Here is a 53,267-nt window from a genome sequence, read left to right as displayed (position 1 = left end):
GCGGGATGGAGCAGTCTGGTAGCTCGTCGGGCTCATAACCCGAAGGTCGTTGGTTCAAATCCAGCTCCCGCTACCAAGTTTCTGAAGAGAGGCTCACAATGAAAGGTGGGCCTTTTTGCACAGTAACTTTTGAAAAGCGATGTATATTGAAGTACGAAGATCAGTGAAGTTTGATGATCGTACTATGTAAAAGGGGGCAAATGCGCCCTTTTTTGTTGGCTATAGTGACTGATTTTGATTGTGTAATGATTGTGGTGTGTGCCATCAATCGGTCAAATTTGTATGCTTCACTATTAGCGCCTATTAGCCTTAGATTTCTATGACGAGTTTCGATGAAATTATCCAATAAAACGCAAACCTTGTACGATATGATTGCACCTGCTGTGTCTGCGTGTGATGTCGAGTTGTGGGGACTAGAGTTCCTCCCGCAAGGAAAGCGTTCGTTATTAAGAATTTATATAGACAAGCCTGTAGATCCAAATGCACCTCCAGAAGAGTCGCAGAGTGTTGATGAAAGCGCCCTCGATGAAAATGGTGAGCCTGATCAAGGTCGTGGGATTGGTGTGCAAGATTGTGTCAACGTCACCCATCAAGTTGGTGCGCTACTCGATGTGCATGACCCGATTTCTGGGGAATACAGTTTAGAAGTATCTTCACCGGGTTGGGATCGCCCATTTTTTAGTTTGTCGCAGATGCAAGACTATATCGGGCAGCAGGTGGCGCTCCGTTTGATCACAGCAGTGGACAATCGTCGTAAGTTTCAAGCCAAATTGGTTGCTGTGGATGTCGAAGCAGAAACCATTCAGGTTGAAGTGGAAAAGGCACAGGTGTTAGACATAGATGGTCATAACATTGATAAAGCCAATTTGGTTTTTCAGGATTAATGGATTTTTTTGAAATTAGAAAGGTGACTTATGAGCCGTGAGATTCTTACCGTAGTAGAAACGGTTAGTAATGAAAAAGGTGTTGGTCGTGAAGCGATTTTCCAAGCATTAGAACAAGCGCTTGTGGCTGCAACTAAAAAGAAATTCTATGAACATACGACCTCATCAGAAGCGCGTCTACGTGTAGAGATTGATCGTAAAACTGGCGAATATCGTACCTTCCGTCAATGGGAAGTCGTGGCTGATGAAGATCATGAAATGCCTGCTTGCCAAGATGCGATCTCTGATGTTGATCCTGCGGAGTGGTCGATCGGTGATATTCGTGAGCTTGAAGTTGAGTCGATTGAGTTTGGTCGTATTGCAGCACAGATTGCGAAACAAGTCATTGTACAAAAGATCCGTGAAGCTGAGCGTGCATTGGTTGCTGATGCGTATGAAGATAAGCTTGGTGAATTGATCTACGGTGAAATTAAAAAGCAAACCAAAGACGGTTTTATTATTGATCTTGGTGATGGTGCAGAAGCGTATTTGGCAAAAGAAGAGTCTATTCCAAAAGAGATGCTTCGTCCAAAACAACGTATCAATGCGATTTTGTTCAATGTCAATCGTGAAGGTCGTGGTGCACAGTTGCAATTGTCACGTGCTCGCCCAGAGATGCTGATTGCATTGATGACGAAAGAAGTACCTGAGATTGCAGAAGAAATTATCGAGATCAAAGCAGCTGCACGTCAACCGGGTGTGCGCGCCAAGATTTCTGTAAAAACTAACGATCATCGTATTGATCCAGTGGGTGCATGTATTGGTATGCGTGGTACACGTATTCAAGCGGTACAACAAGAGCTCAATGGTGAGCGTATCGATGTGGTGGTGTGGTCTGACGATCCTGCACAGTATATTGCCAGCGCACTTGAGCCTGCAGATGTATCAGGAATCGTACTTGATGAAGATACGTTGAGCGCAGATATTATTTTTGCTACCAATGAACAGCTTGCTCGTGCAATTGGTTCACAAGGTCAAAACGTGCGTCTTGCGTCTGAATTGACGGGTTATAAGCTCAACATGATGCTTGAAGATGAGTATCGTGAGCGTCAAAGCTCTGAGAATGAACAGTATTTGAATATGTTCGTTGAGCGTTTGGATATTGATGCAGACTTGGCTGAAGCATTGGTGGAAATGGGCTTTACTTCACTTGAAGAAGTTGCATATGTCCCTGCGGAAACTTTTGAAGAAATTGGCTTGGATGAAGAAACCGTAGGTGTGCTACAAGAGCGTGCAAAAGAAGCGACCTTAGCGGATGTGCTTCGTGAGCAACAAAATATGCAACACGCCACTGAAGAATTATTGGCAATGGAAGGGATGACACCTGAAGTTGCGCAAGCACTTGCACAAAAAGGCATTTGCACAGTAGATGATCTAGCAGATCAAGCCATTGACGATATTATCGATATCGACGGTTTAGATACTGAGCAAGCTGGTCAGCTGATCATGAAAGCCCGTGAATCGTGGTTTAACTAAGGAGGAGGTCATATATGACGGACAAGACGATACAAGAGTTAGCGAAAAGCGTAGATAGTCCAGTTGAAAAGCTCCTTGAACAAGTTCGAGCTGCTGGTTTACCGCAACGCAAAGCCGATGATGTGATTAGCTCAGATGATCAGGAAAAGCTTGCTCAATTTAATAATGCCTCTGGAAAGTTGGGCGCAGGTAAAATTACCCTAAAGCGTAAAACGACCGGTACAGCAAATCTTGCCGACTCATCTGGTCGCACCAAGAAGATCAATGTTGAAGTGCGTAAAAAGCAAACTTTTGTCAAACCTGATCCTGCTCAACTTGCTGCTGATGCAGAAGCAAAGGTAAAAGCTGAAGCTGAACAAAAAGCACAAGTGGATGCGAAAGCGAAACAAGTTGCGACTGAAAAAGCACAAAGTCAAAAGCAAGCCGAAGTTGCGGAAAATAAAGCCAAAGCAACCTTAGATGCGATGCGTGCAAATCATGGTACAGAAGCTAAAGCTGAAAAGCCAAAAGCAGCAGTTGTTGTAAAGAAAAAGTCTACGAAAGTTGAGAAACCAACTGAAACTGAAGCTGAAAAAAAAGCACGTGAAGCGCAGGCTGCTCAGTTGAAAGCGACTGAAGAAGCTACTCGTCGTAAAGCGGCTGAAGAAGCACAGCAACGTACCCTTGAGCAAATGCGTAAAATGGCAACAAAGTATGAAGGCAGTAGTACGCCTTCGATTAAAGTTGTTGATGATACACCATTGGCTGCAGGTTTAGTTGGTCAGGCTTATGAAGATTCTTTTGAACAAGAAGATCGTGAGATCAAACGTGGTGGCAACACTGGTGGTCGTGGTCAGAAAAAAGGCGGTCGCCACAATCAGGAAGAGCAAAACTTCAATCGCTCAAGTCATAAGCGTGGTTTAAAAACCAGTCAAGGCAATAAGCATGGTTTTGAAAAACCTGTGAAAAAGCAAGTTTATGATGTTGAAATCGGTTCAACCATCGTAGTTGGCGATCTTGCACAGAAAATGGCGATTAAAGTCCGTGAAGTCATCAAAACCTTGATGAAAATGGGCGAGCTAGTTACCCAAAACCAAGCCATTGACCAAGATACAGCGGTACTTGTGGTTGAGGAAATGGGTCACAATCCTGTACTTGTTTCTGATACAGCAGCCGAAGATAACTTGCTTGAACAAGCTGAGCAAAAACGTGGTGAGCTTTCAACTCGTCCGCCAGTGGTGACCATCATGGGTCACGTCGATCACGGTAAGACTTCTTTGCTGGATCGTATTCGTCGTTCAAAAGTAGCTTCTGGTGAAGCAGGTGGGATTACCCAGCACATCGGTGCATATCATGTGGAAACTGAGAAAGGGATTATTACTTTCCTAGATACCCCAGGACACGCAGCGTTTACCTCAATGCGTTCACGTGGTGCCAAAGCGACTGATATCGTGATTCTCGTGGTTGCAGCCGATGATGGTGTGATGCCACAAACTGCCGAAGCCATTGACCATGCGCGTGCTGCAGGTACGCCGATTATCGTCGCAATTAACAAGATGGATAAAGAATCAGCCGATCCTGATCGTGTCTTGAATGAATTGACTGCCAAAGAAATCGTGCCTGAGCAATGGGGCGGTGATGTCCCAGTAGCTAAAGTGTCTGCACATACAGGTGACGGCATTGATGAGTTGCTAGATTTGATCTTGATTCAATCAGAATTGATGGAACTTCAAGCGTCAAGCGAAGGTGCTGCTCAAGGTGTAGTGATCGAAGCACGTGTGGACAAAGGTCGTGGTGCAGTGACATCGATCTTGGTACAAAACGGTACATTGAATATCGGTGACTTGGTGCTTGCAGGTTCATCTTATGGACGTGTACGTGCCATGACGGATGAAAATGGTAACCGTATCAAGTCGGCAGGTCCTTCGATTCCAGTGGAAATTTTGGGTCTACCAGAAGCGCCAATGGCGGGTGACGAAGTCCTTGTCGTTAATGATGAGAAGAAAGCACGTGAAGTGGCTGATGCACGTTCTGACCGTGAACGTCAAAAGCGTATCGACCGTCAAAGCGCAATGCGTCTTGAAAACCTCATGGCGTCTATGGGTAAACAAGATGTCCCAACCGTCAATGTGGTGATGCGTGCTGATGTACGTGGTTCACTTGAAGCGTTGAGTGTGGCATTGACTGAGCTTTCAACTGATGAAGTACAAGTACGCATTATCAGCTCAGGTGTTGGTGCAATCACTGAGTCTGACGTGATCTTGGCAGAATCTTCTGAAGCGGTATTACTTGGCTTTAATGTGCGTGCCGATACAGCAGCACGTCAGCGTTCTGATCAAGATGGCGTGGATATTCGTTACTACAGCATCATTTATGAATTGATCGATGATGTCAAAGATGCCATGAGTGGTAAATTGGCACCTGAACATCGTGAAACGATTCTTGGTGTGGCGCAAGTCCGTGAAGTGTTCCGTTCAAGTAAGTTCGGTGCAGCAGCAGGCTGTATGGTCATGGAAGGTGTGATTCACCGTAACAAGCCAATTCGTGTATTACGTGACGATGTGGTGGTGTTCCAAGGTGAATTGGAATCATTACGTCGCTACAAAGACGTGGTAGAAGAAGTGCGTGCAGGTATGGAATGTGGTCTAGCGGTTAAAGGCTATAAAGACATTCAAGAACTGGACAAAATCGAAGTCTACGACGTACAAACGATTAAACGGAGTCTTTAATGTCAGGTCAACGCTTAAAGCGGATGGCGGATACGGTTCAGCGAGAACTCTCTGAACTGATTCGCTTGGAACTCAAAGATCCGCGTTTAGGTGGTTTAGTCACGATCTCTGCGGTCAAGGTCAGTCCTGATCTTGGCTATGCAGATGTCTATGTGACGGTGATGGGACGTGAACTTGAAGATGACCAATCTGAAGATGCACACAAAGACAGCCTAGATGTATTAAACAAAGCATCAGGCTTCTTGCGTCAAGAGTTGAGTCGTCGGATCAAGACACGTATCACGCCACGCCTGCGTTTTCATTATGACAAGACCAATGCCTACGGCAACTATATGTTTGGTTTGATTGAAAAAGCAGTGCAAGACTTGCCGCCTAAAACTGATCAAAACGATGATGAGTAATTCAGCGCATTATCCAAGATGATTTTAAAAAACCAGACAACATGTCTGGTTTTTTTCGTGAATACTTTTGAACAATAAAGACAATCAAATAACATCAATTTGATTAAAATCTACTGGATCAAATGGATATTCTTGACCATTAAATGAAATGCGAAAGCTTTCGTTGTGTACCGATTTGTTCGGTTTACACCCTGATTCTTTATGCGCTTCGTTATGGGTATAGCGTTGTTTAAAGATTAAGTCTTGCAGACCGTGACTGACTTTTTTATCCAAAATTAACAGGCTATTGATCTCTGCACCCCAAGTCGCTTGATTAGACGGACATTCACCTTTTGCATAAAAAGTTTCACGCATCGGCAGACCTTGTAATACAAAGCGCATGGTATGGTTTGGTTTCAAATGCATAAGGTCGATATATTCGCTGGTTGAATTAAAACCATCAAAGTCCTCCCAGCTATGACGAATCCCAATAACATGTTGTCCTGCTAGCGTTGAGAAGTGTGCTTTATCAAAGAATATGGTTTCTCGTTCTTCGACTCGAGAGTTAAGATGTTTCGGGCGAAGCGTCTGAGCAATAATTTTATTATTCTGAATGTTGATTAATCGCACACGCAGATCATAAGCCGTGGTTTCAAAGCTATCATCATGTACAGCTTGGCTTGTGGCAAGTAAGACATGCGTGTTATCAATCACGATACAATCTGACTCACCACCCAAAAACTCTTGATGAAAGGTTTCTACTTTATTCAGCTGTGCCATTGTTGCTTCGCTACAGCTTTTATAGAATGATGGTTGTTGAGTGGCGGTTGGCTCACTTGGTGCATTAGCATAATTGTGCGCTGAAAAAGTCAGTAAGCTGAAATACAAAGCGGTGATTCGTGTTTTCTTGAGCATGGCTTTTATCTATATGAATGCTTTTCCTTCAAAATAGGTGCAATGCGATACATCTGTCAATAGTTGTTAATCTTCACGATGGTTTTGAGTCTGACTGTCAGTGCGATATTCGGCACGAAACAAGGCAGAGCGTTGACGTTGCCACGGCAATGGACGGTTAATCGCTTCGGGCACATCACCACTACGAGAGCGCAAATTGAGATGGATAGCGGCTTGTGCCAAGAGATTTGCAGATACAGGCGCAGTCACAAAAGCAAATAAGGTCAATAGAATTTCAGGAAAGCCAAAGCGTCCATGAAATGCTGCATAAATCATCCCTGCGATCAAAAAGCTCCCTAAGCCCAAAGTGCTGGCTTTAGTTGGTGCGTGCAAACGCATAAAGAGATCGGGTAGGCGCACCATACCAATCCCACCAACTAAGACAAAAAATGAGCCGATGATTAAAAAGATCGAGATCAAGATTTCCATTATTAACATTAGAATATGCTCCTCAATCAATCACATGACCAGTGGTAAAGTAACGTGCTAAAGCGGCAGTCGATACAAAGCCGAACATTGCAACGAGTAGTGCAGATTCAAATAAATCCGTCGTTGTCCAATACACACCAAGTACCACGATCAAACAAGTCGCATTCAAAAATAAAGTATCCAGTGCGAGCAGTCGATCTACTACGGATGGTCCAATGATCAGGCGAACAATACACAATAATGTCGAGATGGTGATGGCAATGATGCTAAACATCAGCACATAAGGTAAAAAGATCATCACTCTGCCTCCCGTGGTTGTGCATGGAAGATTTGAATTAAAGGCTGTTCGTAACGTGCTTTGATTTCTGCAATATCTGCTTCGGTATCTAAACTACTTAAACTATGTACGAGAATATCTCCTCGTTCCAAATCAATACCCGCAGACACCGTGCCTGGTGTGGTGGTAATGATCATTGCCAGTAAAGTATTCACGTGATCGTGATTACTGTCGAGTGGCACACGATACCATGCAGGATGGAGCTGATGTGAAGGCCCAAGTACCAGTTTTGCGACTTTAAAATTACTGATGATAATGTCGTATAGCACCACAAAAAATAATTTGAGTGCAGTCATCCAATCAAGCTGTGGCGTACGTGTGATAAAAGCTTGCATGATTTTTGGAATCAAGACAGCCAAAATCAACGCCAAGATTAAATTGCCTAGACTTGCGCTATGACTCAGCATTAACCATGCAATAAAGACCAAGAAAGATACCAAAGGATGTGGAAATATCCGATTGATGAATGTTGCAGGGACAAGCTGATCGGTCAGCTGTTCCTGTGGCTTAGGATTGGCAGAACCATTGGTATTGTGATTTGCAGGAATTTGATCTGTCATCGCTTACTCCACTGGTACCAGTTTGGCATCGTCATCGGGCAAGGCAGGCGTGTCTGATGAAACTTCTTGTGGTATTTTGAGCTCAGCAGGAATATGTTCACCCGCCAAAGTTTTCGAAGAAATCACAAATGGAATATATTTTTCATAAGGATCTTCAATGGTATCTTCACGGTATTTCACATGCGGAAGATAGTATGGATTGTAAGGCTGAACACTAATCACATCACCGCGATTGGTATTTTTCAAAAGTACAGCTTGATAGAGTTGTTTATTTTGCAGTTGCTCCGCCGCCGCATAGGTATATTGGTAAACGGGCTGTGCCAATAAAGCATAGGCGGTTAAGCCGACAAGTAGCCCATAGATCACATAGTTTAAGCGTGGGCTAGCATGATCAGGAAGCTTCTTATAAGCTTGGAATGCTTCATGCTCTGGATTTTGCTCAGGTGTGGTCGCTCGCCAAAAAATCACGTAGCCTGCACGGACGAATGCCAAGATGCTCAATAAACTCACCACTAGCACTACCAAGATAATCCAAACTTTTTGTGGATGATACAGCGTGCCTTGCATTAAAAAAACTTTACCAATAAAACCACTAAATGGCGGCAAGCCAGCCATCATCAATGCAACCAGCAAAAACAGCAAGCCGAGTAATTTGTGCTGTTTCATTTCAGGTGCAGTCTTTAAGTGATCTTTGTGCGCACCACGTTGTAGGCTAATCCACTCTCCAAGTAAGTAGAATGTAGCTGCGATAATGGTACTGTGCACCAAATAATATAGACCCGCAGCCCATGCTTGTAGGCTAAATAAAGATACAGCGATTAAGATCGTACCGATCGACGATAAAATCATAAACCCGATAAAGCGACGTAGGCGCTCCGCTGCGATTGCACCGAATACACCATATAGACTGGTCAATACACCGATGATGAGTAACCAATTTTCTAGTAAATATTGCCCTTGCGGATCGCTAAATACCGTACCGTTGACCCGCAAAATAGCGTAAATCCCGACTTTGGTCATTAATGCAAAAATCGCTGCGACTGGAGTGGCTGCCACAGCATAGGTTTTTGGTAGCCAAAAACCCACAGGCAACATCGCCGCTTTGATACCAAATACCACGAATAACAACATTGCCCCTGCCATCGCAAGTTGGTGCTGATCGCTTTCTAAATGTGGGAATAATCTCGCCACATCCGCCATATTCAGACTACCGACACTGCCATAGATCAACCCAAGACCGATCAAGAACATTGCTGAAGCAAGTAAGTTGATAATGACGTAGTGCAAACCGAGTTTAAATCGTGCCTTATTGTGATGATGCAAAAGCAATACGTATGAAGCGAGGAGCAATACTTCAAAGAAGACAAATAAGTTAAATAAATCCCCTGTCAGGAATGCACCACTCACACCCATCAACAAGAAATGGAACATCGCATGGAAGTACCGCCCACGCTGATCCCACTCTGCACTGGCAAACCATAGCACTGGTACAGCGATGATATAGGTCAGGAGTACCATCATCGCCGATAGACGATCAACGACTAAAGCAATACCAAATGGCGCAGACCATTCACTGAGGAAGTATGCTTTAATCTGTCCAGTATTGGCAAAGTCCACCATTGCAATGGCGAGGAGCAATCCAACAAGTGCTGAGCCTAGACTGATCGCATGACGAATCGGTTGACGAGGGTCAGTCTTTAATGAGCCTGAACCTGGGTTGCCAAGTAGAACTAATGCAAAACCTGTAAATGCAGGCACAAGAATCGAAAGAATTGGAAAATGTTGTTGCCAAAAATCCACAAAAAAACTCATCAAGGCTCATCCTCACGTGGATCGTAGGTAATTTCTGCTTCATCTTTAGAGTCCACATGATCATTACCTGATTCATAACGACTACGTAGGGCGAGCTGTACCACAAAAGCTGTCGTGGCGAAGCCAATCACAATCGCCGTCAATACCAATGCCTGAGGTAGTGGATCGGTGACTTTAATCGCATCTGTCAAAATCGCAGGCGCATTGAATTCAAGACGTCCCATGCTAAATAAAAAGATATTCACCGCATAACCAATCATGGCGAGCCCAAGTACCACAGGAAAAGTACGCCGACGAAGCAGTAGATAAATCCCTGTTGCTGTCACGAGCCCTACACCTGAGGCAACTAAAAATTCCATACTGATCATGATTGATCTCCTGAGGGTATAGGTCCTGACATGGTAGAGTGTCGAGAGTCACCAAGTACCGAGATAAGCAACATCGTCGCACCGACCACAGTGATATAGACACCCACATCGAATGCGGCAGCTGATGCAAGATGTAACTTTCCAATGAATGGTGGATCGACATAGATGTGTGCACTGGTCAAGAAGGGTCTACTCCAAGCCCAAGCAGCAACACCTGTTGCTCCTGCAATCACCAATCCCGCACCAATCCATTTTTCATACAATCGTCCTGAGTTGACTTTCAAGATGTGCTCAGTGCGATCTTGACCATATGCCATATACTGGATCACAAGCGCGATCGACGTCACCAAGCCTGCAATGAATCCGCCACCCGGTAAGTTGTGCCCACGCAAGAAAATATACAAGCTCACCACCAATGCCAACGGCATGACCCATGACATCGCCATACGCATCATCAGCGGTGAAGGGTTGAAGCGATAGCTCAAGCCTTCGGTCATCGTTGTGCCGTGCGTACGCATACCATCCATCAGACAAAGCGCACCGATCGCAGCAATACCCAAGACGGTAATTTCACCGAAGGTATCAAAGCCACGGAAATCAACCAAAATCACATTGACAATATTCGAGCCACCACCGAGAGGAATCGACTGTTGTTGGAAGAACCATGAAATTGATTGATGATCACGTGTCAGCACCAACCATGTCAGCCAGCCTAGACCCAAACCACCGACGATCGCTAAAACCCCATCACGCCAGCGTTGGCTACGTGTCGATTCATAAGGTGTGAGCTGTGGTAATAAAGACAAGCTCATCAGCAATAACACCGTAGTGACAATATCAACAGTGATCTGTGTTAGTGCCAAATCAGGAGCAGACAATGCCACAAAGGTAATGCTCACCACTAAGCCGATACCGCCACTAATTAACACAGCTTTGATGCGTTCATGATGGAACCACAACATCATCAAACAAGCCGTAATGAGCAGTAACCAAAATACAATGGCAGCAGTCGGTGCGTGGCTTAGCTCTCGTGTGCCTTGCGATAAGTCATAACCAAATAGCGGAATAACCACCATCAACATGCTAAAGCACAGGATTACGAATAAATATTTTTGCAATGAACCTGTTTCGGTATTTTTTTTCACAAAACGGCTAAATAAAAAGAGGCGTTTTAAAAAGGCATCAAATAAATATAAACCACGAAACTTACCGAGTGGTAGATCGAGGTCGATCTGACGGATGCGACCATTTTTTGTCAATTTAAAATAGAACAACACACCACCAACTAAGGCGATGATACTCATCACTAGCGGTACATTAAAACCATGCCAAAGAGCGAGATGTACATGCTCAAAATCATGATGTTGCACAGTCGCTGTCGTGACTTGATTGATGATACTTTGCACCGTTAGCGCAGGAACAATACCGACGATGATACATAGAATCGCTAATAAGGTAACTGGAGCGAGCATTCCTTTGACAGGTTCGTGAATGTCTTGAGAGGGTAAAGGCTTACCATACTGCGCGTCGAAAAATACCCCATGCACAAAGCGTACTGAATACGCCACAGCAAAGATTCCTGCTAAAGTCGCCAAGACCACCATAATGCTCAGCCAAACGCCTGAATGATTAGCAACTAGCTCGGTAAAGAACATTTCTTTAGACAAAAAACCGTTAGTCAGTGGTACACCTGCCATCGCCGCACAAGTGATCATTGCCAACGTGCCTGTGATTGGGAGGAATTGCCACACACCGCTGAGCTTACGTAGGTCACGTGTACCTGTTTCATGGTCGATAATCCCTGCGATCATAAACAGCGCCGCTTTGAAGGTGGCATGATTAATAATATGGAAAATCGCAGCGGCAATGGAAAGTGGTGAGCCGATACCCAATAGACAGACAATCAGTCCCAAATGACTAATGGTCGAGTAAGCGAGCAAACCTTTTAAATCTTCTTTAAAAATTGCTAAAAATGCACCAATACATAAGGTGAGCAAACCAACTGCGGTGACAATACCGTGATAGATACTTGCCCCAACGAAGATCGGCGACAAACGTGCCAATAAGAAAATCCCTGCTTTAACCATTGTTGCTGAGTGCAAATATGCTGAAACAGGTGTCGGTGCCGCCATCGCATTCGGCAACCAAAAGTGAAATGGGAACTGCGCACTTTTGGTAAATGCACCCATTAACACTAAAAATAAAATAGGTAAAAAATATGGACTATTTTGAATAATATCGGCACGTTCAAATAACTGGTCGATTTGGTATGTCCCTGCAACCTGACCAATCAGGATAAAGCCCCCGAGCATACACAGACCACCCATGCCTGTGATGGTCAGTGCCATACGAGCACCACGTTGTGCTGCGGCATAGCGCTGCCAATAACCGACTAATAAGAACGATGAAATACTGGTGAGTTCCCAAAAGATCAGCAAAATAATTAAATTATTTGATAATGAAATGCCTAACATCGCCGCCATAAACAGCATCAGTAGGCTATATAGCTTAGCCAGCGAATTTTTTTTACTTAAATAATAATAGGCATAAATAAAAATCAGTGTGCCGATCCCCGAGATCAACATGCTAAACATCAAACTCAGCGCATCGAGTCGCAGATCAATATTGATCCCTACGCTTGGTAGCCAATCCATGACATAGCGGACAGCACCGCCATTTTGTACATCAGGTAGATATTGCGCTAATAGAATAAAACACAGAAAGCTCAGTGCGCTTGCACCGATCGCAGTCGCTTGGCGTGACAGTTTATCTAAGCCCCAGACCATGGTTGTGCCGAGTAATAAGGGCAAAAGAATAATCAAAAACAGCACAATCGCATCCCATGAATAGTGTTGTGTTTGCGCATCCAAAATACAGTAAACACAAGATAAAGTATCAAAAACCAAGCAAAAAAGATTGTATTGCGCAATCTTAAATTCAATCAGTTGAGCAAGCTATTGCCCTGAACTGAAACCATGCAATCTGCATGAAAAATATCATTTTATTATAGCATGAACTGTGTCACAAGACTTGATAACAGAAACACTATCAATCCTTTTCTGTGTGGAAATATATCCGAATTGATTTGTGGTTTTGGGGCGTTTTATTAGAGAGGGTAGATGTGTAATGAATCGTTTTACTGATTTATAACCTGTAAAAGCTGTTCCATGTCTTTGATACGTTTGATTTGTTGCCACAGCTCAGTTGCTTCGGGATAGGCTTTTGTCATCATGCCCAGCCATTGTTTATAGCGCCCGATCAAGCCGATTTCAGTCTTGTAGTGTCCATTGAGAAAGGCGACTTGCAAGGTGAGTAAGTCTTGCCAACTCATGCGCTGTGAGTCATCCGACTGACGAACACAATTGACCAAATCAGGTGTAGTCACTGCGCCACGACCGATCATCAAATCTTGACATTGTGATTGCGCTTGGCAGGCTTTGGCATCGGCAACTGTCCAAATTTCACCATTGGCGATGATCGGCATGTCTACGGCGTCTTGAATCGGTGCAATCTTTTCCCAATAGGCGGGTGGCGTGTAGCCATCGGCTTTGGTGCGGGCGTGAATGGTCAGCCAGCTTGCCCCTGCATCTTGAATGGCAAGCGCATTATCCAAACTATGTGCTTCATCGAGATAGCCAAGACGCATCTTGGCTGATACTGGAATATGCTTTGGCACAGCATCACGCACGGCTTTGACGATATCGAACAGCGTATCGGTTTCATCGAGTAGTACCGCACCGCCACGATGACGATTCACGGTTTTTGCGGGACAACCAAAATTTAGGTCGATCACAGGTGCGCCAAGTGCCACGGCTTTTTCAGCATTGGCGGCGAGCATTTCGATGTTATTGCCCAAAAACTGCACATGTACAGGTGTGCCGTGAATGGTGTTGCCGTTATTTTGCAGTTCAGGGCAATATTGGTAGTAGATATGATCAGGCAGGACGCTATCGGTGACACGAATAAACTCGGTTACACACCAATCATATTGTCCGACTTGAGTCAGAATCTGGCGCATTAATGGGTCGGTCAGACCTTCCATCGGGGCAAGTACCAATTTCACCGCTGGCTACTCATCGTTCGCTACTCTTAGTTTGATTGCACATCGTAAAAATTCAAAGGTGCTTATACGGATTTTTTAGGGGGATGTCTAGCTTAGCTATTTAAAGTAGCTAAGTTTTTAATCAATAAATAGAGTTAAGTTAAAAAGTCAGGTTTAATAAAACTAACATCATCGTTCTTCATGGCTTTGTAGTTGTTTGTTAAATCAGACCAAGGTAATATTTCATAAATGAATAACCAATATTGATCAAAGTCATTAACTTTCAATGATTTGGCTAATTTTTTGTATTCTACTAAGTATATTTTTTTGTTGTACTTTTTATCGTATAAATAGGAAATCATTAAAAAAATGCAATCTAAAGAATCCAATGAATTTTGTTTGATTTTAACGTGTTGCTCCATTTTAAAGTCGTATTTTAATGCCCAGTATAGTGCGTAAGAACATGCCTCATAGATATTTTTAGATATGCCATATGAATAAATGTCATCGGCAATCTTTTTGATAGTATCAGCACTGATGTTATGAGGTTCAAAAACGCTTTTTTCTAAAACGGTAACTAAATAAGGGAAAAGTAGAACTAAGTGATGTATTTGTTTTAGATAATAATTTTGTGCATTTTCACCTAAATGTTTGTTAGATAGTATTCTTATTGCATAATTTAAAACAGCTGAGTCTGAGTTTTCTTTCAGCATTAACTCTATAACAAAGTCGAGAAATCCTTTCAATTCTTTCGTTCTAATAGCCCACTTATCTTTGTATTTATAAGTATTTACAAAGTTAAAGTGATTGAGTTTGGTTACCCAGTTTTTTACACTTGCTTGCGGTAACGGCGTAATTTTAGATTTTTTACAATTTAAGGAGAGTTCATATTTTTTGAGTTCTGCTGATAGACAAATAAAGAATTGATCGGCTTGTTCATGTGATTCGACATAACAAGTGTAATCATCAATATTTCTAACGTATTTAAACCCTTTTTTAGTTAGTTCATGGTCTACTGCAACGAGAATAATTTCTGAAATAAGATTTGATGAATGTGGTCCAATTAAGACACCATTTGTTTCGCCATGCTTTAAATTACGTGTATAAAAATCTAACTGATTAAACCATTCGGATTTAATTTTTTGCTTTTGTTTTGCAGTTTCTTTTCCCACTAAAGCCCATGCTATAGCATGGCTATAAATACTAGGGAAACAGGTTGAAATGTCTGCTATCGCAACAAATTTGCTTTTAATTATAATATCTTGTTCGGGATCGCCATCTTTTGAGTGGTTTTTATAGTTCATTTCAAATAGTTCGGGCTTTTTTAAAGTTTTTCTTATATGGATTCTACTGATTTTATAATCATCATCTGTGGTTTTATTACGGAAATGATCTTTGATAGTGCTCCAATTTTGAGAAAGACATTTGATCTGATCTAAATATGCAAATGGTTCTGGTACCGCCATTGATCTTGGAATATTGATATTCCGCATACTGGAGTACCGAATATAATCTTTGGGCTTGCTGTCCAATACAGGATTATTTGTATGGCAGTATTGTAAAAAGGCTGTGCTGCACAGAAAGTTAGGGATCTTTTCGGCAAAAAGACCATATCCAACTAATCCATCGTGTAGTTCTAATTCAGAAATATCATCAAGATATTCAATATAAGTTTTCATTTTTTAAATTAGCCTTGAAGAAAAATTGGTTTAATTCTCAGGGTTTATAGATTGATCTTGTAGGCTTTGCAAAAGTTGCTGTTGCATACTTGGCGCTAAATTATGAATCAACGCCATTAACTGCGCAAAATCAAGCGGTTCGATACTTTGAGATTCCGCTACTTCTACATCATTTTCATTCGGTAACTTTTCAGCCAATTCATTATTTTCATTTTCAATATTTGAATTCTGCGCTTGGAGCGATTGATAGACCTGCGCCAAACGCTGTTGATGCGCTGACAAATCCAAACGATGCGCCTGTGCATATTTCAGTTCAAAACATTCCACATCAGACTGAAACTCGACCATATCCGAATGCGTCGCCGTCGCAATAAATTGAACCCGAGGAAAGGCACGATGTAGTCGCTGTAAAATCTGCTGACGATGCGTCAGATCAAGATGCGCATCAATATCGTCAATCAAGACAATGCCATCACCCTCAAGACACGGAAATAGGCTGTTCGGATTCAAAATACATAGGCGCCGTACAATATCGCCGACCAGCGCACAGCAGGTTTTCTCGGTCTGCGACAGTTGTAGAAATGGCATGATTTGTCCTTGATATTTCACCATCAGACGCAGTTTCGGCTGATATTCAATGAAAATATCTTCAATCTCAGGCATCACCGTATGTATCGCACTGCGCAAACTGTTCAGACAGCGTTGTGGCGCAAGACGATAGGCATGTTCGATCTGAGAAAATAATTCATCGAATTGCACTTGATCGGCGAGCCGAGTTTGTGGATCGAGATATTGCCGAAGCAGTTGTGCGGATTGCGCATTTTCCAAGTCATGTACTTCACGTACCCACTCAAAAAACTTATTAAAAGTAGTAAAGCTCAGACTGACTTGATCATAGGCTTGATGGATTGGCGTCAGCGCAGACTGGGTATTTTTAATATTGAGATTGACCTCATGGACAAAGCGCTCACTCGGATAATAGGCGAGACATGGCAAAGAAAAGTAAGGATCGCTCTCCATCAATTTTTGATATTGTGGAATCAGCGCATCCAAGCCGTTAGTATCAGCTCGGCTTAGTGCAATACTGCTCGGCGTACTGCGGATTTTTTTAATCGTCCAATGACATTGTGGTCGTATTGATGGTGATTTTGCAGAGGATTGTTCAGCGGAATTTTCAGAAGGCTTTTCTTGAGGATTGTCTTGTTGAACTTGTGAATCATCAGGCTTTGGCAACAGCTCGGCAGGATATTCAATAGTGATTTGAATCTGTGCTTGGAGCGCATCGGTTTGGATGTCGCTATCTGGCATGATTGCGCCTGCACTGCGCAAGTCTTTGTAGCGTGCAGGAAGCCAGCTGAGCCCGTGGAAAATTTGTTTAAGTAAATTGCTTTTGCCTGCATTTTGATTGGCGAGGAATAGGCTGATCGGCAGTTTGGATTGTCCAGATTGCAAGCGCACCGCAAGATGATCAAATTGATTGATGTGTTGCAACTGCACAGCGATCAGACGCATAGCTTAACCCTCAATTTTTATGATTTTAAAAGCAAGTTTTGCGGGATTACGCCGATTTTTTCAGTTCATAATTACGCTTTAATTGCTGTAATAAATCATAAATATGGTGAATATTTAAGCTCAGTTTAGCACGAGTGCAAGCAACGTACAGCAGGCGCAATTCTTCAGGTGTGATTTTGTAGTCCAGCTGACTGAGTTTAAATTGATAATCATCTTCGAGATGGACACGATTCCATTCCAAGCCTTTGGCTTTGTGTGCTGTAGAAATCACATAATCCGCTTGCTCGATCGGCGTAATTTTGGCGAGGGCATTTTTTAGTGGCGAAGTGCCATGTTCATCAACTAATTTCACCAAAGGTTTAATGTCACTGCCGTCATTGGTTTCGCAGTATTCATGCACATCATGCCATGAATTAAACCATGCGAGTTCAGGAACATCAGTGACACGCTTGCCTTGTTTGAGCGCCGTTGCAGCATCAATAAATCGTGACAGTCGGGCATGATCAGCTTGCAGACTGACTTTATCGCCTTTGAGCAATCCACTCAGTAGTAATTCCATCGCTCGGGCGTTGGTACGGCATAAGATTGCATCTCGCATTTTGGTATGCGGTTTATTCACCACTTTGGAGGAAATCTCAGAAAAGCCGTGTAAAGGCACAGTTTCTTTCAGCGCATGCAGTAAATAATTTGCCACTTCAGCAATCTCTTCACCAAAACGGAATGATGTGGTCAGACGATTTTCAGGTAAAGGAAGTTGTTGCATGGCATTGACTGCACCACGCCATGCGTAGATTTGTTGATGGGCATCGCCGACGTAGATCACTTGGGCATTTTTTTGTTTGAGCAAAATTCCGAGCATTAACGGATCGGCATCTTGCGCTTCATCAAATAGGATATAGTCACTCGGAATATTTGGCTCAGACAACGCCCACAGTTTTAAATAGACATCATGCCCGATACCTGCTTGATGCTGTGGGTGAATCGAATCGAGCCAACGCCGTTCCAGTGCAGGGTAGAGCGACTTTTGCAGATTCTCCGCATCATCAGGATGCAACCATTCAGGCACAGGAATATGTCGTGGCGCAGGATATTGCGCATTGGTCGAACAGAAGCCACTGACACCATTTGCCACCAAGTTCGCCAAGCGGTTGGGCATCATCAGATACGGCTCATAACGACTACCCATCAGACGACGTACATTGATCGGTTGCAGTTGATATTCTGTGGCAAGATAGCTTGGGCTTAAACGAGGTAGACGTAATTTGTCGGTGATGTTGCGAGGCACGCTACGATACGCCAAAGAGTGAAAAGTTCGACAATCGACATTTTGCTGAAATTTCTGCTGAGCATGGGTGGCAATAGCTTTGTTAAACGCCAAATACAAGCCACGACGTTCAGGCATGGCTTGGCTGATCATCTCTAGTGTGGTGGTTTTACCCGTACCCGCGTAGGCGAGGATCTTAAACGAATTGCCGACGCGTGCGGTATCAATGGCAAGGGCTTGTTCTTTGGTGGCGTACATAGACTGTAATTAGGTTATGACAGTATTTAAGACTGTGTACGGTTGGCTTTTTCAACCAAACCCGATAAACCCTGTCGACGTGCCAATTCTTCAATAATGATATTTGGATCAATATCAAAATAGCCAAGCATGACGATACTATGGAACCATAAATCGGCAGTTTCATAGATCAAATCATTTTTATTTTCTTCAGTTGCACTGGCGTCATAATCTTTGGCAGCGATAATGGTTTCGACACTTTCTTCACCGACTTTTTCCAAGATTTTGTTGATGCCTTTTTCGTACAGATTCGCCACATAAGAACGATCGGCATTGGCTGATTTACGCTCACGCATGAGCGCACCAAGATAGGCTAAGACATCGCTTTGCTCACCATAAGTTGCTAATTCGAATTCATGGCTTTCATTGGCTTTCGCTTCAGTTGCTTTGCTTTCACCATTCTGATTGTAAATTTCATTCGGGTCTTTGAGCTGTGCATCAACGATTTCCCAACCGCTTGGTGTGAGCTTGCGATAGAAACATGACTCACGACCTGTATGGCAAGCAATACCGCCGTGTTGTTCGACTTGCAGGGTAATCACATCGGCATCGCAGTCGAGGCGAATTTCATAGACCGTTTGGAAATGTCCAGACTCTTCGCCTTTGTGCCATAGTTTTTGACGTGAGCGAGAGTAGTAGACCGCTTGATTTTTCTCAGCGGTCAATGCCAAAGATTCACGGTTCATCCAAGCCACCATAAGGATACGACCAGTTTGATGATGTTGTGCAATCGCAGGAATTAATCCATTTTGATCAAATTTGACTTCATCTAACCAGTTCGACATCGTATTTTCCTTTGGCATCAAGAGCGTGATAAAGCAGTGCGTTCTTTGATCAGAATATTGCAGTGCTTAAAAAATCAGAATGGCAAGTATTATAGACGCTGAAACTGTACAATGGGCAATTAAATGTTTTACTCCTGATCTTTCCGTCTTATCTGATGAATCTAGCTGTATCTATGCTCTGAATTTTATTGGCTTTTTCACTTTATGTCCGATCAATCCTTCTCCGAAACGACACCCATCAAACCACAGCTGACAGCATCAACATTGTGGTTGATGGCGATGATCTGCGGACTGTGCGCAGGGGGTAATTACTTTAGTCAACCCTTATTGCACTCGATACAAACCCATTTCCAAGTCGATGCGGCGATGGCACAGCTCACCGTAACTTGTGCGCAAGTGTCTTATGCAGTGGGATTATTATTTCTTGTGCCTTTGGGTGATTTGTTAAAACGTCAATATTTGATCCCTGTACTGATGATTTTAACGGCGATCGGCTTAATGATCAGTGCGTTTGCGCAGAATATTTATATGTTGTGGTTAGGGACGATCATGACTGGCTTGTTTAGTGTGGTGACGCAAGTATTGATCCCTTTAGCAACGGCATTGGTTGAGCCCAAGAAGCTCGGTCAAGTGGTCGGTTTCTTGATGAGTGGTTTGCTTATTGGGATTTTATTTGCGACGACGATTGCAGGCTTGTTCTCACAATTATTTGCATGGAATACGGTGTATTGGGTGACTGCCATCGTGCTATTGATGCTGATGGCATTGTTACAACCTCGACTGCCAAAACTTCCGACCTTGAATCTAAATTATTTCGGCTTATTTCGTAGCATGTTCGATCTGATGCGCGCTGAAAAGCGATTGTTAATTCGTTCAGGAATTGGCGCTTTGGCATTTGGTTCGATGAGTGTTTTATTTTCCACGATGGCACTACTCATGGCAAAGCCACCATTTTATCTGAGTGATTTTCAGATTGGTTTGATCGGGCTGTCGGGTATTGTCGGTGCTGTGTTTGCGCAGTACGCAGGGAAATTAGCAGACCGTGGTTTTGCACGACAGCTGACCATTATCGGCTTTATTGGTATGTTGCTCAGTTGGACGACGCTGTACTTTGCGCATTGGTATATCATCGCATGCGTGATGGGTTTCTGTTTGGCGATGCTATCGAATAATATGCTTCATGTCACCAATATGAATATCGTGTACCAACTGCGTGATGATGCTAAATCAAGAATTAACTCAGTCTATATGACAATATATTTCATTGGCGCTGCATCGGGCTCATCACTGGGAACGGTGGCGTGGAACTATGGCGGTTGGACGATGGCGTGCGTGGTGGGGTTGATTTTGGCATTGCTCAGTGGAGTATTGTGTTTGGTCGATATGCCGAATATGAAGAAATCGCAATAAACCGTATTGAAAAGCTCTGTCTTAAAAAGATCTGCTTGAATTGGTGACTTTGGAAAATTACATCAATCGGCTATACTATGCGCCCTCATATTTCAAACCGCTCATAAGCCATAAATATGGATGCTTTAGATTCGCAACCTACTAAGGTCACTTCACCTGCTATAGTTTATCCTCGTATTTCTGTTGCCCCGATGATGGATTGGACGACACGAGATTATCGTTATTTCGCACGTCTGTTTAATCCAAATATTGTGCTCTATACCGAAATGGTCACGACAGGGGCGATCATTCACGGTGATGCTTCACGCCACCTCGACTTTAGCAATCAAGAGCATCCGATCGTCCTGCAACTGGGTGGTTCAAATCCGTACGATTTGGCGACTTGTAGCAAGATGGCTGAGGATTGGGGCTACGATGAGGTCAATCTCAATGTGGGTTGTCCAAGTGATCGCGTACAGAATAATAAAATCGGCGCATGTCTGATGGCAGAGCCAAACCTAGTCGCAGAATGTATTTATGCCATGCAAAAGGCGGTCACGATCCCAGTGACGGTGAAGCATCGTATCGGTATTGATGAGATGCAGTCCTATGAAGAGATGTTGCACTTCGTCGATACAGTAGCGCAGACAGGTTGTACGCACTTTGTGGTACATGCACGGATTGCGATCTTGCAAGGCTTATCACCCAAAGAAAATCGTGAAGTGCCGCCACTTCGTTATGGGGATGTCTATCGTTTAAAAAGAGAGCGCCCACATTTGACCATTGAGATTAATGGTGGTATTAAAACGCTTGAAGAAACTAAAGCACATCTTGAACATGTTGATGGCGTGATGATTGGTCGAGAGGCTTATCACAATCCGTATCTCTTGGCAGAGTTGGGTGAGTTGTGGCAACTGGACGCGCCAAATCGTTTTGAAATCATGGCACAGATGATGCCGTACTTTGAGCAACGTCTTGCACAAGGCGCACCGATGTCAGTGTTAACACGGCATATTTTAGGCTTATTTCAGCATCTTGCAGGTGCACGTAAGTGGCGACAGGCTTTAAGTGGTGGTAATGCAAAAAGCATTGCAGATATTGAAAGTGCCATCAAAAGGATGCGTCAGTATTCAGAGCAAACGGCATAAATTTCTAAAATTTAGATTTGTCAGCGTAGTCATTATTTAGATGTAATCTGCGCAGGGTCGGTCGCCACTTTTTTACCGACTTTGCGCCACGGATTTTTCTTCATACCGTATTCTTCCATCTGATCTAAGCCCCACCATAATGCAGGGATCAATCTGGTTTTGATCAAAGGCAAGCGTGTCACATCAAGACCTGCCCACGGTAAAAATGGATTACGACGTGCAAACGCCCATAGCTCGATACGCATCGAAGGGCGTGCGCTCAATCCACGTGCGTGGAAGCCATAAGTATCTGCAATGACTAAAGTGTTGGCGGAAACAGCAAATTTTTTCGGAGCGCCATAGCCCAAATCCACAAGTTCACTTTCTTGGATACGAAATGAACCACGCTGTGACATACGATCACTGTTTTGGATATTGAACGCACGTTCACGCTCCCAAGCCAATCGCTTGTCATTGAGCAGATGCGAACCCGGTACATAGACAAAAGGGCCTTCATCTTCTACCACATCAGTGAAAAATAACCACGCTTTCATACTTGGGTGAAAGGTGTCGCTATGCAGCGCTGTTTGCGGATCAGGGCGGGATTTCCGTACCTGTGAAATGATCACTTGCACATAGTACAACGGCTGTAGTTTAAAGCTTGCAACATAGTGAATCAGATGTTGCCAATAGCTAGACTCAAGGAGTTTTTTGGTCTGAGGTAAGTTCGGTAAAGTGCGAAAATCGAGCGCCATACGCCTTGTCACGGTGTCACCTTGCAGGGTTTCACGTGTGGGCAATGGGGTTTCAGTGAGTTCTTTTTTTAAGGATTGAAACTCTGCATCAGGCAAGAAGTTCTCTTTGAGAATAAAGCCATTTTGCTGATATTGCGCAATATCTTCTACGCTGAGAAATTGTGCCAATTTCTCACGGCGAGCTTGGGCGAGGGCAAAGGCTTGTTTGACTCGGAACTCATGTAAACCCAAATCATTGAGTGTTTGATTGCCTAAAATCGGGTGATCGACAAAAGAGCTTGAGGTGGAAAGCGTAGAAGCAAGCCACCACGGAAATTTCTTCGGGTCAGATTTGGCAATATGTTTGAGCTCATGCAGGGCTTGCTGAGTTTGCGTGCTTTGCCAAAATTTCTGAACTTTTTTAAGCTTATTTATCATAGATGATCTTTTTTGATGTGCGTATTATGAGCGTGCTAAGCCAGCTTCAAGCACAGTCTTTTCTAAGTATGCAAATAAGTCGTCTGCGATTGATGTACCGAATTGATCATCAATCTCACGGATACAAGTCGGACTGGTGACGTTGATCTCCGTCACATAGTCGCCAATCACATCTAGCCCGACAAAGACCAAGCCTTTTTCACGTAGGAATGGTCCGACTTTTTCAGCGATTTTACGGTCATTCTCTGTGAGTGGTCGAGCTTCACCACGTCCGCCAGCGGCAAGGTTGCCTCGTGTTTCGCCATTTTGTGGAATACGTGCGAGGCAGTATGGCACAGGCTCGCCGTTGATCATCAGAATACGTTTATCGCCATCAACGATTTCTGGAATATAGCGCTGTGACATGATGGGTAGCTTGCCATTTTCGGTGAGCATTTCCAAAGTTGAGCCAATATTTGCACCGTCAGCAGTCAGACGGAAAATGCCCATACCGCCCATGCCATCTAATGGCTTGACGATCACGTCTTGATGGATTTTGAGAAATTCACGTATTAACGACTGCTGTGAAGTCACCAAAGTTGGCACTTGTAACTCTGGAAATTGTGTCGCAAATAATTTTTCATTGCAGTCACGTAGCGATTGAGGCTTGTTAATAATCCAAGCACCTTCACGTTCTGCTTGCTCAAGAATGTAAGTCGTGTAGACAAAATTCATGTCAAAAGGTGGATCTTTACGCATCAAGATCACGTCGAAGTCAGCCAAAGACTGTGCAGACTTTTCACCGAGTTCATAGTAATGGTTGTAATCTTCGAAGACTTGAAGCGGTGCAATTAAGCCAAACGCTTTGCCGTGATCAATATATAAGTCGTGTTGTAGCGCATAGCTGAGCGCATGCCCACGACGAGTTGCAGCCCAAAGCATTGCCATGGTGGAATCTTTTTTTAGATTGACTTGTTCAATAGGATCCATGACTACCAGTACACGCATGATTTTTAACTCAATCTATTTGTCTTTGGGCGTACAGTATAGTCAAAAAATAAGGCACTGAGTATTGCAAATTGAAATACGCAGTGCCCATTATTGTCAATTTTTGTGAAATAGAATTGACGAGAATAAAGTTTTGCTAAGTAATCTTATTTAGTCATTCTTAGGCTTGGATTTACCCTGAACAGTTTCTTCAATTTGTTCAAAGTCGGTGTGGCGAACATCTAAACCTTTCACCATATAGATCACTTGTTCAGAAATGTTTCGTGCATGATCGCCGATACGTTCGAGAGAACGGAGTACCCACATCACGTTGATGACACGGCTGATATGGCGGGGATCTTCGATCATATAAGTCATGAGCGCACGCATCGCAGAAGAATACTCACGGTCAATATCTGCATCGGCACGCATGACATGTAGTGCGGCTTCTGCATCAAGGCGAGCAAAAGCATCTAAGGCTTCACGAATCATGATGCGCACTTGATTGCCGATATGACGTGTTTCCATATAGCCACGTGGTGATTCACCATCTTCTGAAAGGGCTTGGGCGATACGTGCAATTTTCGCTGCTTCATCGCCGATACGTTCAAGGTCGGTATTGGCTTTACTCATCGCCAAGACCATACGTAAGTCACTGGCAGCAGGATGGCGACGTGCCAAGATTAGCGTCAAGGCTTCATCAATATCACGTTCGTGTTGATTGACGTTGTTATCAGCCTCTTGCACCTTCACAGCCAAATCAAGATTGGTATCTAGCAAGGCATGGATTGCATTGGCAACCTGTTGTTCAACCAGTCCGCCCATCGCCATAAACTTTGCGTTGACGTCCTCGAGGTTTTCGTTGAATTGTGAAGAGATATGATGACTAAACACAGAAGTAGATGGTTCCAAGGTGAGCACTCCTAAAAATTGTAAACTTTTTAGCCAGTATTAAATAGCGCTTTTATGAAATATTTATGACAAAAGGTGATGTGGCTACAAATTTTATCTGTTTGAAACAGCATCACCTTGATTTGAAATAGTGTTTATTTTTATTTCAGCCATTGGTTAAAGTCGATTAAGTCTTGTTCGCTCAGCTGTCCTGCTTGTGCCTTAAGCTGTAAGGCACTCAGAATATAATCATACTGTGCATTGACATAATCGTGCTGTGCAGAAAAAGCATTGCGCTGTGCAAGTAAGACGTCAACCATCGTTTTGATACCTTCACGGTAGCTTGCAGAAGACGCATCGGCGACTTGCTGTGCGGACTTTAATGCACTGTGATAAGCATTCAACTGGCTGTAGGCACTACTGACCTGTAAGAATGACCGCTTAATTTCTGTTTGGATTTGGCGGCGTGTTGTATCGACATCTGCGAGTGCGGTATTGGCTTCGATTTGTGATTTTTTAATTAAGGCATTGCGTGTACCTGTGTAAGGCGTCCAGTTTAGCTCAATACCAATCTTATCTGTGCGACCAGTACTGCTAATAATGGTTTCAGGGCTTTGCTTATTCCAACCTGTACTTGCAACAGCTTCGACTTGTGGAAAATAATCCGCTTTTTCCACATTGACTTTTTGCTCTGCGACTTTGTGTGCAAGACGGCTTTGCGTGAGATTAAGATTATTCCGCTCTGCCATGTCAAGCCAAGCATTGAGATCATTTGGAATCGGGTTTTGATATTGAAATCCTGCATCCAAACGTGCCAAAGGTGTTTCAATATCACCGACCAATTGTTCAAGCTCTTCTAATGCAAGCTGATATTGAATGTCACTGGCCACCTTTTTGGCGATCGCACTTTGATGCTGTGCCTCTGCTTCGCTGACATCGATCTTGGCAACTAAGCCTTCGCGGTACTGCGCACGAATCATTTCGGCTTGTTTGGCAAGACTGTTGACTTCTTGTTGATTGACCTCGACGAGGCGTGTTTGGCGGAGCACATTAAAATATTTTTCAGCGACATTCAACATCAAATCTTGTTGTTGTGATAACAGCTTGACCTCAGCAAGTTGTGTTGAGATTTTGACTTGTTTATAAGTTTGCCAAACATCCCAACGGAACAAAGGTTGGCGGATACTGAGTCCGACTTGTCGAGTGGTCGATTCATCATTATAAAAGTTAAAGCTTGGTGTCACCGTCCCTGCACCAGTACCACCTGTAGTTGAATTGCTTGAATCATCCAAATCTTGATATTGCTTATAAATAGATGCGTTGACGCCAACAGTCGGTAGAGCTGCTGCTTTGGCGATACCGAGATTCTGCTGTTCGATTTGAAAGCGTAATTGATCCGCTTGCCACGTTGCATCATGTGAAAGCGCACGTTGATACGACTGCACAAGATCAATCGCCCATGTCACATTGCAGAGTGAAACACCTAGAGCGAGCGTACATACTTTTTTCATCGTAGCTCGTTTCATCACGGTTCGTTGAGTCGCAGTTTGCTTAATCACGGTTCGTATAGTCGCAATTCGGTTAATCATAGTGTGTCGAGCGAATCCATTTTCTTGGCTTTATCGGTTTCCTAAAATGCTGACAACAGACCCTATTCGTCGTATATCAACGTTTTGTATTATTCAAAAAAATCAGGCTCAGAAAAAGTAGCATATTGTACCGATCACTAAAAGCGTCGTTGCGCCAACTTCGGCAATGATCAATGCCCACATAAATCCCGAAACTAAGAACGCAGGGAGCTGCCCTGTTTTGCCGAGGCGATGTGGTTTTTGGAATTGATTGTGCGTATCTTGTAAGAAACCATGCAACACATAGCTAAATACCGATGCAAAGAAAAATAATAAATTGGCAATTACACACCACAGTAAAGTCGTTGCAGATAAATTTGAGAAACTCGCCAAGACAGCTAGAATCAACGATGCAGGTGCATAAAGTAATGCAGAGCGATGTGCGATATCGACATAATAATGCGCGCGAGCATGTTCAGATTGGCGAATTTGTAGATATTTCCATACGCCTGTGAGCATACCAATTAAAAGAAAAATACCGCTAGCAACGATGGCAATCCCAGACGCTAGCGTTAGATCAATTACACGATAATCCATAATTATACATTCTATCCATTTGAAAATTATTCAAAAAAACTGCTCAACAACGTCCATGATGGTCAAAACAATCGCACCGCTTTATAAAAATAGTGCTAATATTTTATGACAAATGAACAGTCGTGTTGATTGTAGCTTTTATTTGAAACTGATGCTGAGTTTTTGATATAGGCATAAAAAACCTAGTTAGAAAATTCAAAAGTGAGAATATTCAAATCTGAACATCCAAATCAGGATGTTAGAGCAAGCGCATCGCATGATACTGCCAACAATTTATAAACGCATTAGTTGTCATCGCTTTTGGGGTAGTGCCTATGAAACTTAAATCTCTGACAGTCGCCATGTTTGGGTTCTATTTTACGAGCTTCAGCTATGCCAATCAGACAGTACATACCGTTGATGTCGATGCCGCAACGACGCAGATGGAAGCAGCAAGCGATGCGCCATCAGTATTGATCGAGCCACCGACAGGGACGGTTTTAGATATTATTCCCGAAACCATTGATAGTGCACCAACGATTTTACCTGAGCAGTCCAATCATAAGATTGTTCCTCCGACGGAGCAGACTAAAGAAGATTCATGGTGGGATCGTACTCAAGATAAGTTTAGCAATAGCTTGCAAAAGCGTGCGCATAGTATCAATGACTGGTTTGGGGAGCCTGATCCAAATGAGCCTGCATGGGCGACGCTACGATTGATCGTGGATACACGCTGGGATGAGTATGATGATTTTTCGGTGAAACCACGTGTGCGAGGAAAGATTAAGCTACCAACCCTTGAGAATAAGCTGAGTGTAGTCTTTGGTGATGATAGTTTGGATAATGAAATCCGAGATAGCGTTGCGATTAATAATGAAAACCCTCGTGGAAACCCTGACGAAACCTTAGATGGAGAGCAGGTCAAAGACGACAACTCATCATTAGCACTACGATGGTCACAGTGGAAAAATCCGTGGGACATTGATACCGATGCCGATCTCGGGGTACGTTCTGGCGATGATGTGTACGCACGTCTAAAGGTTTCTAAAGATTGGGATTTAAATAATAACTTCAGTACGCATGCAGAGCAGATTTATCGCTATGGATTAGATAGTAAAGATTATCTGAGAACCAACTTAGAGATTCGTCATGCTCGCCCTCAAGAGGCTTTCTTGAGCAATCAGTTGAGTCTGACTTATACCGATGATAATTTTGAGCAGAACTTCCACTGGGACAATCGACTCTATCGACAACACCAGTTTTTCCATGATCATTGGTTTAACTATGGGGTGTACACAGGCGGCGACATTGATGACAATCAACCTGAGTTAGACAGCTATGGACCGTTCATCGGTTGGCGTCAGCCGTTTTTGCGGGAATGGCTATTCATTCAAACAGAAGTGAATTATTACAACGATGATGATTTGGATCGAGACCATCATGTTGGTGCATTACTTCGTTTGGAAACATGGTTTCAATAACATAGAAATGGCATGTAGTTGAAATTCACCTGATGTGTTTGAAAAAAAAACGTACTTCCGATAAGACTACGTTTTTTTGATTTTAGCTTTTAAAGAAATGTGACAAGTCGGTTACATTCGACACAATTCGATAACGATAAGCGCAAGATTCGTGCGCATTGATTTTGCATACTTATACAGTTCATTTTTTAGGAAGAAGAGGATATAACCATGTTAAAACAAACAATGTCGAAGCAAACGCATAAAACCACAGCTGTATTTGCAAGTTTGGCGATGAGTGCCGCATTATTAGTTGGCTGTGCGAATGCAACACCATCACAAAATCGCATCGGTGCAGCAGCAGTCGGTGGTGCCGTAGGCGGTGCAGTCGGTCAAAAGGCTGGCGGTCGTACCGGTGCAGGTGTTGGTGCAGCCGCAGGTGCAGGTCTTGGTTCAAACAGTCAAGGTAGTAGTGGCACAGGTTCTACCTCAAGTGCGATTGGCGGTGCAGTCGGTGCGATCATCGGTGAAAAAGTCATTGGTGGTGCAGAAGGTGCTGCAGTTGGTGGTGCGATCGGTGGTGGCGCAGGTGCTGCGATTGGTGAAGGTCGCTAATCCCTAAAACCTCGATTTAATAAACTTAATTTGAGAATCTGAGTTTAATAAAAGAAGTTGCGTCATTGGCGCAACTTTTTTTATATGCAATTTTTTTATGTGTAATTTTTTTATGTGTAATTGAACTCGGTCAATCTGATGAAGTCAGTTTTTTAGCCAACTCTATGGTTTGAAATTTTGCATTCTCCGAAGAATTTTGATGGCGTTGATCTGCAAACTCTTGGTATTCAGAGCGAATTTCATAAAAATCCTCAACACCAAGATGTTGTAGTGGTCGTTTTGATTACACGTTTTTATTGTTTAGAACGAAAAAGCGATCGTGTACCTTTTGGCTTTTTACGGCGGATATAGACGACTTTTTCTACAGCGGCGATCCGTTGTCCTTGTTCATCAATAATGTCGAGATGATAGGTGCGGAACACAGGTTCATGATTCAAAGCAAGCTGACGAATTTCTGTGAGCTCATCAGGGCTGATTCGGACATCCGCATAGACTGTACCACGTCCAGGTGAAAGGAATTGAATCGTCGCAGCTTTATCCCAAACGATATATTTCTCACCCAGTTGATGCATCAAAATCAACATATAAAATGGGTCAACCATCGCATATAAGCTACCACCAAAGTGCACACCGACAATATTTCGATTTTTGCGAGTGAGTGGCATTTTGACTCGAATAAAGCCCTCATCGAGGTGCATTTTTTCGACTTCGATACCTGCGCCACGAAACGGTGAATAAAAATTCAAAATAAACTTAGCTACACTCGGTAGACGATTAATTACTGTACGTATGTCCATAAAGTCAATTTATCTCTTCATCTTTTACTCCATACTAATCGGAGTTTGAGGAAAAACAAGCACAGATTGACGACAATCCTATTCCGATAGGATTTTACTCAGTCGGTTTATCTCGTTGATTCTGTATTGAACGTGGATAAACGATATCTTCAGGATTATTTGGGAAGAACTATGCAAGCATTACAGCAATCAAAACAGCAACTACACCAGCAAGCTCAACAATACTGGGTAAAAACCACAGACGACGAGCAACTTTTTGCGCAAAGCTTCGGTGATGCAAGTAAGCCTGCGATGGTGCTCGTACATGGCTATCCTGACAATCAAGAAGTGTGGGAGTTGGTGATTCCGCATTTACTCAATGATTTCTATGTGATTAGTTACGATGTACGTGGTGCAGGGCGTTCGACTATTCCGAAGAAACTATCAAGCTACCGATTGCCACAACTTTCTAAAGATTTAAATGCAGTGGTGGAGCAGGTTATCCCAAACCGCCAATTTCATCTCGCAGCGCATGATTGGGGGTCGATTCAAACATGGGAATCGGTCACAGAAGAAAGCTTTCGTGGAAAAATTTTATCCTATTCGACCATTTCAGGGCCTTGCCTAGATCATGCTCAGCACTATCTACAAAAGGCAAAAACGGTGCAGCCACTCAATGTACTGAAAATGCTCAGTAAGTCTTGGTATATCGCTGTATTTCATTTGCCATTGTTGGCGCCGACCTATTGGCGTATCAGCTCGGTGAATCAGTGGCAAAAGTTTTTAAACAATTTGGAAAAAACCAAAGGTCTACCAGTAAGCCAAGCGGTGTTACAAGATGGTCAGCATGGTATTGCGCTGTATCGTGCCAACTTCATTCCAACCATGCTCAAGCCAAGAAAACGCTATGCACAGTGTCCTGTTCAGGCAATCGTATTGAAGCGTGATCATTTTGTCAGTCCTGAATATATTGATGAAGTACAACATTGGGCAGATGATTTTAGCCGTGTTGAGGTGGATGCGAATCATTGGGCGATCTTGAGCCAACCGCAACGTATTGCGCAATATATTGCTGATTTTGCTTTAAAATATTAATTTTTAATCTGGTGATCGAGCTCAATCGAGGACTTTATTTCGATTGAGTTTTTTTATTTCTGAGGATTTTTAAAATGAGCATTTAAGCACATTAAATCTTGTGGCTAATCAGATTTTTGCACCGATTCGCAAAGTGACTGATAGAATAGCGACTGATTCTTTTTAGTTGTATGTTTTATGAATGCAGTTGTGATTGCAATTTTACTGATGTTCGCTTTGTCTTTGGCAAGGGTGTCAGTGGTATTTACCTTAGTCATTTCCGCCGTTGTCGGTGGGTTGGTCGCAGGGTTAGGGATTTCAGATACGGTCAAAGCCTTTAATGAGGGCTTGGGTGGCGGTGCGGAAGTGGCGTTATCTTATGCTGTATTAGGTGCATTTGCTTTAGCGCTATCAAAGTCGGGGTTGCCAGATTTATTGGCGCATAAGTTATTGGGTCTACTTGGACAAGAAGCGGAACACGCCAAAACTGCAAAATTAAAATACGTGCTTTTTTCGATTTTATTTGTCGCTGCGATCTTTTCACAGAACTTGATTCCAGTGCATATCGCCTTTATTCCTGTGATGATTCCACCTTTACTCAAAGTCATGAATCATCTCAATCTTGATCGCCGTGCGGTGGCTTGTGTGCTGACAATGGGCTTGGTCGGGACTTATATGCTACTTCCAGTCGGTTTTGGTGCGATCTTCTTAGAACAAATCTTGATGGGGAATATCAACGAAGTGGGTGCGAAATATAATCTACAGGTTGAGCGTTGGATGTTGCCAGTTGGTATGGCGATTCCTGTTGCGGGGATGTTTTTAGGCATGTTCGTTGCGGTGTTTTTTAGCTATCGCAAACCACGTCAATATCAGATGCAAGCCGTAGCAAGTGTGCAAAAGATGGATTTGGAACAACCGCTCCAAACTGAAAAAAATGCAAATGTTGATCTCACCGAAGAGCTAAAGCATGATGGACAAAGCTTACAATCCGAAGCCAAAGATGTCCCACAGATTGCCAAAAAAACCTTGTTGATGGCATGTCTTGCCGTGGTCTTGACGATCACTGTACAGCTCTATGCTGGCTCAATGATATTGGGTGGCTTGATCGGTTTTGCGGTGTTATCAGCGGCAGGTATTTTTAAATGGCAACAAGCCGATGATGTATTCGTGCAAGGTATGCGGATGATGGCATTGGTCGGTTTTATCATGATTGCTGCGTCAGGGTTTGCCTCAGTGATGCAGGCGACTGGTCAAGTCGATAGCTTGATTCAAGGCGTGATGGCTGAGCTTGGTGGTCATAAAGCTTTGGCAGCATTTTTGATGTTGTTGATCGGTCTATTCGTGACTTTAGGTATTGGTTCTTCATTTTCGACCGTGCCGATTTTGGCAGTGATTTATGTACCACTGTGCGCACAATTTGGCTTTTCACCATTGGCAACCGTCGCATTGATCGGTACAGCAGCGGCACTCGGTGATGCAGGTTCTCCTGCGTCGGATTCGACCTTGGGTCCAACGGCAGGGCTAAATGCCGATGATCAGCACGATCATATTTGGGATACGGTCGTTCCGACATTTTTGCACTTCAATATTCCATTGATTATCTTTGGTTGGATCGCGGCGATGTATCTGTAAGGTACTGAAAACTTAAATAACTCGCGTTTGATGAAATTTGCAGTGTATGGCTTTGAAAAGGAAAATCATTTTTAGACAAGGTATTGAAGTGTATGCTTTTATGTCGGGATTAACCTTCGGTTCGACCTACTTTCCTTTCGGGGAAAGTAGGCAAAGCCATTTGTCAGTCGCAAACTCGGTCATATATCAAAATCAATCGAATACCTTGGAAAACTTCACTTTACTAAAGCTATGCTGACCTCGAACAGTGCGACTGACGCTCCAACTTGGCATGCAGTTTTTACTCATCATAAGCCGAACTCAGGTTATTTAACCTTATGATAAGCACCATCTGCATATACTCCAAACCCGAAACCACAACTTGACGCATCGCCTTGTTGTTGTTTGACCGCAATGAACTGCTCGCTCAGTGAATGATTAAAAAAATCTAAATCAATCTGACAATCTTCATAATGATATTCAGCGTGCGTATTGGTTTTTCCTGCCACTTTTTTCGGCATTTCAATCGTAAACTCACCAAGATTTGGACCGTAAATCAGCGCCAATAATCCCATTCTTAAACCATAAAATCGAATCGCATAATGATCACCTTGATCAGACACTACTAAACGATTCCATGCACCTTGACCTGCATAACGCACATATTCCCCAGTGATTTTTTGATCTGTATAAAGCTGTTTGGGAAGTTTCGATAAATTGTACTGACTCTTTTTATTCTCTGGACGCAATGCATACCATGCTTTTGCCCAAGCATATTGTCCTAGCTTGGTATGGGCTAAGCCGACATTGTTATAAGCCGTTGCAAGATTCGCCTCAGTCAAAGTTTGAGCGCTTTTAGCGAGATCATCTTGATTGAGCAAACAGAAATGGGTGTATGTCGCTTGGTTTTCAAAAGCATCCAAAGCTTTCGAATAGTTCTTCTGCTGATACAAGCGTGCGCCTTGCTGTTGATAAGTTGGCAGTTGTGCACAGGCTTCTCGAATCTCTGCATTGCGATCGGCATAACTATTCGACGAAATCATCAATGCCATTCCTGTAATAACCATTGTTGCACAAGCGTGCAACCAGTCAAAATTGAAATATCGAAAGTTTGCTTGAAAGAAATGGTTTGCACTTGTATTGATCATTGAAATTTCCCAAGCGAATGATTGATCCATAGTGTGCACTAAAATCGCCCGAAAATTAGTATGAGAATGTTTAACTGCGAGCCATTGTTGATATATAGATAACTGTAAAGTATTTAAGTTTTTGTTATTTAATATTTTTAAGTGAAGTATTTATGATTTGGCATGAAACTTGTTCTAAGTTTTGTAGGAAAAAACGATGCGGAACTGGGAGAGGTTTCTACTGCATAAAATATAAATTGATGATTTTAATGATTGATGATTTTGTAGCCCACCTACTGCACGACTTGCAGTAGGTGATTTTTTATCTAATGCTCAGAAAGCGATTATTTAGGGTCTTTGCCGTCGTTGCCCTTGATCACCATATACAAGACAGCAAGAATCAATAGCCACGCACCGCCAAATGCACTGGCACAGAAAGCCAAAATACGACCATACTTATCGAGATGCCAAAGGTTTTGGTGCAATGCCACCATGACAAATATCCATTGAGCCAATGCAAAAACGATCATCACCAAAGCGTGACGACGAACAGCAGGACGCATTGCCATAGCAGTACCTTAATATCGTGTGGGAGTGGCGCATATTATGCCACTTTTGGCACGATTTTGGGTAGTTTTCGGTGTATCTCCAAGTTCATTTACTTTTTGAACGGAAAAGCATACTTCACAATGCGCCCAAGCACTTGTCCAAACTGCTTGACAAGACTGGCATTGTTATAATTCAAACCATATTTTTTGCAGACGGCTTCAACCTTTGGTGCCATTTGACGGTAACGGCGTGCAGGAACGTCAGGGAACAGATGATGTTCAATCTGATGACTAAGATGCCCTGAAAGGATATGAAAAGCTTCAGAACCTTTTAAGTTCGATGAACCACGAATTTGGCGCATATACCAATGTCCTTTTGACTCATTGAGCAAAACGGTTTTTGGGAAAACCTCAACATCTTTGGTGAAATGACCACAGAAGATGATGCTAAATGTCCAAATATTTCGCATGCCATTCGCAGTTAAATTGCCTAGAAATACAGGGATTGCACTTGGTCCTGCGATGAGTGGGAAAAATACATAGTCTTTAAACAGTTGCTTTGCGACTTTATTTTGCACAGGTTTCCAATCATTCCAAAGTTGTTGTTTAGTTTTTTTACCAATGAGGAGCTTACCAATTTCAAGGTTCTGAATCGCAACGCCCCATTGAAAAAGTAGGCAAAATGGAATGCTGTACAAAGGTTGTAGTAGATAGCCAGCTTTCCAACGTTGTTCAGGGAATAAGCGCAGTAAGCCATAACCAATATCATCATCCATGCCTTTGATATTGGTATAAGTATGATGTTTAAAATTATGCGTTTCACGCCAATTATCCGATGTACCAACGGTATCCCATTCATAGCGTTGACCATTCATATTGGGATCATTCATCCAGTCGTATTGACCGTGCATGATGTTGTGCCCAACTTCCATATTTTCCAAAATCTTCGCCACAGAGAGTAGACTCGTCCCAAGCAACCATGCAGGTGGAAACCATCCTGCAAATAGCAAGGCACGACCAAGCACACTGCTATATCGCATTGTCGCAATCACACGACGGATATATTTGGCATCTTTCTCACCGAGATCGTCGAGCACCTCTTGTTTGATCGCATCAAGTTCTTTGGCAAAGCGATCTAACTCGGCAGAGGTCAATTCACGGTTTTTCGGATTTTTTATATATTCAATCTTTGCAGGCATGTTCATGATGACTTCCTCAAATCATTTCAAAATTATCTTTATCGCAGTTCAATGTGCTTCATTTTCACTCGATGAATTAGCTTTACAGCGCAAGTGTGATGTCACTTTGTGCACTATTGACGCAGATGCGTAGTAATTGGTTGGCTTCATGATTGGTTTGTTTGTTGGCAATATGCTGTGTGCTACCACTAACTTTGGGACATGCACATTTATTACAAATTCCCATGCGACAACCGTGTTGTGGGCGGATGTTGCGCGCTTCTAAAGCGGTCAAAATCGACTGACCTTTTGGGATTTGCAATTGTTTGTTCGAACGACTGAGATGGATATTGATCAGTTCAATTTCTGATGAATCTGAATCCGTGATACTTGGCGTAGAAAAGTAAAAAGATTCACCTTGAAATTGCCTAGCATCTGTACATAAGCTTTGCGCAGTTTCGACAAAACCCGAAGGACCACATGCGAATACAGCACAGTCATGCACATCCTGAATGGATTGCACATGAGTGGCGTTTAAGCGTTGCGATGTCGTGTCATTGTTGTCTGTGTTGCTTTGCGCTTGGGTAGAATAGAAGTCAACATTGAACGAAGCATAGCGTTCTTGCCATTGTTTAAATGGTAAGATAAAAGCATGTTCACGCTGAGTTGACGCCCAATATTTTAAATGGATTTGATAGTCTTCTAGGCGGTTTTGCTTTTCAAGCGCATGTAATACGCTAAACGCAGGAGTGATGCCGCTCCCTGCAACGAGCAAGACGAGTCTTTTGCTTTGAAAATGATCTAGTGATACTTCACCATAAGGTTTACCAAAGCTTAAGTAATCGCCAATATTAGCTTTCTCACATAGCCAACCGCTGACCAAACCACCGTGGACATGTTTGACATTCAAGGCGATATGTTGGCGATCGAGTTGCGTCAAACTATAACTACGTTCATAACGAATCCCATTGATCTCCACAAAGACAGGATGATGCTGACCTGCTTCCCCAAAATCCATACGTCGATTGCATTTGATTTTCAGCTGATACATATCTTGCGCAATTTGATGGCGAGCAATGATTTGCCCACGTGCTTCGCTACTTGACCAAAGCGGATTGATTTGTTGTAGCCAGAAGTCGGTTGCAGAGCGATCAAACACAGTGCTTGAAAGCTGATTGAGCCATGTATTCGATTTGGAAAGTGTCGTCATATTTCGAAAGATCTAAAGTTAAATTTGTAATTATTATACACTTGTATATACATATGTATATATTTAATGGTTTTGATTCGTGTTTTACTGTAATTTAGCCATACTAGAAATTAATGTATTTAATGATAAGATTTTGAATAATTTGTTTTTATTTAGACATTTTTAATGTTCGTAAAGAGTTGTAAGTATTTCATCAGTAAGATTGAGCACTTGATTTGTTGCGACATATTTCATAAAAAATAAGCTTAGCGTTATACTAGGATTTTTATTGATTGAATTGCTTAGATGTCTTCGACGGTCGAGCAATGTTTGAGCGCATGAATCCAATTTCAACATCACTACAACATCATGAATCTGTCTCCGAATTGGATGCTCAGAAGCCTACTATCCGTAGTCCAGGACGTAAGGCGTCAATCACACAAGAAGAGCTCTTCGATGCAACGCTGAATTTATTGCGTTCAGGGCGCAGTATTGCTTCGCTGAGTTTGCGTGAGATCGCACGAGAAGCAGGTATTGCACCAAACAGCTTTTATCGACATTTTCGTGATATTGATGAGCTTGCCATTGCCTTGATTGGTCGCTCAGGTCAGGTTTTGCGTCAGATCATCAGACAAGCACGGCTCGAAGCACAAAAAGGCAAGAGTGTGGTGCAAAGCTCGGTAGATATTTTTGTCCATGAGCTAGATACCGATGAGGGGAATCTTAGACTATTGCTACGTGAAGGTTATACAGGTTCTGTATCCTATCGTCAGGCGGTAGAACAGCAACTACGTGATTTTGAACAAGAGTTGCAAGAAGATATCGTGCGACTAGAGAAGCATCATGATAATACGCTGAAATACCCTGATCTTGTTGCCAAAGCGATTACCCAGTTGGTATTCAATATGGGGGCAAAAGTGGTCGAACTACCTCCTGAAGAACGTCAAGCAATTGCCGATCAAACAGTGATTATGATTCGAATTTTACTTATTGGTGCACGGAAAGTTTAAAGCGTACTAATTTGCATTGTTTAAGTTTTATGTCACCTAAAATCGTCATGTGATATGGCGATTTTTTTATATCAATTCATTATTTTATTGCTGATTTTATTTCTAGAATTCACGCAGTGTAGTTGCAAATATCATCTTGAGTTTCATAACATTTCACTGTTAATCTGATCGAAAGTTTCGAGTGTGCTGTATGCGAGTATTTCAAAGAATTCATAAAAAATTAAACTGGTCGGTTAAACGCTATATGATGGTCATTGCATTGATTTTGCTGATCACATATGTTGCATCAGCAATTTTTCAAACCTATAAGTCGATTCCCGAAGGACTTGACTATGCAGGGCAAGTGCGTGCCAGTGAAGTGGAATTTTTGGCAGATCGCACCTTTGTAGATGCAAATGGTCAACAACAAACTGAACAGCAAATATTCGATGCGATATTGACCTTGATTGATCAAGCGCAGACGACCATCGTACTCGATATGTTCTTGTTTAATGCTGAGCTAGGTGAGTCGAAACTCGAACATCTTCCGCTCACTGCACAGCTGACCAAAGCACTGATTGATAAAAAGAAACTCAACCCACGCATACAGATTGTCATGATTACCGACCCGATTAATACCGTGTACGGTGGCGTACGTCCAGAGCATTTGCATCAACTTGAAAATGCAGGAATTCAAGTGGTGGTGACGGATTTGCGACCATTACGTGCCTCAAATCCAACGTGGTCAGGGCTTTGGTATATGTGCTGTCAAAGTATGGGAAATAATACAGAAACAGGTTGGTTACCCAATCCATTTGGTGATCAGAAAATCACTTTACGCAGTTATCTTGCACTTGCCAATTTCAAAGCAAATCATCGTAAAACCATGGTGGTCGATACCTTAAATGGTTGGAAAACTTTAATTTCATCTGCAAATCCGCATGATGCCAGCTCAGAGCATAGCAATGTGGCGATGATCATTCACGGTAAGATTGCCTCAGAAGTGTTAGCGACCGAAGCCACTGTTGCCAAGATGTCACAAGGCGATGTGCCTGCATTGATCATTGGTGAGAATCAAGCGAGTAGCGATGCGCCGCAAGTACAACTACTCACCGAAGAACAGATTTATAATCATGTGCTCCAAGCCATCAATGCCACGGTTTCGGGTGAGCAACTCGATTTGATGATGTTCTATCTCTCTGAGCGCCAAATTGTCAAAGCCTTGATCGCAGCCAAGCAACGTGGTGTGCAAGTCAACGTACTGCTTGATCCGAATAAAGATGCGTTTGGGATGCAAAAAAATGGTATTCCAAATCGTCAAGTGGCATGGGAGCTCCACAAAAATGACGTGCCTGTGCGTTGGTGTAATACGCAAGGCGAGCAATGTCACAGCAAGCTATTAGTCATTACCAAACTGGATCAGTTAGAACAGTATCAGCAAAAACAGGTAATCCTAGGTTCTGCCAACTACACCGCTCGCAATCTCAAAAATTATAATCTAGAAACCAATGTCGCAGTCACAGGACAAGCGAGCTATCCTGCGATTGCCTCTGCACAGCAGTATTTTGATCAAGCTTGGAACAATCAAAATGGTCAGGTGATGAGTGTGGATTACGACGAATACAAAGATGAATCATGGTTGAAATATTGGTTGTATCGTTTTATGGAATGGTCTGGTCTATCGACGTTTTAAGCCTTTATTGATATGAAAAAAGCCTTGTCATCGAATAGATAAAGAGGCTTTTTTACATTTTCCAATTTTAACTATTTCAAATCACCGTCTATTTTAAGTCATCAAAGGCTTGATCGGCATCAGGTTGTTTTTGCCCAGATAGTTTTTCCAGTTCAATATTGATTAATGCGACCTCTTGTTTTGCTTGTGATAAATATTCACGAACACTTTGCTCGCTGTCGGTATGGCAGAGTAAATTTTCAGTTAGGTTTTTGATGTGCAATTGAATCTTTTTATGCTGTGCCGACATTGCCGTGTCATTTTCAGTGGCGATGGTTTTAAAGCGTTGCAACAGCTCCACCACTTCTGAGCTGACGTAAGCCTGTGCATCGGCTGCCATTTCTTCGATTTCACGTTGCTTCTGATATTGGCGATAGCGATAAAAAGCAAAAGCAACAAAAGCCAAAATAAGAAGAATAAATATAGTCATTGTGCTTTTCTCAATAGGTTGTTCTCATGCGGTGACAATGTTCTAACTCATTGTATTATGCGTAATTCGGCAAGGTTCGCCAAGCGTTTCATGTATGATTTAGATTAAACCCAATAATATTACGATCAATAGCAAGTAGGTAATTTTAAGCACAAAAAAAAGCTACTGTCTTGGGGGGAACAATAGCTTAAAAGGGATTAAAACGAGATTGTTTGTCTTTGTGGTTCGAATGACAACTCACATCACAGATTTAGTTGACCGTGCGAATGTTGTGATCGTTTTGATGTTCTATTTTGGTGCGTTTAGGCATCAATAACCAAAGCACCAAATACACCAAAATTCCAGGGAAACCCGCACTCATCACCGAAACCAATACGAAGATGATGCGTAGTAGGTTTGCATTCCAACCAAAGCGTTCAGCAATACCACCCATCACGCCTGCGATCATGTTTTGTCCAGTCGAGCGATATAAACCTTGTTTTTGCATGATTGAAAAATTCTCCTCTAAAATGAAATGATTCAATTGCGATACTTTATATATGTGGTCTTTGGCTCGACTTTCAATCTTTGCACAGCGATTGAATTGTTAAGGATTGTTATCCGATTAAATAAAATCACTGTGCATTTTTAAGATATGTTGAGCGAAGACTTAACTCACATGCCGTCCAAACAATCCCAAGGCTTCTTCTGCGATAAAGCGATAGGTCGTGTTACAGAACTGGCAATTCATCTCAATCGGATTCTGTTCCATCAAGGTTTCTTTGACCGCATCTTCACCGATCTGAATCAAGGCATTGGCACAGCGTTCTTTGGAGCAAGTACAACCAAATTGTAGCGCTTCACTGTCAGGTAGGCGCACATCTTCTTCATTATAAAGACGATATAAAATCTCTTGTGCAGGCAAGTCGATCAATTCATCGGCTTTGATGGTGTCGGTGAGCATGGTCAGGCGAGGCCACAGGTCGGTATCGACGGGTTCTTGCTCTTCTTCGGTACGCGGCAAGAGCTGAATCAATAATCCGCCCGAAGATTGTGTGTTACTTGCTAAGGCGATACGGGTTGGAATCTGCGCAGACAAGTCATAATAGTGCATCAAGCACTGTGCCAAAGTGGCATGCTCAAGTGGCACGATACCTTGATAGCTATCGCCAAACTCTGGTTCGATATTGATAAACAGTAATCCACCATGCAGATGATTGAGAACGGTGCTACTGTCTGTGGCTTCGCTAAAACGTGGATCATTGTCAAACTCTGCCAAAGCACGTAGGTCGCCGAGATGATTACATTCCGCCATTGCCCATTTCAATGTGCCTGAACTTTGGATTTGCAGGCTGAGTCGCCCTTTGATTTTTAAGGTACTGGCAAGCAGTGCGCTGGCAACGAGCATTTCCCCAAGTAACACTTTGATCGCTTGCGGATATTCCCGCTGTGCAAGGATGGTGTGTAAGGATTGTTCTAGGTGTACCACTTCGCCACGGACAGGACAGTCGTGTATATAAAAGCGTTGGCGGATGTCAGACATAATATTCTCCATTTCCTGCATTTTATGGTGGCGAAAGAGGGAAATCTCAAGTGATTTCTGCTGAATTTACATCCGTCAAATACGAATCCTCACCGCATATCATGATGCGATGAATTTTTATCAGACTGATCTTCCAAATGTTGAGTAGCAGAATTGTTTGAATCTTCGCCATCATTGAGTGAACCGCTCATTTCATCTTTGATCGGTTGATGCTTTTCGATTTTCTGCATTTGTTCTCGATGGACAAATTCATCATTTTCAAACAAATTCTGTAAATCTTGCATCATTGAATCATAAGCGGTACGCATTTTCTGCGGATTGACATTGTAGTTGGCTTGTTGTTGACGGATGAGTTTTTCATCATAGTGCGCAAAGTTCGCTACATGATTTCGACTACGCTCAGGTTCATAGCCCAAACTATTTAACATTTGTTCAGACATGGACAAGGCAGAATGTACAGTCTCACGCCATACATGCTCGACACCAAGCTCACGTAGTTGGTAAACGTGGCGACGATCCCGTGCACGTGCCAAGATATTCAGACTCGGGTGGTGCAAGCGTAGATGACGTGCGATATAGAGCGAATCCTCAACATCATCCACGGCAATGACAAAGAGTTTTGCGGTGTCCACACCTGCGGATTGCAAAATCTCAGGCACAGTAGCATCGCCATAATAGACATGCCCACCAAAACGGCGCATAAAGTCGATGTGGTCAATATTATTATCAATTGCGGTAAATGGAATCCGATGTAGATGCGCAATACGGGTCAGAATCTGCCCGAAACGGCCAAAGCCTGCAACGATGATGTGTTGATCGTGTTTTGGCAATTCATCAAAGGCTTGTGGTGTGTCGTTTTTGCTCAGAATCGGCTCTATCCAATGATCTAACACCCAGAAGAATATCGGCGTCAAAATCATCGATAACGTCACGATCAAAGTGAGTGGACTGGTCATGGCTTGACTAATCATGCCTTCACTCGCTGCAACGGCAAACACCACAAAGGCAAATTCACCGCCTTGCGAGAGGGCAACACCAAGTCGCAAACTGTTCAGTGCGGAGCTTTTACGATATAGCGCAATGCCTGCCACACAGACGATTTTAATCATCATCAAAGCGAGCGTACCGAAAACGATTAATAGCGGGTGCTCAACGATGACATGCAATGACACGCCCATCCCAACGGTCATAAAGAATAAACCGAGCAACAAGCCTTTGAACGGCTGAATGCTGGCTTCAAGCTCATGACGGAACTCAGAATCGGCGAGCAGGACACCTGTTAAAAATGCGCCGAGCGTGGTACTCAGTCCGATCGCCTCCATCAATACCGCAACACCGAGCACGATAAATAATGCCACAGCAGTGAGTAATTCGGTGGCGGCACTTTTCGCCACAAAACGGAAAAATGGTCTAAGAATATAGCGACTAAATAAAAATAGCCCTGAAAATGAAGCAATGACCGCTGCAAAATAAGCGATACCATGATGCGCACCGCCCTGATTTTCAATAAAAATATTACCCGCAAGCACAGGAATCAGCGCCAGTAACACCATTGCTGCAATATCTTGAAATAGCAAAATCGAAAAGGTCTGCTGACCATAGCTCGTAGCCAATTGATCACGATCTCGTAGGAGCTGTAATACAAATGCTGTCGAAGACAATGCCAAAGCAAAACCAATCACCACACTGGTATTGAACTGCCATGAAAAGACTAGCCAAATCGCCAAAGTCAGCACGATGCCACTGATCAGCATCTGCAAGCTACCCATCAGCAAGATCGATTGACGTAACTCCCACAGGCGTTGAGGGCGGAGTTCCAAGCCGATCAAAAACATCAGCATGATCACGCCATATTCCGCCAAGTGTGCGATCTGTTCGGTATCGTGCGCAATATTCAGCACACTTGGTCCAAGAATCGTGCCTGTGACCAAATAGCCTAAAACCGTCGGAATACCAAAACGCTTACCCAACGGCACAAGCAGTAGGGCAGCTGCCAAAAATATAATGATCTGAACAAGCGGTGTGATTTCCATGTAATGTATCTAAATCGGATCTGTCTATCTCTAAAGCAGTGTACAACGGAATGGCTTGTTTTGAGGTGAATTGGGGTGAAAATTGCTACAAACGCATGTACTTTTCTACGCAATCATCATGTGTTTTGAATATGCAAGTTACTAAATTTTTTAAGCTCTAAGCTTATAGATCAATAGCTGGATTTTTTGCAGTGCCATTTTAATTACATCTGCATGGGTTTCATCGGTAATACCTCTTTTTCGGGCATTCTCAGAATAGAGCCAGTCTTTTAATTCTTGATTATCTTTTGATGCATTACAACCAATACAACACAGCGCAATATTATTTGGTGTTCTGATATTAATATCAATAATAATGTGCTCCCAAGATTTCTTTTTAGTCCTTTTAATACCAAATTCACAGCCAAAATAAACACAGCATTTGTCACGTTCTAAAACTTACTTTTATATGTCTTCGGGAAATTTTCATTGATTAGCCATGAATTTGATACTCCATGTTTTATTTCGATTTTATAGACCACTAAAGTGCTAAACTATTAGTGATTTGATTTTACTGAAAAAGTATCTTTTTTGAACAATACTTAGGTTAGCATTTACTTAAAAATTCGCTTGCTAATAAAAAGTTAAGTTTACCCTAAATCTTGCGGATCAATATCCAAGGTCAGACGCAGTTCAAATTTACGTTGTTGTTTAAATAACCATTGCCACCACGGCGCAATCTGTCGTTGTAGCTCGACACGTGAATCACTAAACAAGATCAAATGCGTCCGATAAAATCCTGCTTTTTTCGGCATCGGCGCATGCACAGGTCCCCACGCATCGACTTTTGCCTCACCAAAACTCGTCCAATGTTGCAAGGCGAATTGCAGAAAATCTACGTTATACAATTCATTCTGACTTTCCGCTCGGATCAACACGCAATATCGATAAGGCGGAAGATGCCCAATCTTACGCTCTGCCAATGCTTGCTTGGCAAAACTGGCATAGCCTTTGGTCACCAAACTTTGTAATAACGGATGATCGGGACGTAGACTTTGCAATAGTACTTCACCTTTGATCTGACCACGCCCAGCTCGCCCAGCGACTTGCATGATCAATTGCGCCGTGCGTTCAGGCGCTCGAAAGTCAGCACTCATCAGCCCCGCATCAATATCCAAGATCGTCACCAAGCTCACATAAGGGAAATGATGCCCTTTGGCGAGCATCTGCGTGCCCAAAAATATCGCAGCACCTGAACGATGAGCACGTTGATAAATCTTCTGCCAACTGTCTTGGCGGGTGGTGGTATCTCGATCGACCCGAATCACAGGATAGTCGGGGAAGAGTTGGTTTAGACTTTCTTCGATGCGAGCCGTGCCGTGTCCGATCGGAAGCAAATCTTCATGATTACACGCAGGGCAGACTTTAGGTACAGGCTGCATATAGTTGCAGTGGTGACATTGCAGGATCGGGCGAGGCTTGAGGTGATAGCTCAGATGGGTATCACACTGTGGACAATCCGCTTGCCAAGCACACGCTCCGCACATCAACACAGGCGAATAACCTCGTCGATTGATAAAGACCAAGACTTGATGTTGCTTTTTTAGTTGTGCGTCGATGTGTTGAATTAATGGCTCTGCAAGTCCAAATTGCTTTTTCTGCGCTTTCAGGTCAATTAATTTGAACTGCGGTGGCTCGGCATGTCCTGCACGCTCAGTCAAAGTTAAATGCTGTAATTTCTCCTGTTCGACCAAATGCAAACTTTCAAAACTCGGTGTGGCAGAGCCTAAAATAATCGGACAATTCTGCTTAAATGCACGGTACAACGCCACATCCCGAGCATGGTAGCGCATGTGATCTTGCTGTTTAAAAGAGAGGTCATGCTCTTCATCGAGAATGATCAAGCCGAGCTTTGGCAATGGACAGAAGATTGCCAAGCGTGTACCCAAAATAATACTGGCTTTGCCTGTCTGCGCCTGTTGCCATGCTTGCAGACGCTTGGTGTCACTCAAACCTGAATGTAACAGCACAATATCGGTATGAAATCGGGCTTTAAATCGGTCAATAGTCTGCGGTGTTAGTCCAATCTCAGGAACGAGGACGAGGACTTGCTGTCCTTTTTCCAATACTTTTTGCATCACTTGCAAATAGACTTCGGTTTTGCCACTGCCTGTAATGCCGTCAAGTAGAAAGCCTTGATATTTGCCAAGAGATTGACTGATTTTTTTTATCGCTGTTTTTTGTTCGTTATTGGCATCCAACGGCATTTGAGCAAGTTGCATAGCGGTTGGCTGAAAATCAATCGGCTGTTGGAAGCTTATCGCCAGTCCACGTTTTTCAAGTTGTTTCAGCTGTGCTGTACTAATCCCTGAAAGATTTAAAATTGCTTCAGCTGCGCCGTTGCGATGTAGTTGCAAGGCTTGATACGCCGCAAAAAGTTTTGAGGATTTTTGCGGTAGTTTTACCGTGTCTGCATCATTTTCTTTAATCGTTACCGCTCGCCAATGATAAGCAAGCAACAGATAAGGGCGACCTTGCTTTAAGAAATTAGGCAAAGCAGAAAGCACAACTTCACCAACTGGCGCTTGATAATACTGCGCCACCCATTGCAATAAATTTAAAACGTGTTGATCGAGTAGTGCAGGTTCATCAAATAGTTTGTTAATGGGTTTGAGTTTAAATTGCCCGTGAAATGGCGTATTGGCATCGAATTTTTCCACGATGATGCCGATCAACTGCCGATTCATAAACGGCACTTTGACCCGTGTGCCAGTCACCGCTTCGGCATATTGCTCAGCCGTGACTTCATAATCAATCAAATCATAGATGTGCACGGCGATCGCCACACGCAGACGATAAGGATATGCATTGTGTTGCGAAGCTGACTTTGGTGGTGTCACATCTGTCATAAAATAGGCGACCTAAATAGTGGATCGAAAATAGTCGAGCGAAAAATCTTAAACAGACATGGCGCAAAATACGATACTCAGTTATGCTTGAGTCCAAGTTGTGATGGATAGATTGAAAACGATCTCAGCGATACATTCGCAAGGAAAAACTGAAAAAGTCCATCACCGAGATAATGGCATAATGAAATCGAAAAGTTAAGAGTTGGCAATGCCTGCGTATCAATATTCAGCGCTCGACGCTTCAGGAAAACAACATAAAGGCATCATGGATGGTGATTCTGCTCGGCAGATTCGTCAGCAGTTGCGTGATCAGGCATTGACGCCATTACAAGTCGAAGCGGTACAACACAAACAAACAGGTCAAAGCCGTTGGTTTCAAAAGAAACTCACTGCTTATGATTTGGCACTCATGACACGTCAATTATCGGTGTTAATTGCTGCCAGTATTCCTTTAGAAGAAGCTATTCGAGCCGTCGCCAAGCAAAGTGAAAAGAAACATGTTGAAAGTTTATTGCTTTCTGTGCGTGCGAAAGTCTTAGAAGGGCATTCGCTTGCCAAAGCCTTAGATCAAAGTGCTCATTTCCCAACCTTATATATCGCTACCGTTGCTGCGGGTGAGCGTTCAGGGCATTTGGATTTGATTTTAGAACAATTGGCAGACTATACCGAAGGTCGCTTTGCCATGCAGAAGAAAATCCAAGGGGCGATGATCTACCCTGTGATTCTGATGTTGATGTCCTTTGGCATTATCATGGGATTGATGACCTATGTGGTGCCTGATATTGTCAAAGTCTTTGCCAATACCGATCAAGCCTTGCCGTGGATTACCCAAGCCTTGATGGCGACCAGTGATTTTATCCGTAATTATTGGATGTACATGTTGGTACTCGGTGCTTTGGGGTTGTTTCTGCTCGGTCGATTTTTACGGACGGATGCAGGGCATTACACACTTGATCGTTTTATCCTCAAGTTGCCATTATTTGGTAAATTATCTCGCGGTATAAACTCGGCACGCTTTGCCAGTACCTTGTCTATTCTGACTCGGTCGGGTGTGCCTTTAGTTGATGCCTTAAAAATCGGTGCGGCGGTGAGTAGCAATTGGGTGATTCGAGATGCCGTCAACCATGCGGCAGAAAAAGTCGTGGAGGGTGGTAATCTCGCCACACAGCTTGAGCGTTCGGGCTATTTCCCACCGATGATGGTGCAAATGATTCGTAGCGGTGAAAACTCAGGTGAGCTTGATCGCATGTTGATTCGTGCATCAGATATGCAAGATAAACAAATTAGTAGCTTGATCACGACATTACTGGCTTTACTTGAGCCGTTGATGTTGGTATTTATGGCAGGAATCGTTTTAGTGATTGTGATCGCCGTGATGTTACCGATCGTGAATATGAATAATTTAATTTAAGTTTTTGGAGTTGTATTTTATGAGTCAAGCGATGCACCAATTAGACAAAGCAATGAACACACACAATAAACAATCAGGCTTTACCCTCATCGAAGTCATGGTCGTGATCGTGATTCTCGGTGTTTTAGCAGCACTCATCGTACCTAACGTGATGGGACGAGGTGAAAAAGCCAAAGTCGATACCACAGAAATCACCTTGAGCGGGACAGCAGGTGCACTCGATCAATACAAACTCGATAATGGTCGCTATCCTTCGATGCAAGACGGCGGACTCGAAGCCTTAATTAAACAACCTGCCTCAGCGAAAAACTGGATGCAAGGCGGTTACGTCAAAGGCGGTTATCCAACCGACAGTTGGGACAACGATCTGCAGTACGTGATTCCAGGCACACAAGGTGGACCTTATGATCTCTATTCATTTGGTGCAGATGGTCAAGAAGGTGGGGAAGGTAATGATGCTGATATTTATTATCAACATTAAAAATATAAATAGATTGAAAAATAATCATGAAAATTCGGCTTTGGGAAAATACCTAAAGCCGAATTTAAATATAAGAAATATCCGATCGTAATAATAATTAAAATAAATAAAATCTCATAACTTAATAAAAATCAGTGTAATGAAGCTTATTTAATAATAATTCTTAATTTTGATAGCTACAATTTTGATGAATTATGAGTAAAAAGAGAAGTACTTTCTAGATTGATTTTTTGCATAATTATTAAATACAAAATAAATCATTTTCTAGGAGGGAAAATGTTTGAATTTTTAGTTTAAGATAAAGTCAATCATTTGCACTAGAAAAATGATTAAAGTCAATTTGATGATCTTATCGAGTTTTGCGATTTTTTTATTTTGGATAGATTTGCTACAAGGCGCAGAAGGCAGTAGCTAAATTATGATAGGTTCTTTTGCACTGAGTTTTAGTTTTGCAAGTGGTTTAGTCGCATTGTTAATGGCATTACAAGTATCGACTTGGCAAGCAAATTTTACACAAAATTCTCCGGAACAGTGGTTCTTTAAGTTTTATCGCCAAGTATCGATGGTATTTTTTAGTAGCTTATTGATTACGGCATTTTTGCAGATTTAAAGCTCTGCTGTGAATCCTCCCCCTTTGAGGGGGGGAGAATATCGTAACTTAGCTAGGTTAGCGACGCTGTTTAAAGCGAGTATCGACCACTTTTGGCTTGTACAACAAACCAAGTATCAGCAACAATGCACAGAATAACAAAATCGCCCAATCACCCAAACGGCTATACAGCGTTTGACCTGTAAAGGCAGGCAACTCACCACGTAGCACTTGACGCACATCCATTGGAAGTTGGCTGACGATATGTCCTTGTTCATTAATGAAAGCTGTCACACCAGTGTTTGTTGCACGAATGATCCAGCGCCCATTTTCTTTGGCACGCATTTGTACCATTTGCAGATGTTGCCACGGTCCTGCTGTACCTGTAAACCACGCATCATTCGAGATGGTCACAAGGAAATCTGTATTCAAAGCATTTTTACGAGTGATATTCGGATAAGCCACTTCATAGCAAATCGCAGAAGCTAAACGATGATTTTTGATCATCAAAGGTGGCTGTTGATCATGTCCTGCACTAAAACCACTCAGCCCAACATCTGACACACCAGGAGCAACCCAAGATAATGCGCCTGAAAATGGAATATACTCACCAAATGGTACAAGGCGTTGCTTGTAATACATACCTTGAGATGCCGAGCCTGTTGCCATGATGCTGTTATAGTAAAGTGGCTTATCAGTCGTAGACTTATTCAAATCCCAATACGGAATACCTGTCACCCAAGCTGAACCACGTTCATTGGCATGATTGCTAATGATGTCTAAAAACGGTTGAAGATCGGTCTGAAACATCGGAATTGAGGCTTCAGGCCAAACCACGAGATCACGTCCCCATTCAGTTTGGCTCATGGTGGCATAGATGCTTAAAGTCTGCGCCTGATATTCCACCAGCCATTTTAAATCTTGAGGAATATTGCCTTGAATTAATGAAACAGTGAGAGGTGTTTGCTTTTTAGCTTCAACCCATTGAATGTGTTTTGCACCCCAAGCCCCTGCAATTAATAGCAGAATCGGTAAAATCCAAAAGCGTTTTCCAAACAAACATTCGGTCAGTGCCGAAGCAATCAGGATGACGACAAATGAAACGCCAAAAATACCAAACAATGGCGCATATTCATCTAAGCCATAATTTGTAAAGGCATAACCGACAAATAACCACGGAAAGCCGGTGAAAACCCACGTCTTTAACCATTCAAAAAATACCCAGATTGGTGCGAAAGTTAGTGGTGTTTCAGGAAAAAATCGACGATAAAACCAAGTTTGTACTGCGCTAAACACGCCCATCGCGATTGACATGAGTGCAATAAGAAATACAGCGATATAAGCAGGCGTGTCGCCATAGACATGGATTGAGGTATACAGCCAAAATGCGCCGACGAACCATAGTCCAATACCATAGCTCCAACCGATGAAAAAGGCATGTGTGCTACTACGTTGATCTAGGCACGCATAGAGCAAAGCAGGGGAGAGAATCGCCAACCACCAATAATGATAAGGTGCGAGTGCTAAAGGTAAAACGGCTCCTGCACAGAGCGCAATTAAACACACTAATCCCAAAGAAAAACGATGGTTTTGTGCAAATGCAGGCGGAGTTTTTAATCGTTGTATAAATTGAGAAAAAGCATTACTCATGCGCGTACAGCTCGGATACGTTGGATACTACGTGTGTCCGCCTCAATAATGGTAAAACTCCAATCCGCAAGTTCAATCACTTGACCTTGCAAATCACTCACCAAACCAATCTCCTGCAGTAACAATCCGCCCATGGTTTCCACTTCATCATCAGGGAACTTGCTTGCAAGAATCGTATTGAAATACTCAATCGGAGTCAGAGCTTGCACGATCCAAGCGTTTTGTTGTTCAGACTCAGGATCAGGTTGAATAAACTGAGCAAATTGATCGACTTCATCATGTTCGTCTTCAATCTCACCGACGATTTCTTCTAAAATATCTTCTAAAGTCACAATGCCAGAAGTTGTGCCATATTCATCAATCACGATCGCAAGATGCGACTGTGTGTTTTTCAGCATACGCAATACTTGGTCAGAGCGTGCACTTTCAGGAACGAATAGCGCTTGACGCATTAACGTTGGAATATCAACTTTACGATTAACCTGATTTAAAAAAGGTAAAAGGTCTTTTGCCAGCAATACGCCAACGACTTTGTCGCTATTTTCCGCTGAAAATACTGGGAAGCGAGAATGTGCAGACTCAATCAAGACATGGATAATGTCGAGAACGTCATCATCTTCTTGTAAACTGACCAACGAGGTGCGAGGTGTCATGACTTCACGAATCTTGGTCGCAGGCAAATCAAGCACGCCTTCAAGCATTGCCACTGTGTCGGGCTCAAGATATTGCCGTGAATCTTGTACCAGTTTTAATAATTCATCACGTGTTTCAGGTGCGGTGTTTAACCATTTTTTTAAGCCACGTGCCCACGAGGGGCTTGATTCGTCTTGCATGACAGATCCTAAAAATACCAACAAAAATTGTCAAAAGGTGAGCTCATCATACCGAAGAAAGAAGTGCTATGCATCTAAAAACATGTGGAAATTTATTGCAATGTGTTTGACGACCGACGTTGTACTTTTGATCAGCAAGTTTGTGGTAGAATTCGACTTCTTTATTGAACACAAATGTCACTGTAATGAACTCCACTGAGCCAACAACACAGAAAATCTCTAAGCAACTTGATACACGTGGTTTGCGTTGTCCAGAGCCTGTGATGATGCTGCATCAAGCCATTCGTAAATCTGCGCAAGGTGATGTTGTCGAAGTTCTTGCAACAGACCCTTCGACATCTTGGGATATTCCAAAATTTTGTATGCATCTTGGACATGCGTTATTGATCAATGAACGGCGTGAATTTGAAGGACAATCCATTTATTATTATCAAGTACAAAAGCAGTAAGCTGATTCTATGTTGACGCAGATCAATATAACTGATGATTGACAAAGTTGAAACAAAATAAAAAACGGACAAGATGTGTCCGTTTTGAATTGTTGATTTTTTACATTGAATGGTGTGGTTTATACAGCATCTTCGTGCAAAGCTTCGTTAAGCTGATCGACAACGATTGTCCAGTCATCATCTGTAATGGTTTTTTCTGCCAATAATGCACGCTGACCCACACTCCAAAATGGCGCATCACAAATATAGACGCAAGCTTCCAGTTGATGTGCTTTGATAAACTCCTGAATTGACGCTTCATCAGACGCTAAACCAAGTTGTTCAAATAAGTTTGTCATACTTGGCTGTGATGTGTTCATCATGGCGAATCTCCATTTTTATCGTAAGTATTTACACACCAACATAGCATAGCTCATCAATCGAAATATAGATGATTTGCAAAACAATACAAAAAAGTAAATTCAATTTTTTCAAGGTGATTCACCGATTTAAAAGTTATAATAAGAAAATTTTTTGAATCACAAACACATGCCTATTGATGATCAATTCGTCTACGACCCACCAACAGCACCTTTAGAAATTTTGTATGAAGATGATGATTTGATCATTGTCAATAAACCTGCGGGCTTACTATCGGTCATGGGAAGATTGGTAGAGCATCGAGATAGCGCATACTGGCGAATTCTTCAACATTTTCCAAACGCAAAAGTTACGCATCGTCTAGATATGGCAACGTCAGGGATTTTGGTTTTTGCGAAACATCGTGATGTTGAAGTTGCAATGAGTCGGTTGTTCCAACAACGTGCGATTCAAAAAACATATACCGCCCTCGTGCAAGGGGAGTTGACAGGGCAAGGTATCGTTGATGTGCCACTGATCACGGATTGGGAGAATCGACCACGTCAAAAAATTGACTATGACATTGGAAAATCAGCACAAACCCAATATCGTGCCATGCAATATATCGCTGAATATGATTGTACAGAAGTCAAACTGCATCCCATTACAGGACGATCACATCAACTACGTGTGCATATGCTTCATCTTGGACACCCAATTGTCAGAGATAAAATCTATAATCCACAAGCAAAAAATGCACATACACAGCAAATGGCACTTCATGCTAGTCAAATCGAATTTATACATCCATTACAAAAGAAAGAAATATTGATTAAAAGCTCGCCGAATTTCTAAAATAAAGTCGATTTATGCTGAAAAAACCACCGCTCGATCTTTTAACCCTAAAAAAAGGGTTGCATCGAATGGTTAATACTGTAGAATGCGCACCTACCGGCGGGGATGTGGATAAAAACTTGTTGATTAACAGTTATTTAGCTTGATGGTTAAATTTTTTGGTTGATTGGATGGGTTTAAAAATTATCTGTAATTTCAGTTGACTTTTTAGAGATAGAGAGTAATATAGCCGACCTAGCTTGATGCTGACGAAGTATTGAGTGATTCATTAAG

General features: G+C 42.7%; 46 protein-coding genes and 1 pseudogene. 17 read left to right on the top strand and 30 right to left on the bottom strand.

Going from position 1 to position 53,267, the window contains the following annotated elements; genetic code table 11:
• Positions 1 to 332 precede the first annotated feature (332 nt).
• From rimP to MKI79_RS10215, 4 genes are read left to right on the top strand one after another with little or no spacing between them, the layout of a single operon-like run.
• On the top strand, positions 333 to 884 hold the full coding sequence (gene rimP / locus MKI79_RS10230; RefSeq protein WP_241573018.1) for a ribosome maturation factor RimP: 552 nt from the start codon (positions 333 to 335) through the stop codon (positions 882 to 884).
• Between the two features lie 30 nt (positions 885 to 914).
• Complete coding sequence (gene nusA / locus MKI79_RS10225; protein WP_241573017.1) at positions 915 to 2,399, top strand: transcription termination factor NusA; 1,485 nt, start codon at positions 915 to 917, stop codon at positions 2,397 to 2,399.
• A gap of 14 nt (positions 2,400 to 2,413) precedes the next feature.
• Positions 2,414 to 5,107 (top strand): translation initiation factor IF-2, encoded by a 2,694-nt coding sequence (gene infB, locus MKI79_RS10220; RefSeq protein WP_241573014.1) that lies wholly within the window; start codon positions 2,414 to 2,416, stop codon positions 5,105 to 5,107.
• The gene (locus MKI79_RS10215) at positions 5,107 to 5,508 is read left to right on the top strand and encodes a ribosome-binding factor A (RefSeq protein WP_241573012.1); all 402 of its coding nucleotides are present in this window, start codon (positions 5,107 to 5,109) and stop codon (positions 5,506 to 5,508) included. Before infB ends, MKI79_RS10215 begins: the two co-directional genes overlap by 1 nt.
• A gap of 84 nt (positions 5,509 to 5,592) precedes the next feature.
• Here MKI79_RS10215 and MKI79_RS10210 read toward each other — a convergent pair whose 3' ends face one another.
• The 12 genes from MKI79_RS10210 to hisIE form a co-directional block, all read right to left on the bottom strand.
• Positions 5,593 to 6,402 (bottom strand): hypothetical protein, encoded by an 810-nt coding sequence (locus MKI79_RS10210; RefSeq protein ID WP_241573009.1) that lies wholly within the window; start codon positions 6,400 to 6,402, stop codon positions 5,593 to 5,595.
• Between the two features lie 66 nt (positions 6,403 to 6,468).
• Positions 6,469 to 6,879 (bottom strand): Na+/H+ antiporter subunit G, encoded by a 411-nt coding sequence (locus tag MKI79_RS10205; RefSeq protein ID WP_241573006.1) that lies wholly within the window; start codon positions 6,877 to 6,879, stop codon positions 6,469 to 6,471.
• Between the two features lie 13 nt (positions 6,880 to 6,892).
• The gene (locus tag MKI79_RS10200; protein WP_241573039.1) at positions 6,893 to 7,168 is read right to left on the bottom strand and encodes a monovalent cation/H+ antiporter subunit F; all 276 of its coding nucleotides are present in this window, start codon (positions 7,166 to 7,168) and stop codon (positions 6,893 to 6,895) included.
• The gene (locus MKI79_RS10195) at positions 7,168 to 7,767 is read right to left on the bottom strand and encodes a Na+/H+ antiporter subunit E (RefSeq protein ID WP_241572994.1); all 600 of its coding nucleotides are present in this window, start codon (positions 7,765 to 7,767) and stop codon (positions 7,168 to 7,170) included. Before MKI79_RS10195 ends, MKI79_RS10200 begins: the two co-directional genes overlap by 1 nt.
• Positions 7,768 to 7,770: 3 nt before the next feature.
• Positions 7,771 to 9,579, bottom strand: coding sequence for a monovalent cation/H+ antiporter subunit D (locus tag MKI79_RS10190; RefSeq protein ID WP_241572992.1), 1,809 nt, complete (start codon positions 9,577 to 9,579; stop codon positions 7,771 to 7,773).
• Positions 9,579 to 9,947, bottom strand: coding sequence for a Na+/H+ antiporter subunit C (locus MKI79_RS10185; RefSeq protein ID WP_241572989.1), 369 nt, complete (start codon positions 9,945 to 9,947; stop codon positions 9,579 to 9,581). The genes MKI79_RS10190 and MKI79_RS10185 overlap by 1 nt, the downstream gene beginning before the upstream one ends.
• Entirely contained in the window at positions 9,944 to 12,778 is a 2,835-nt protein-coding gene (locus tag MKI79_RS10180) for a monovalent cation/H+ antiporter subunit A (RefSeq protein ID WP_274619080.1), read from the bottom strand. Before MKI79_RS10180 ends, MKI79_RS10185 begins: the two co-directional genes overlap by 4 nt.
• 305 nt (positions 12,779 to 13,083) lie before the next feature.
• On the bottom strand, positions 13,084 to 14,010 hold the full coding sequence (locus MKI79_RS10175) for a tRNA dihydrouridine synthase (protein WP_241572987.1): 927 nt from the start codon (positions 14,008 to 14,010) through the stop codon (positions 13,084 to 13,086).
• A gap of 134 nt (positions 14,011 to 14,144) precedes the next feature.
• Complete coding sequence (locus tag MKI79_RS10170; RefSeq protein ID WP_241572976.1) at positions 14,145 to 15,668, bottom strand: RNA-directed DNA polymerase; 1,524 nt, start codon at positions 15,666 to 15,668, stop codon at positions 14,145 to 14,147.
• 30 nt (positions 15,669 to 15,698) lie between these two features.
• A complete protein-coding gene (locus MKI79_RS10165; RefSeq protein WP_241572974.1) occupies positions 15,699 to 17,180 on the bottom strand; it encodes an AAA family ATPase in 1,482 nt (493 codons plus the stop codon).
• A 46-nt stretch (positions 17,181 to 17,226) separates the two neighbouring features.
• On the bottom strand, positions 17,227 to 18,702 hold the full coding sequence (locus tag MKI79_RS10160) for a UvrD-helicase domain-containing protein (RefSeq protein ID WP_241572968.1): 1,476 nt from the start codon (positions 18,700 to 18,702) through the stop codon (positions 17,227 to 17,229).
• 26 nt (positions 18,703 to 18,728) lie between these two features.
• Complete coding sequence (gene hisIE, locus MKI79_RS10155; RefSeq protein WP_241572967.1) at positions 18,729 to 19,526, bottom strand: bifunctional phosphoribosyl-AMP cyclohydrolase/phosphoribosyl-ATP diphosphatase HisIE; 798 nt, start codon at positions 19,524 to 19,526, stop codon at positions 18,729 to 18,731.
• A 204-nt stretch (positions 19,527 to 19,730) separates the two neighbouring features.
• On the opposite strand from hisIE, the gene MKI79_RS10150 reads away from it, so the two are divergent.
• The gene (locus MKI79_RS10150; RefSeq protein ID WP_241572966.1) at positions 19,731 to 20,936 is read left to right on the top strand and encodes an MFS transporter; all 1,206 of its coding nucleotides are present in this window, start codon (positions 19,731 to 19,733) and stop codon (positions 20,934 to 20,936) included.
• Positions 20,937 to 21,052: 116 nt separating this feature from the next.
• Positions 21,053 to 22,063 carry a tRNA dihydrouridine(20/20a) synthase DusA gene (dusA, locus tag MKI79_RS10145; protein WP_241572965.1) on the top strand — a complete coding sequence of 337 codons (1,011 nt, stop codon included), beginning with the start codon at positions 21,053 to 21,055 and terminating at the stop codon, positions 22,061 to 22,063.
• 32 nt (positions 22,064 to 22,095) lie between these two features.
• Here dusA and MKI79_RS10140 read toward each other — a convergent pair whose 3' ends face one another.
• The 5 genes from MKI79_RS10140 to MKI79_RS10120 form a co-directional block, all read right to left on the bottom strand.
• Positions 22,096 to 23,214: a phytanoyl-CoA dioxygenase family protein gene (locus MKI79_RS10140; protein WP_241572964.1), complete on the bottom strand. Its 1,119-nt coding sequence runs from the start codon at positions 23,212 to 23,214 to the stop codon at positions 22,096 to 22,098.
• A 24-nt stretch (positions 23,215 to 23,238) separates the two neighbouring features.
• Positions 23,239 to 24,201, bottom strand: coding sequence for a glutathione synthase (gene gshB, locus MKI79_RS10135; RefSeq protein ID WP_241572962.1), 963 nt, complete (start codon positions 24,199 to 24,201; stop codon positions 23,239 to 23,241).
• A gap of 150 nt (positions 24,202 to 24,351) precedes the next feature.
• Positions 24,352 to 25,092 (bottom strand): phosphate signaling complex protein PhoU, encoded by a 741-nt coding sequence (gene phoU, locus MKI79_RS10130; RefSeq protein ID WP_241572958.1) that lies wholly within the window; start codon positions 25,090 to 25,092, stop codon positions 24,352 to 24,354.
• A gap of 140 nt (positions 25,093 to 25,232) precedes the next feature.
• Complete coding sequence (locus MKI79_RS10125) at positions 25,233 to 26,660, bottom strand: TolC family outer membrane protein (RefSeq protein ID WP_241572956.1); 1,428 nt, start codon at positions 26,658 to 26,660, stop codon at positions 25,233 to 25,235.
• Between the two features lie 108 nt (positions 26,661 to 26,768).
• Complete coding sequence (locus MKI79_RS10120; protein ID WP_241573029.1) at positions 26,769 to 27,221, bottom strand: hypothetical protein; 453 nt, start codon at positions 27,219 to 27,221, stop codon at positions 26,769 to 26,771.
• Positions 27,222 to 27,550: 329 nt separating this feature from the next.
• Here MKI79_RS10120 and MKI79_RS10115 point away from each other — a divergent pair, with 329 nt between their 5' ends.
• Both MKI79_RS10115 and MKI79_RS10110 read left to right on the top strand, forming a co-directional pair.
• On the top strand, positions 27,551 to 28,696 hold the full coding sequence (locus tag MKI79_RS10115) for a hypothetical protein (protein ID WP_241572953.1): 1,146 nt from the start codon (positions 27,551 to 27,553) through the stop codon (positions 28,694 to 28,696).
• Between the two features lie 273 nt (positions 28,697 to 28,969).
• Positions 28,970 to 29,290 carry a DNA transfer protein p32 gene (locus MKI79_RS10110; RefSeq protein ID WP_374297349.1) on the top strand — a complete coding sequence of 107 codons (321 nt, stop codon included), beginning with the start codon at positions 28,970 to 28,972 and terminating at the stop codon, positions 29,288 to 29,290.
• Between the two features lie 293 nt (positions 29,291 to 29,583).
• On the opposite strand, the gene MKI79_RS10100 is transcribed toward MKI79_RS10110, so the two are convergent.
• On the bottom strand, positions 29,584 to 30,087 hold the full coding sequence (locus MKI79_RS10100) for a DUF4442 domain-containing protein (RefSeq protein WP_241572951.1): 504 nt from the start codon (positions 30,085 to 30,087) through the stop codon (positions 29,584 to 29,586).
• Positions 30,088 to 30,258: 171 nt separating this feature from the next.
• On the opposite strand from MKI79_RS10100, the gene MKI79_RS10095 reads away from it, so the two are divergent.
• On the top strand, positions 30,259 to 31,161 hold the full coding sequence (locus MKI79_RS10095; RefSeq protein ID WP_241572948.1) for an alpha/beta fold hydrolase: 903 nt from the start codon (positions 30,259 to 30,261) through the stop codon (positions 31,159 to 31,161).
• A gap of 177 nt (positions 31,162 to 31,338) precedes the next feature.
• Positions 31,339 to 32,772: a Na+/H+ antiporter family protein gene (locus tag MKI79_RS10090; RefSeq protein ID WP_241572946.1), complete on the top strand. Its 1,434-nt coding sequence runs from the start codon at positions 31,339 to 31,341 to the stop codon at positions 32,770 to 32,772.
• A 305-nt stretch (positions 32,773 to 33,077) separates the two neighbouring features.
• Here MKI79_RS10090 and MKI79_RS10085 read toward each other — a convergent pair whose 3' ends face one another.
• From MKI79_RS10085 to MKI79_RS10070, 4 genes are all read right to left on the bottom strand, one after another.
• Positions 33,078 to 33,803, bottom strand: a complete 726-nt coding sequence (locus tag MKI79_RS10085) for a hypothetical protein (protein ID WP_241572944.1) — start codon at positions 33,801 to 33,803, stop codon at positions 33,078 to 33,080.
• A 419-nt stretch (positions 33,804 to 34,222) separates the two neighbouring features.
• Positions 34,223 to 34,447 carry a hypothetical protein gene (locus MKI79_RS10080; RefSeq protein WP_241572943.1) on the bottom strand — a complete coding sequence of 75 codons (225 nt, stop codon included), beginning with the start codon at positions 34,445 to 34,447 and terminating at the stop codon, positions 34,223 to 34,225.
• 89 nt (positions 34,448 to 34,536) lie between these two features.
• Positions 34,537 to 35,631 carry a fatty acid desaturase family protein gene (locus MKI79_RS10075; protein ID WP_241572941.1) on the bottom strand — a complete coding sequence of 365 codons (1,095 nt, stop codon included), beginning with the start codon at positions 35,629 to 35,631 and terminating at the stop codon, positions 34,537 to 34,539.
• 76 nt (positions 35,632 to 35,707) lie between these two features.
• Positions 35,708 to 36,814, bottom strand: a complete 1,107-nt coding sequence (locus MKI79_RS10070; RefSeq protein WP_241572938.1) for a flavin reductase family protein — start codon at positions 36,812 to 36,814, stop codon at positions 35,708 to 35,710.
• A 317-nt stretch (positions 36,815 to 37,131) separates the two neighbouring features.
• On the opposite strand from MKI79_RS10070, the gene fabR reads away from it, so the two are divergent.
• Together fabR and MKI79_RS10060 are read left to right on the top strand one after the other, a co-directional pair.
• Positions 37,132 to 37,803 carry an HTH-type transcriptional repressor FabR gene (fabR, locus tag MKI79_RS10065; RefSeq protein ID WP_241572936.1) on the top strand — a complete coding sequence of 224 codons (672 nt, stop codon included), beginning with the start codon at positions 37,132 to 37,134 and terminating at the stop codon, positions 37,801 to 37,803.
• Between the two features lie 190 nt (positions 37,804 to 37,993).
• Complete coding sequence (locus tag MKI79_RS10060; protein WP_241572933.1) at positions 37,994 to 39,475, top strand: phospholipase D family protein; 1,482 nt, start codon at positions 37,994 to 37,996, stop codon at positions 39,473 to 39,475.
• Between the two features lie 88 nt (positions 39,476 to 39,563).
• Here MKI79_RS10060 and MKI79_RS10055 read toward each other — a convergent pair whose 3' ends face one another.
• The 5 genes from MKI79_RS10055 to MKI79_RS10035 all read right to left on the bottom strand — a co-directional run bounded on the left by MKI79_RS10055 (position 39,564) and on the right by MKI79_RS10035 (position 46,387).
• Complete coding sequence (locus MKI79_RS10055; protein WP_241572930.1) at positions 39,564 to 39,944, bottom strand: hypothetical protein; 381 nt, start codon at positions 39,942 to 39,944, stop codon at positions 39,564 to 39,566.
• Between the two features lie 250 nt (positions 39,945 to 40,194).
• A complete protein-coding gene (locus MKI79_RS10050) occupies positions 40,195 to 40,431 on the bottom strand; it encodes a PspC domain-containing protein (RefSeq protein ID WP_241572928.1) in 237 nt (78 codons plus the stop codon).
• A 162-nt stretch (positions 40,432 to 40,593) separates the two neighbouring features.
• The gene (gene hslO / locus MKI79_RS10045; protein ID WP_241572925.1) at positions 40,594 to 41,466 is read right to left on the bottom strand and encodes an Hsp33 family molecular chaperone HslO; all 873 of its coding nucleotides are present in this window, start codon (positions 41,464 to 41,466) and stop codon (positions 40,594 to 40,596) included.
• 89 nt (positions 41,467 to 41,555) lie between these two features.
• Positions 41,556 to 43,493 (bottom strand): monovalent cation:proton antiporter-2 (CPA2) family protein, encoded by a 1,938-nt coding sequence (locus tag MKI79_RS10040; RefSeq protein WP_322111818.1) that lies wholly within the window; start codon positions 43,491 to 43,493, stop codon positions 41,556 to 41,558.
• A gap of 635 nt (positions 43,494 to 44,128) precedes the next feature.
• Positions 44,129 to 46,387 (bottom strand): primosomal protein N', encoded by a 2,259-nt coding sequence (locus MKI79_RS10035; RefSeq protein ID WP_241572920.1) that lies wholly within the window; start codon positions 46,385 to 46,387, stop codon positions 44,129 to 44,131.
• Between the two features lie 208 nt (positions 46,388 to 46,595).
• On the opposite strand from MKI79_RS10035, the gene gspF reads away from it, so the two are divergent.
• From gspF to MKI79_RS10020, 3 genes are all read left to right on the top strand, one after another.
• Entirely contained in the window at positions 46,596 to 47,798 is a 1,203-nt protein-coding gene (gene gspF, locus MKI79_RS10030) for a type II secretion system inner membrane protein GspF (protein ID WP_241572917.1), read from the top strand.
• 19 nt (positions 47,799 to 47,817) lie between these two features.
• Positions 47,818 to 48,279 (top strand): type II secretion system major pseudopilin GspG, encoded by a 462-nt coding sequence (gene gspG / locus MKI79_RS10025; RefSeq protein WP_274619079.1) that lies wholly within the window; start codon positions 47,818 to 47,820, stop codon positions 48,277 to 48,279.
• Between the two features lie 418 nt (positions 48,280 to 48,697).
• A complete protein-coding gene (locus MKI79_RS10020) occupies positions 48,698 to 48,889 on the top strand; it encodes a hypothetical protein (RefSeq protein WP_241572914.1) in 192 nt (63 codons plus the stop codon).
• Between the two features lie 57 nt (positions 48,890 to 48,946).
• Here the strand turns inward: MKI79_RS10020 and lnt are convergent.
• Positions 48,947 to 50,434, bottom strand: a pseudogene (gene lnt / locus MKI79_RS10015) (apolipoprotein N-acyltransferase); the annotation flags it as partial.
• A gap of 80 nt (positions 50,435 to 50,514) precedes the next feature.
• On the bottom strand, positions 50,515 to 51,351 hold the full coding sequence (locus tag MKI79_RS10010; RefSeq protein ID WP_241572910.1) for a CBS domain-containing protein: 837 nt from the start codon (positions 51,349 to 51,351) through the stop codon (positions 50,515 to 50,517).
• Between the two features lie 185 nt (positions 51,352 to 51,536).
• Between MKI79_RS10010 and tusA the strand changes: the two genes are divergently transcribed.
• Positions 51,537 to 51,800 carry a sulfurtransferase TusA gene (tusA, locus tag MKI79_RS10005; protein WP_241572900.1) on the top strand — a complete coding sequence of 88 codons (264 nt, stop codon included), beginning with the start codon at positions 51,537 to 51,539 and terminating at the stop codon, positions 51,798 to 51,800.
• A gap of 119 nt (positions 51,801 to 51,919) precedes the next feature.
• On the opposite strand, the gene MKI79_RS10000 is transcribed toward tusA, so the two are convergent.
• The gene (locus tag MKI79_RS10000; RefSeq protein WP_241573022.1) at positions 51,920 to 52,159 is read right to left on the bottom strand and encodes a DUF2789 family protein; all 240 of its coding nucleotides are present in this window, start codon (positions 52,157 to 52,159) and stop codon (positions 51,920 to 51,922) included.
• A gap of 169 nt (positions 52,160 to 52,328) precedes the next feature.
• Here MKI79_RS10000 and MKI79_RS09995 point away from each other — a divergent pair, with 169 nt between their 5' ends.
• Positions 52,329 to 52,994 (top strand): pseudouridine synthase, encoded by a 666-nt coding sequence (locus MKI79_RS09995; RefSeq protein ID WP_241572896.1) that lies wholly within the window; start codon positions 52,329 to 52,331, stop codon positions 52,992 to 52,994.
• Positions 52,995 to 53,267 lie beyond the last annotated feature (273 nt).

Source organism: Acinetobacter sedimenti (assembly GCF_022601685.1).
Taxonomy (GTDB): domain Bacteria; phylum Pseudomonadota; class Gammaproteobacteria; order Pseudomonadales; family Moraxellaceae; genus Acinetobacter; species Acinetobacter sedimenti.
This window is presented reverse-complemented; position numbering and strand designations above follow the sequence as displayed.

What these genes read in the sequence shown, in the direction of transcription:
- rimP (WP_241573018.1), top strand. Translation starts at nt 333, where the DNA reads ATGAAATTATCCAATAAAACGCAAACCTTGTACGATATGATTGCACCT.
- nusA (WP_241573017.1), top strand. Translation starts at nt 915, where the DNA reads ATGAGCCGTGAGATTCTTACCGTAGTAGAAACGGTTAGTAATGAAAAA.
- infB (WP_241573014.1), top strand. Translation starts at nt 2,414, where the DNA reads ATGACGGACAAGACGATACAAGAGTTAGCGAAAAGCGTAGATAGTCCA.
- MKI79_RS10215 (WP_241573012.1), top strand. Translation starts at nt 5,107, where the DNA reads ATGTCAGGTCAACGCTTAAAGCGGATGGCGGATACGGTTCAGCGAGAA.
- MKI79_RS10210 (WP_241573009.1), bottom strand. Translation starts at nt 6,402, where the DNA reads ATGCTCAAGAAAACACGAATCACCGCTTTGTATTTCAGCTTACTGACT.
- MKI79_RS10205 (WP_241573006.1), bottom strand. Translation starts at nt 6,879, where the DNA reads ATGTTAATAATGGAAATCTTGATCTCGATCTTTTTAATCATCGGCTCA.
- MKI79_RS10200 (WP_241573039.1), bottom strand. Translation starts at nt 7,168, where the DNA reads ATGATCTTTTTACCTTATGTGCTGATGTTTAGCATCATTGCCATCACC.
- MKI79_RS10195 (WP_241572994.1), bottom strand. Translation starts at nt 7,767, where the DNA reads ATGACAGATCAAATTCCTGCAAATCACAATACCAATGGTTCTGCCAAT.
- MKI79_RS10190 (WP_241572992.1), bottom strand. Translation starts at nt 9,579, where the DNA reads ATGAGTTTTTTTGTGGATTTTTGGCAACAACATTTTCCAATTCTTTCG.
- MKI79_RS10185 (WP_241572989.1), bottom strand. Translation starts at nt 9,947, where the DNA reads ATGATCAGTATGGAATTTTTAGTTGCCTCAGGTGTAGGGCTCGTGACA.
- MKI79_RS10170 (WP_241572976.1), bottom strand. Translation starts at nt 15,668, where the DNA reads ATGAAAACTTATATTGAATATCTTGATGATATTTCTGAATTAGAACTA.
- MKI79_RS10165 (WP_241572974.1), bottom strand. Translation starts at nt 17,180, where the DNA reads ATGCGTCTGATCGCTGTGCAGTTGCAACACATCAATCAATTTGATCAT.
- MKI79_RS10160 (WP_241572968.1), bottom strand. Translation starts at nt 18,702, where the DNA reads ATGTACGCCACCAAAGAACAAGCCCTTGCCATTGATACCGCACGCGTC.
- hisIE (WP_241572967.1), bottom strand. Translation starts at nt 19,526, where the DNA reads ATGTCGAACTGGTTAGATGAAGTCAAATTTGATCAAAATGGATTAATT.
- MKI79_RS10150 (WP_241572966.1), top strand. Translation starts at nt 19,731, where the DNA reads ATGTCCGATCAATCCTTCTCCGAAACGACACCCATCAAACCACAGCTG.
- dusA (WP_241572965.1), top strand. Translation starts at nt 21,053, where the DNA reads ATGGATGCTTTAGATTCGCAACCTACTAAGGTCACTTCACCTGCTATA.
- MKI79_RS10140 (WP_241572964.1), bottom strand. Translation starts at nt 23,214, where the DNA reads ATGATAAATAAGCTTAAAAAAGTTCAGAAATTTTGGCAAAGCACGCAA.
- gshB (WP_241572962.1), bottom strand. Translation starts at nt 24,201, where the DNA reads ATGCGTGTACTGGTAGTCATGGATCCTATTGAACAAGTCAATCTAAAA.
- MKI79_RS10125 (WP_241572956.1), bottom strand. Translation starts at nt 26,660, where the DNA reads ATGATTAACCGAATTGCGACTATACGAACCGTGATTAAGCAAACTGCG.
- MKI79_RS10115 (WP_241572953.1), top strand. Translation starts at nt 27,551, where the DNA reads ATGAAACTTAAATCTCTGACAGTCGCCATGTTTGGGTTCTATTTTACG.
- MKI79_RS10110 (WP_374297349.1), top strand. Translation starts at nt 28,970, where the DNA reads ATGAGTGCCGCATTATTAGTTGGCTGTGCGAATGCAACACCATCACAA.
- MKI79_RS10100 (WP_241572951.1), bottom strand. Translation starts at nt 30,087, where the DNA reads ATGGACATACGTACAGTAATTAATCGTCTACCGAGTGTAGCTAAGTTT.
- MKI79_RS10095 (WP_241572948.1), top strand. Translation starts at nt 30,259, where the DNA reads ATGCAAGCATTACAGCAATCAAAACAGCAACTACACCAGCAAGCTCAA.
- MKI79_RS10090 (WP_241572946.1), top strand. Translation starts at nt 31,339, where the DNA reads ATGAATGCAGTTGTGATTGCAATTTTACTGATGTTCGCTTTGTCTTTG.
- MKI79_RS10085 (WP_241572944.1), bottom strand. Translation starts at nt 33,803, where the DNA reads ATGGCATTGATGATTTCGTCGAATAGTTATGCCGATCGCAATGCAGAG.
- MKI79_RS10080 (WP_241572943.1), bottom strand. Translation starts at nt 34,447, where the DNA reads ATGGCAATGCGTCCTGCTGTTCGTCGTCACGCTTTGGTGATGATCGTT.
- MKI79_RS10075 (WP_241572941.1), bottom strand. Translation starts at nt 35,631, where the DNA reads ATGAACATGCCTGCAAAGATTGAATATATAAAAAATCCGAAAAACCGT.
- MKI79_RS10070 (WP_241572938.1), bottom strand. Translation starts at nt 36,814, where the DNA reads ATGACGACACTTTCCAAATCGAATACATGGCTCAATCAGCTTTCAAGC.
- fabR (WP_241572936.1), top strand. Translation starts at nt 37,132, where the DNA reads ATGAATCCAATTTCAACATCACTACAACATCATGAATCTGTCTCCGAA.
- MKI79_RS10060 (WP_241572933.1), top strand. Translation starts at nt 37,994, where the DNA reads ATGCGAGTATTTCAAAGAATTCATAAAAAATTAAACTGGTCGGTTAAA.
- MKI79_RS10055 (WP_241572930.1), bottom strand. Translation starts at nt 39,944, where the DNA reads ATGACTATATTTATTCTTCTTATTTTGGCTTTTGTTGCTTTTGCTTTT.
- MKI79_RS10050 (WP_241572928.1), bottom strand. Translation starts at nt 40,431, where the DNA reads ATGCAAAAACAAGGTTTATATCGCTCGACTGGACAAAACATGATCGCA.
- hslO (WP_241572925.1), bottom strand. Translation starts at nt 41,466, where the DNA reads ATGTCTGACATCCGCCAACGCTTTTATATACACGACTGTCCTGTCCGT.
- MKI79_RS10035 (WP_241572920.1), bottom strand. Translation starts at nt 46,387, where the DNA reads ATGACAGATGTGACACCACCAAAGTCAGCTTCGCAACACAATGCATAT.
- gspF (WP_241572917.1), top strand. Translation starts at nt 46,596, where the DNA reads ATGCCTGCGTATCAATATTCAGCGCTCGACGCTTCAGGAAAACAACAT.
- gspG (WP_274619079.1), top strand. Translation starts at nt 47,818, where the DNA reads ATGAGTCAAGCGATGCACCAATTAGACAAAGCAATGAACACACACAAT.
- MKI79_RS10020 (WP_241572914.1), top strand. Translation starts at nt 48,698, where the DNA reads ATGATAGGTTCTTTTGCACTGAGTTTTAGTTTTGCAAGTGGTTTAGTC.
- MKI79_RS10010 (WP_241572910.1), bottom strand. Translation starts at nt 51,351, where the DNA reads ATGCAAGACGAATCAAGCCCCTCGTGGGCACGTGGCTTAAAAAAATGG.
- tusA (WP_241572900.1), top strand. Translation starts at nt 51,537, where the DNA reads ATGAACTCCACTGAGCCAACAACACAGAAAATCTCTAAGCAACTTGAT.
- MKI79_RS10000 (WP_241573022.1), bottom strand. Translation starts at nt 52,159, where the DNA reads ATGAACACATCACAGCCAAGTATGACAAACTTATTTGAACAACTTGGT.
- MKI79_RS09995 (WP_241572896.1), top strand. Translation starts at nt 52,329, where the DNA reads ATGCCTATTGATGATCAATTCGTCTACGACCCACCAACAGCACCTTTA.